General features: G+C 69.1%; 55 protein-coding genes, 2 tRNA genes and 1 other RNA gene (1 of these 58 only partly in view). 28 read left to right on the top strand and 30 right to left on the bottom strand.

Annotated features, from left to right (window positions below; translation table 11 throughout):
• Positions 1 to 95 precede the first annotated feature (95 nt).
• Positions 96 to 1,106 carry a selenide, water dikinase SelD gene (gene selD, locus ACZYVJ_RS12820; protein ID WP_463831329.1) on the bottom strand — a complete coding sequence of 337 codons (1,011 nt, stop codon included), beginning with the start codon at positions 1,104 to 1,106 and terminating at the stop codon, positions 96 to 98.
• A gap of 45 nt (positions 1,107 to 1,151) precedes the next feature.
• On the opposite strand from selD, the gene ACZYVJ_RS12825 reads away from it, so the two are divergent.
• The 3 genes from ACZYVJ_RS12825 to ACZYVJ_RS12835 all read left to right on the top strand — a co-directional run bounded on the left by ACZYVJ_RS12825 (position 1,152) and on the right by ACZYVJ_RS12835 (position 4,248).
• A tRNA-Sec gene (locus ACZYVJ_RS12825) sits at positions 1,152 to 1,246 on the top strand.
• An 18-nt stretch (positions 1,247 to 1,264) separates the two neighbouring features.
• Positions 1,265 to 2,557, top strand: a complete 1,293-nt coding sequence (selA, locus tag ACZYVJ_RS12830; protein ID WP_463831330.1) for an L-seryl-tRNA(Sec) selenium transferase — start codon at positions 1,265 to 1,267, stop codon at positions 2,555 to 2,557.
• Positions 2,545 to 4,248, top strand: a complete 1,704-nt coding sequence (locus tag ACZYVJ_RS12835) for a SelB domain-containing protein (protein WP_463831331.1) — start codon at positions 2,545 to 2,547, stop codon at positions 4,246 to 4,248. Before selA ends, ACZYVJ_RS12835 begins: the two co-directional genes overlap by 13 nt.
• On the opposite strand, the gene ACZYVJ_RS12840 is transcribed toward ACZYVJ_RS12835, so the two are convergent.
• A complete protein-coding gene (locus tag ACZYVJ_RS12840; protein ID WP_463831332.1) occupies positions 4,232 to 4,696 on the bottom strand; it encodes a GatB/YqeY domain-containing protein in 465 nt (154 codons plus the stop codon). The genes ACZYVJ_RS12835 and ACZYVJ_RS12840 overlap by 17 nt on opposite strands.
• On the opposite strand from ACZYVJ_RS12840, the gene ACZYVJ_RS12845 reads away from it, so the two are divergent.
• From ACZYVJ_RS12845 to ACZYVJ_RS12865, 5 genes are read left to right on the top strand one after another with little or no spacing between them, the layout of a single operon-like run.
• Positions 4,695 to 6,074, top strand: a complete 1,380-nt coding sequence (locus tag ACZYVJ_RS12845) for a DUF7847 domain-containing protein (protein ID WP_463831333.1) — start codon at positions 4,695 to 4,697, stop codon at positions 6,072 to 6,074. The genes ACZYVJ_RS12840 and ACZYVJ_RS12845 overlap by 2 nt on opposite strands.
• A gap of 25 nt (positions 6,075 to 6,099) precedes the next feature.
• On the top strand, positions 6,100 to 6,753 hold the full coding sequence (locus tag ACZYVJ_RS12850; RefSeq protein ID WP_463831334.1) for a DUF4129 domain-containing protein: 654 nt from the start codon (positions 6,100 to 6,102) through the stop codon (positions 6,751 to 6,753).
• Positions 6,753 to 7,892: a DUF4350 domain-containing protein gene (locus ACZYVJ_RS12855; RefSeq protein WP_463831335.1), complete on the top strand. Its 1,140-nt coding sequence runs from the start codon at positions 6,753 to 6,755 to the stop codon at positions 7,890 to 7,892. Before ACZYVJ_RS12850 ends, ACZYVJ_RS12855 begins: the two co-directional genes overlap by 1 nt.
• Positions 7,889 to 8,866: an AAA family ATPase gene (locus tag ACZYVJ_RS12860; protein ID WP_463831336.1), complete on the top strand. Its 978-nt coding sequence runs from the start codon at positions 7,889 to 7,891 to the stop codon at positions 8,864 to 8,866. Before ACZYVJ_RS12855 ends, ACZYVJ_RS12860 begins: the two co-directional genes overlap by 4 nt.
• Positions 8,866 to 10,188, top strand: a complete 1,323-nt coding sequence (locus ACZYVJ_RS12865) for a DUF58 domain-containing protein (RefSeq protein WP_463831337.1) — start codon at positions 8,866 to 8,868, stop codon at positions 10,186 to 10,188. The genes ACZYVJ_RS12860 and ACZYVJ_RS12865 overlap by 1 nt, the downstream gene beginning before the upstream one ends.
• 17 nt (positions 10,189 to 10,205) lie before the next feature.
• Here ACZYVJ_RS12865 and ACZYVJ_RS12870 read toward each other — a convergent pair whose 3' ends face one another.
• A complete protein-coding gene (locus tag ACZYVJ_RS12870; RefSeq protein WP_463831338.1) occupies positions 10,206 to 11,198 on the bottom strand; it encodes a stage II sporulation protein M in 993 nt (330 codons plus the stop codon).
• 75 nt (positions 11,199 to 11,273) lie between these two features.
• Here ACZYVJ_RS12870 and ACZYVJ_RS12875 point away from each other — a divergent pair, with 75 nt between their 5' ends.
• The gene (locus ACZYVJ_RS12875) at positions 11,274 to 12,215 is read left to right on the top strand and encodes an RDD family protein (RefSeq protein ID WP_463831339.1); all 942 of its coding nucleotides are present in this window, start codon (positions 11,274 to 11,276) and stop codon (positions 12,213 to 12,215) included.
• On the opposite strand, the gene ACZYVJ_RS12880 is transcribed toward ACZYVJ_RS12875, so the two are convergent.
• Positions 12,212 to 12,601, bottom strand: coding sequence for a hypothetical protein (locus ACZYVJ_RS12880; protein ID WP_463831340.1), 390 nt, complete (start codon positions 12,599 to 12,601; stop codon positions 12,212 to 12,214). The two genes, ACZYVJ_RS12875 and ACZYVJ_RS12880, sit on opposite strands and share 4 nt — an antisense overlap.
• Before the next feature lie 191 nt (positions 12,602 to 12,792).
• On the opposite strand from ACZYVJ_RS12880, the gene ACZYVJ_RS12885 reads away from it, so the two are divergent.
• Positions 12,793 to 13,509, top strand: a complete 717-nt coding sequence (locus ACZYVJ_RS12885; protein ID WP_463831341.1) for a PadR family transcriptional regulator — start codon at positions 12,793 to 12,795, stop codon at positions 13,507 to 13,509.
• A 32-nt stretch (positions 13,510 to 13,541) separates the two neighbouring features.
• On the opposite strand, the gene glpK is transcribed toward ACZYVJ_RS12885, so the two are convergent.
• Positions 13,542 to 15,068 (bottom strand): glycerol kinase GlpK, encoded by a 1,527-nt coding sequence (gene glpK, locus ACZYVJ_RS12890; protein WP_463832972.1) that lies wholly within the window; start codon positions 15,066 to 15,068, stop codon positions 13,542 to 13,544.
• Between the two features lie 134 nt (positions 15,069 to 15,202).
• Between glpK and ACZYVJ_RS12895 the strand changes: the two genes are divergently transcribed.
• Complete coding sequence (locus ACZYVJ_RS12895) at positions 15,203 to 16,678, top strand: glutamate-cysteine ligase family protein (RefSeq protein ID WP_463831342.1); 1,476 nt, start codon at positions 15,203 to 15,205, stop codon at positions 16,676 to 16,678.
• A gap of 231 nt (positions 16,679 to 16,909) precedes the next feature.
• On the top strand, positions 16,910 to 17,575 hold the full coding sequence (locus tag ACZYVJ_RS12900) for a class I SAM-dependent methyltransferase (protein ID WP_463831343.1): 666 nt from the start codon (positions 16,910 to 16,912) through the stop codon (positions 17,573 to 17,575).
• Here the strand turns inward: ACZYVJ_RS12900 and egtE are convergent.
• The 12 genes from egtE to ACZYVJ_RS12960 all read right to left on the bottom strand — a co-directional run bounded on the left by egtE (position 17,572) and on the right by ACZYVJ_RS12960 (position 30,365).
• Positions 17,572 to 18,678, bottom strand: a complete 1,107-nt coding sequence (egtE, locus tag ACZYVJ_RS12905; protein WP_463832973.1) for an ergothioneine biosynthesis PLP-dependent enzyme EgtE — start codon at positions 18,676 to 18,678, stop codon at positions 17,572 to 17,574. The two genes, ACZYVJ_RS12900 and egtE, sit on opposite strands and share 4 nt — an antisense overlap.
• 47 nt (positions 18,679 to 18,725) lie before the next feature.
• Positions 18,726 to 19,691, bottom strand: a complete 966-nt coding sequence (gene egtD / locus ACZYVJ_RS12910; protein WP_463831344.1) for an L-histidine N(alpha)-methyltransferase — start codon at positions 19,689 to 19,691, stop codon at positions 18,726 to 18,728.
• Positions 19,691 to 20,413, bottom strand: coding sequence for an ergothioneine biosynthesis protein EgtC (egtC, locus tag ACZYVJ_RS12915; protein ID WP_463831345.1), 723 nt, complete (start codon positions 20,411 to 20,413; stop codon positions 19,691 to 19,693). The genes egtD and egtC overlap by 1 nt, the downstream gene beginning before the upstream one ends.
• On the bottom strand, positions 20,413 to 21,723 hold the full coding sequence (gene egtB, locus ACZYVJ_RS12920; RefSeq protein ID WP_463831346.1) for an ergothioneine biosynthesis protein EgtB: 1,311 nt from the start codon (positions 21,721 to 21,723) through the stop codon (positions 20,413 to 20,415). Before egtB ends, egtC begins: the two co-directional genes overlap by 1 nt.
• The gene (gene egtA, locus ACZYVJ_RS12925; RefSeq protein ID WP_463831347.1) at positions 21,720 to 23,042 is read right to left on the bottom strand and encodes an ergothioneine biosynthesis glutamate--cysteine ligase EgtA; all 1,323 of its coding nucleotides are present in this window, start codon (positions 23,040 to 23,042) and stop codon (positions 21,720 to 21,722) included. The genes egtB and egtA overlap by 4 nt, the downstream gene beginning before the upstream one ends.
• Before the next feature lie 178 nt (positions 23,043 to 23,220).
• On the bottom strand, positions 23,221 to 23,889 hold the full coding sequence (locus ACZYVJ_RS12930; protein WP_463831348.1) for a sensor domain-containing protein: 669 nt from the start codon (positions 23,887 to 23,889) through the stop codon (positions 23,221 to 23,223).
• Positions 23,890 to 23,921: 32 nt separating this feature from the next.
• On the bottom strand, positions 23,922 to 25,370 hold the full coding sequence (locus ACZYVJ_RS12935; RefSeq protein WP_463831349.1) for a catalase: 1,449 nt from the start codon (positions 25,368 to 25,370) through the stop codon (positions 23,922 to 23,924).
• A 244-nt stretch (positions 25,371 to 25,614) separates the two neighbouring features.
• Positions 25,615 to 26,139 (bottom strand): hypothetical protein, encoded by a 525-nt coding sequence (locus ACZYVJ_RS12940; RefSeq protein ID WP_463831350.1) that lies wholly within the window; start codon positions 26,137 to 26,139, stop codon positions 25,615 to 25,617.
• A 153-nt stretch (positions 26,140 to 26,292) separates the two neighbouring features.
• Positions 26,293 to 26,718: a hypothetical protein gene (locus ACZYVJ_RS12945; protein WP_463832974.1), complete on the bottom strand. Its 426-nt coding sequence runs from the start codon at positions 26,716 to 26,718 to the stop codon at positions 26,293 to 26,295.
• A gap of 187 nt (positions 26,719 to 26,905) precedes the next feature.
• Positions 26,906 to 28,057, bottom strand: a complete 1,152-nt coding sequence (locus ACZYVJ_RS12950) for a DUF4185 domain-containing protein (protein WP_463831351.1) — start codon at positions 28,055 to 28,057, stop codon at positions 26,906 to 26,908.
• A 7-nt stretch (positions 28,058 to 28,064) separates the two neighbouring features.
• Positions 28,065 to 29,099, bottom strand: coding sequence for an aspartate-semialdehyde dehydrogenase (locus tag ACZYVJ_RS12955; RefSeq protein ID WP_463831352.1), 1,035 nt, complete (start codon positions 29,097 to 29,099; stop codon positions 28,065 to 28,067).
• Entirely contained in the window at positions 29,100 to 30,365 is a 1,266-nt protein-coding gene (locus ACZYVJ_RS12960; protein WP_463831353.1) for an aspartate kinase, read from the bottom strand.
• A gap of 293 nt (positions 30,366 to 30,658) precedes the next feature.
• Between ACZYVJ_RS12960 and leuA the strand changes: the two genes are divergently transcribed.
• Positions 30,659 to 32,458, top strand: coding sequence for a 2-isopropylmalate synthase (gene leuA / locus ACZYVJ_RS12965; protein ID WP_463831354.1), 1,800 nt, complete (start codon positions 30,659 to 30,661; stop codon positions 32,456 to 32,458).
• A gap of 55 nt (positions 32,459 to 32,513) precedes the next feature.
• Here the strand turns inward: leuA and ACZYVJ_RS12970 are convergent, their stop codons facing one another.
• The 3 genes from ACZYVJ_RS12970 to ACZYVJ_RS12980 all read right to left on the bottom strand — a co-directional run bounded on the left by ACZYVJ_RS12970 (position 32,514) and on the right by ACZYVJ_RS12980 (position 33,829).
• Positions 32,514 to 33,002, bottom strand: coding sequence for a hypothetical protein (locus ACZYVJ_RS12970; protein WP_463831355.1), 489 nt, complete (start codon positions 33,000 to 33,002; stop codon positions 32,514 to 32,516).
• Entirely contained in the window at positions 32,999 to 33,565 is a 567-nt protein-coding gene (locus ACZYVJ_RS12975; protein ID WP_463831356.1) for a hypothetical protein, read from the bottom strand. The genes ACZYVJ_RS12970 and ACZYVJ_RS12975 overlap by 4 nt, the downstream gene beginning before the upstream one ends.
• A gap of 108 nt (positions 33,566 to 33,673) precedes the next feature.
• Entirely contained in the window at positions 33,674 to 33,829 is a 156-nt protein-coding gene (locus ACZYVJ_RS12980) for a DUF6131 family protein (protein WP_221045688.1), read from the bottom strand.
• A 115-nt stretch (positions 33,830 to 33,944) separates the two neighbouring features.
• Between ACZYVJ_RS12980 and ACZYVJ_RS12985 the strand changes: the two genes are divergently transcribed.
• Positions 33,945 to 34,616: a response regulator transcription factor gene (locus ACZYVJ_RS12985; protein WP_463831357.1), complete on the top strand. Its 672-nt coding sequence runs from the start codon at positions 33,945 to 33,947 to the stop codon at positions 34,614 to 34,616.
• Between the two features lie 27 nt (positions 34,617 to 34,643).
• Here ACZYVJ_RS12985 and ACZYVJ_RS12990 read toward each other — a convergent pair whose 3' ends face one another.
• The gene (locus ACZYVJ_RS12990; protein WP_463831358.1) at positions 34,644 to 35,636 is read right to left on the bottom strand and encodes a DEDDh family exonuclease; all 993 of its coding nucleotides are present in this window, start codon (positions 35,634 to 35,636) and stop codon (positions 34,644 to 34,646) included.
• 157 nt (positions 35,637 to 35,793) lie between these two features.
• Between ACZYVJ_RS12990 and ACZYVJ_RS12995 the strand changes: the two genes are divergently transcribed.
• Genes ACZYVJ_RS12995 through ACZYVJ_RS13005 form a run of 3 tightly spaced genes read left to right on the top strand, consistent with a single transcriptional unit; the run spans position 35,794 to position 38,166 of the window.
• Complete coding sequence (locus tag ACZYVJ_RS12995; RefSeq protein WP_463831359.1) at positions 35,794 to 37,023, top strand: MurT ligase domain-containing protein; 1,230 nt, start codon at positions 35,794 to 35,796, stop codon at positions 37,021 to 37,023.
• Between the two features lie 4 nt (positions 37,024 to 37,027).
• The gene (locus ACZYVJ_RS13000) at positions 37,028 to 37,723 is read left to right on the top strand and encodes a type 1 glutamine amidotransferase (protein ID WP_463832975.1); all 696 of its coding nucleotides are present in this window, start codon (positions 37,028 to 37,030) and stop codon (positions 37,721 to 37,723) included.
• A gap of 2 nt (positions 37,724 to 37,725) precedes the next feature.
• Complete coding sequence (locus ACZYVJ_RS13005) at positions 37,726 to 38,166, top strand: hypothetical protein (RefSeq protein WP_463831360.1); 441 nt, start codon at positions 37,726 to 37,728, stop codon at positions 38,164 to 38,166.
• Between the two features lie 6 nt (positions 38,167 to 38,172).
• On the opposite strand, the gene recR is transcribed toward ACZYVJ_RS13005, so the two are convergent.
• The gene (recR, locus tag ACZYVJ_RS13010; protein ID WP_008263246.1) at positions 38,173 to 38,784 is read right to left on the bottom strand and encodes a recombination mediator RecR; all 612 of its coding nucleotides are present in this window, start codon (positions 38,782 to 38,784) and stop codon (positions 38,173 to 38,175) included.
• Between the two features lie 14 nt (positions 38,785 to 38,798).
• Positions 38,799 to 39,143, bottom strand: a complete 345-nt coding sequence (locus ACZYVJ_RS13015; protein WP_463831361.1) for a YbaB/EbfC family nucleoid-associated protein — start codon at positions 39,141 to 39,143, stop codon at positions 38,799 to 38,801.
• Between the two features lie 98 nt (positions 39,144 to 39,241).
• Between ACZYVJ_RS13015 and ACZYVJ_RS13020 the strand changes: the two genes are divergently transcribed.
• Positions 39,242 to 40,003: an Rv3717 family N-acetylmuramoyl-L-alanine amidase gene (locus ACZYVJ_RS13020; RefSeq protein WP_463831362.1), complete on the top strand. Its 762-nt coding sequence runs from the start codon at positions 39,242 to 39,244 to the stop codon at positions 40,001 to 40,003.
• Position 40,004: 1 nt separating this feature from the next.
• Here the strand turns inward: ACZYVJ_RS13020 and ACZYVJ_RS13025 are convergent, their stop codons facing one another.
• Positions 40,005 to 40,442, bottom strand: coding sequence for an SRPBCC family protein (locus tag ACZYVJ_RS13025; protein WP_463831363.1), 438 nt, complete (start codon positions 40,440 to 40,442; stop codon positions 40,005 to 40,007).
• 82 nt (positions 40,443 to 40,524) lie between these two features.
• On the opposite strand from ACZYVJ_RS13025, the gene ACZYVJ_RS13030 reads away from it, so the two are divergent.
• Positions 40,525 to 41,916, top strand: a complete 1,392-nt coding sequence (locus ACZYVJ_RS13030) for an FAD-binding oxidoreductase (RefSeq protein WP_463831364.1) — start codon at positions 40,525 to 40,527, stop codon at positions 41,914 to 41,916.
• The gene (locus ACZYVJ_RS13035; RefSeq protein WP_463831365.1) at positions 41,913 to 43,223 is read left to right on the top strand and encodes a class I SAM-dependent methyltransferase; all 1,311 of its coding nucleotides are present in this window, start codon (positions 41,913 to 41,915) and stop codon (positions 43,221 to 43,223) included. The genes ACZYVJ_RS13030 and ACZYVJ_RS13035 overlap by 4 nt, the downstream gene beginning before the upstream one ends.
• Before the next feature lie 4 nt (positions 43,224 to 43,227).
• Here ACZYVJ_RS13035 and ACZYVJ_RS13040 read toward each other — a convergent pair whose 3' ends face one another.
• The 3 genes from ACZYVJ_RS13040 to ffs all read right to left on the bottom strand — a co-directional run bounded on the left by ACZYVJ_RS13040 (position 43,228) and on the right by ffs (position 46,635).
• On the bottom strand, positions 43,228 to 45,111 hold the full coding sequence (locus ACZYVJ_RS13040) for a DNA polymerase III subunits gamma/tau (protein WP_463831366.1): 1,884 nt from the start codon (positions 45,109 to 45,111) through the stop codon (positions 43,228 to 43,230).
• 49 nt (positions 45,112 to 45,160) lie between these two features.
• Entirely contained in the window at positions 45,161 to 46,453 is a 1,293-nt protein-coding gene (locus ACZYVJ_RS13045) for an aspartate aminotransferase type Ic (RefSeq protein WP_463832976.1), read from the bottom strand.
• Between the two features lie 85 nt (positions 46,454 to 46,538).
• Positions 46,539 to 46,635: signal recognition particle sRNA small type (ffs, locus tag ACZYVJ_RS13050), an RNA gene on the bottom strand.
• 76 nt (positions 46,636 to 46,711) lie between these two features.
• Between ffs and ACZYVJ_RS13055 the strand changes: the two genes are divergently transcribed.
• Positions 46,712 to 46,800 (top strand) — tRNA-Ser (locus tag ACZYVJ_RS13055).
• An 89-nt stretch (positions 46,801 to 46,889) separates the two neighbouring features.
• Positions 46,890 to 47,729 (top strand): hypothetical protein, encoded by an 840-nt coding sequence (locus ACZYVJ_RS13060; RefSeq protein WP_463831367.1) that lies wholly within the window; start codon positions 46,890 to 46,892, stop codon positions 47,727 to 47,729.
• Here the strand turns inward: ACZYVJ_RS13060 and ACZYVJ_RS13065 are convergent, their stop codons facing one another.
• Both ACZYVJ_RS13065 and ACZYVJ_RS13070 read right to left on the bottom strand, forming a co-directional pair.
• Positions 47,730 to 48,470, bottom strand: coding sequence for an enoyl-CoA hydratase/isomerase family protein (locus ACZYVJ_RS13065; RefSeq protein WP_463831368.1), 741 nt, complete (start codon positions 48,468 to 48,470; stop codon positions 47,730 to 47,732).
• 13 nt (positions 48,471 to 48,483) lie between these two features.
• Entirely contained in the window at positions 48,484 to 48,864 is a 381-nt protein-coding gene (locus tag ACZYVJ_RS13070) for a hypothetical protein (protein WP_463831369.1), read from the bottom strand.
• Positions 48,865 to 49,039: 175 nt separating this feature from the next.
• Here ACZYVJ_RS13070 and ACZYVJ_RS13075 point away from each other — a divergent pair, with 175 nt between their 5' ends.
• From ACZYVJ_RS13075 to ACZYVJ_RS13085, 3 genes are all read left to right on the top strand, one after another.
• A complete protein-coding gene (locus ACZYVJ_RS13075) occupies positions 49,040 to 49,498 on the top strand; it encodes a lipoprotein LpqH (RefSeq protein WP_463832977.1) in 459 nt (152 codons plus the stop codon).
• Between the two features lie 97 nt (positions 49,499 to 49,595).
• Positions 49,596 to 51,314, top strand: coding sequence for a hypothetical protein (locus tag ACZYVJ_RS13080; protein WP_463831370.1), 1,719 nt, complete (start codon positions 49,596 to 49,598; stop codon positions 51,312 to 51,314).
• On the top strand, positions 51,311 to 52,696 hold the full coding sequence (locus ACZYVJ_RS13085; RefSeq protein WP_463831371.1) for a CHAT domain-containing protein: 1,386 nt from the start codon (positions 51,311 to 51,313) through the stop codon (positions 52,694 to 52,696). Before ACZYVJ_RS13080 ends, ACZYVJ_RS13085 begins: the two co-directional genes overlap by 4 nt.
• A gap of 3 nt (positions 52,697 to 52,699) precedes the next feature.
• On the opposite strand, the gene ACZYVJ_RS13090 is transcribed toward ACZYVJ_RS13085, so the two are convergent.
• Positions 52,700 to 53,038, bottom strand: a complete 339-nt coding sequence (locus ACZYVJ_RS13090) for a hypothetical protein (RefSeq protein ID WP_463831372.1) — start codon at positions 53,036 to 53,038, stop codon at positions 52,700 to 52,702.
• 44 nt (positions 53,039 to 53,082) lie between these two features.
• Here ACZYVJ_RS13090 and ACZYVJ_RS13095 point away from each other — a divergent pair, with 44 nt between their 5' ends.
• The 3 genes in view from ACZYVJ_RS13095 to ACZYVJ_RS13105 are tightly spaced (at most 38 nt apart) and all read left to right on the top strand, a layout consistent with a single transcriptional unit that may run on beyond the window.
• Positions 53,083 to 54,411, top strand: coding sequence for a hypothetical protein (locus ACZYVJ_RS13095; protein WP_463831373.1), 1,329 nt, complete (start codon positions 53,083 to 53,085; stop codon positions 54,409 to 54,411).
• Entirely contained in the window at positions 54,408 to 55,547 is a 1,140-nt protein-coding gene (locus ACZYVJ_RS13100; RefSeq protein WP_463831374.1) for a hypothetical protein, read from the top strand. Before ACZYVJ_RS13095 ends, ACZYVJ_RS13100 begins: the two co-directional genes overlap by 4 nt.
• Before the next feature lie 38 nt (positions 55,548 to 55,585).
• Positions 55,586 to 55,799 carry the 5' end (the start) of an NAD(P)H-dependent amine dehydrogenase family protein gene (locus ACZYVJ_RS13105; RefSeq protein WP_463831375.1) on the top strand. The gene runs 854 nt beyond the window's last position, so 214 of the gene's 1,068 nt are visible here — the first part of the coding sequence; the start codon lies at positions 55,586 to 55,588; the stop codon falls past the right edge of the window.

A 55,799-nucleotide genomic window follows, 5' to 3' on the forward strand; every position in this document is an offset into this window, starting at 1 on the left:
GGGCGCGGCGGGTCGCCATGCGACCTAGTGCGATCGCAAGCGCAGCGAAGCCGGGCGCAGCGGGGTCGCCATGCGGCCTAGTGTGGTCGGGCCGATCAGCGCACCACGATGGTGTGCTCGCCGCGCGGTATCAGCTCGCCGATGACGGGCGCCCCCGGAATCTCCCCGGCGATCAGCAGTCCGCCGGAGGTCTGCGCGTCGGCGAGCAACAGGGCGTCGTCCTGGCCGATGGCCGACAGGTCGACGTGCGGCGCCACCCAGTCGAGGTTTCGCCGGGTGCCGCCGGACAGGTAGCCGGCGGCCAGCGCCTCTCGCGCGCCGTCCAGATAGGGCACCGCCGCCGAGTCGATCACCGCCGTCACGCCGCTGGCCCGCGCCAGCTTGTGCAGGTGTCCGAGCAGCCCGAAACCGGTGACATCGGTGGCACATTCGACGCCGGCCGCCAGCGCCGCCGCGGCCGCCTCGGCGTTGAGCGTGGTCATCACGGCGATCGCTTCCTCGAAGCGCTCCCCGGTGACCTTGTGCCTGTTGTTCAGGACGCCGACGCCGAGCGGCTTGGTCAGCGACAGCGGCGTTCCCGGTTTGGCGGAGTCGTTGCGCAGCAATCGGTTTGGGTCGGCGATCCCGGTGACCGCCAGCCCGTACTTGGGTTCGGGGTCGTCGACGCTGTGTCCGCCGGCCAGGTGACAGCCGGCCAGGCCGCACACGTCCAGCCCGCCGCGCAGCGTCTCGGCGGCCAGCTCGAACGGCAGCACCTCGCGCGGCCAGCCCAGCAGGTTCACCGCGACCACCGGGCGCCCGCCCATCGCGTAGACGTCGGACAGCGCGTTGGTGGCCGCGATCCGGCCCCAGTCGTAGGCGTCGTCAACGACCGGGGTGAAGAAGTCCGTCGTCGCGATCAGCGCCGTACCGGCGGTGCCGCTTTCGAGGCGCACCACGCACGCGTCGTCGCCGTTGTCCAGGCCCACCAGCAACTCCCCCAACGCGCCGCGCGGCGGGTTCGATCCCAGCCCGCGGACCACGTCCTCGAGCTCACCGGGCGGGATCTTGCAGGCGCAGCCACCGCCATGGGCGTATTGAGTCAGTCGGTACGTCACGGCGTCCATGGTGCCCGCGCCGCAGCGGCTGCGACAATTGGCGCCATGGCTCAAGGAGGCGTGTCCGGTCTGGTGACCGGCGCGGTCTTCAAAACCGTCGAACGGCAGTCGCTGCCGCTGGCGGGTTCAATTCCCGTCCGCCTCCGCCATGTTCTTCCGGGCCCGCCATGAGCGACCCCCGCCGCCGGGTGCCCGGCACCGACACGCTGCTCGCCGATCCACGGCTGGTCGCCGCGCAGCGGGTGCTGGGCCGCGACCTGGTGAAGTCGGTGATCACCGCGGCCCAGCAGCGGGCGCGGGCCGGAGAGATCGCACCCGAGCAGGTCGCCGAGCACGCCGTCGCCGCCCTTCCCGCCACCGCCTCGAGCCTGCGGCCGGTCATCAACGCCACCGGCGTGGTGGTGCACACCAATCTGGGGCGCGCCCCGCTGTCGCGGGCCGCGCTGGACGCCGTGGTCGCCGCCGGCGGGGCCACCGACGTCGAGTTCGACCTGGCGACGGGCCGCCGCGCGCGCCGCGGCCGGGGTGCGCTCGCCGCGCTGGCGGGTGCGGTTCCGACCGCCGGCGGCGTGCACGTCGTCAACAACAATGCGGCCGCGCTGCTGTTGACCGCCATGGCACTGGCTCCCGGCAAGGAGATCGTGCTCAGCCGCGGCGAGCTCGTCGAAATCGGTGACGGGTTCCGCATCCCCGAGCTACTGGAATCCACCGGATCGCGGCTGCGCGAGGTCGGCACCACCAACCGCACCAGCCTGCGCGACTACCTTGAGGCGCTTGGGCCGCAGACGGGTTTCGTGCTGAAGGTCCATCCGTCCAATTTCCACGTCACCGGATTCACCTCGGCCGTCGACGTCGCCACGCTGGCGCCGGAACTGCGCAAGTTCGACCTGCCGCTGGTGGTCGACATCGGCTCCGGCCTGCTGTCGCCGCATCCGGTGCTGCCCGACGAGCCGGACGCGACGTCGATGCTGGCCGACGGCGCGGACCTGGTCACCGCTAGCGGGGACAAGCTGCTGGGCGGGCCGCAGGCCGGGTTGCTCTTCGGCCGCGCCGAGCTGATCGAGCGGATCCGCTGCCATCCCGCGGCGCGCGCCCTGCGGGTCGACAAGCTGACGCTGGCCGCGCTGGAAGCGACGCTGCTGGGACCGCTGCCGCCGGTGGCGCAGGCGCTGGCGGCCGACGTCGAGCGGTTGCGCGCCCGGGCCGAGTCGCTGGCCGCCGGGCTGCCCGGCGCCGTCGCGGTGGACTGCGTCGCGGCCGTCGGCGGCGGCGGGGCGCCCGGCGTCGAATTGCCCAGCGCCGCGGTGAGTCTGCCCGAGTCGTACGCCGCCGCGCTGCGCCTCGGCAGCCCACCCGTCGTGGGCCGCCTGGAGGGCGGCCGGTGCCTGCTCGACCTGTGCACGGTGTCGCCCGAGGACGACGAGCTGCTTGCCGCGGCGGTACGGGCGTGTTCGTCCTAGCCACCGCCGGACACGTCGATCACGGCAAATCGACTCTGCTGCAACGGATCACCGGCATGTGGCCGGACCGGCTGGCCGAGGAGCGCCGCCGCGGCCTCACCATCGATCTGGGCTTCGCGTGGACCGAGCTCGGCGACCGTCAGCTCGCGTTCGTCGACGTGCCCGGCCACGAACGGTTCGTGGCCAACATGCTGGCCGGCGTCGGCGCCGTCCCCGCGGTGGTGTTCGTCGTCGCCGCCACCGAGGGCTGGATGCCGCAGTCGGAGGAACATCTGGCCGCCCTGGACGCGCTCGGGGTCCACCACGGACTACTGGTGATCAGCAAGGCCGACCTCGCCGATCCGGGCCCGGCGGCGACGCAAGCGTCCGAAAGGCTGGCCGCCACATCACTTGCCGGCATCCCCGTGGCTGTTTCCACCGACCTCGACCGGGTGCGCACCGAACTGGTGGCGCTGACCGACCGGCTGCCCGCACCGGACCCGGGGGCCGACGTGCGGCTGTGGGTGGACCGCAGCTTCACGGTGCGGGGCGCGGGCACCGTGGTCACCGGCACGCTGGCCGCCGGCACGGTGCGGGTGGGCGACGAGCTCGAGCACGCCGGGCGGCGCGTCACCGTCCGCGGGCTGCAATCGTTGGGCCGCGACCATTCCGAAGTCGGCGCGGTGGCCCGCGTCGCGCTGAATCTACGCGGCGTCGACCGGCACGACATCGGCCGCGGGGACACCGTGCGCACGCCGGGGGCCTGGCTGGACACCGCGGAGATCGACGTCGGCCTGCGATCGGCGGACACGCTGCACCGCCAGCTCGTGCTGCACATCGGGTCGGCGGCGGTGCCGGTGCAGGTGCGCCGGCTGGGACCCGCGGCGGCGCGGCTGCGGCTGGCCAGGCCCCTGCCGCTGCGCGTAGGGGACATCGGGTTGCTGCGTGACCCCGGACAGCACCGGATCGCGGCGGGAGTCGAGGTGCTCGATGTCCGTCCGCCCGGGTTGCGGCGGCGCGGCGCGGCACGGGCGCGCGCAGCAGAACTGGCCACCGGCGAGGTCGCCGCGCCCGACGTCGCGCGCGCCGCGGACCTGCGCGCCATGGGTCTGCCGCCGCGCGGGCAGCGGGTGGGCGACTGGGTGGTGGATCCGCGGTGGTGGGCGGCGCGGCGCGAGGAGGCGGCCGCGGCGGTGCGGCGCTGGGCGGGCGATCACGACATCGCGGCGGGCATGCCGATGGAGACCCTGCGACAAGAGGTGGGGCTGCCCGCCGCAGACCTCATGCCGAAGTTGCTGGAGGGCACGGGTCTGGAGGTGGCCGACGGGTTGGTCCGCCCGCCCGGGGCGGGCCTGCCGGCCCGGGTCGACAAGGCCGTGTGCGCGGTAGAGGACTGGCTGGCCACCGAGCCGTTCCGGGCGCCCGAGGCCGACGAGTTGGCCGAACTGAAGCTGGGCCCGCGCGAGCTTGCCGCGGCCGTGCGGGCCGGGCGGCTGACGCGGATCGCCGATGGCGTGGTGCTGGGACCCGACGCCCTCGACCGCGCGGCCGGGGTGCTGGCGGCGCTGCCGCAACCCTTCACCGTCAGCGAGGCGCGCCGCGCGCTGGGCACCACCCGGCGGGTGGCGGTGCCGCTGCTGGAACAGCTCGATGCCCGGCGCGTGACGCGGCGCGCCGACGACGGGACCCGGGTGGTTACAACCGCTCTTTGACGGCGGCCGAGAGGCGGGCGCCGTCGGCCTTGCCGGCGGCGATCGCGGTGGCCGCCTTCATCACCAAGCCCATCTGTTTCATCCCGGGCCGCTCGCCGATTTCCTCGGCGACCTGCGCGATCGCGGTGTCGGCGACGTCGGCCACCTCCGCCTCGGTGAGCGGGGTGGGCAAGTACTCGTCGATGATCCGCCCCTCGGCGTGCTCGTTGGCGGCGAGCTCTCCGCGGCCGTTCTGGGTGTAGATCTCCGCGGATTCGCCGCGCTTGCGGGATTCTTTGGCCAGCACCTTGATGACTTCCTCGTCGGTGAGCTCCCTGGCCGCCTTGCCGGAAACTTCCTCGGTTTGGATCGCGGCTAACACCATGCGCAGGGTGGCCGTTCGCAACTTGTCCTGGGCCTTCATCGCCGCGGTCAGGTCGGTCCGGATCCGGGATTTGAGTTCCGCCATGTCTGAGACGCTACGCGCCGGGTGGGGGGTCAACGTTGTGAAATGCCCCGGCCGCCGACAGGATGGAGCCCATGACGAACGACGCGCCCGGCTGCAAAGGCCGCGGGGTTCGGTGAGCGCGCCGCCGCCTGGTTATCCGGCTGGTCCGCCACCCGCATCCGGCCCACCACCTGAATACGGTCCGCCACCGGGCTACGGCCCGCCACCGGCATTCGGTCCGCCGCCGCCTCACGGCGCGCCGTCGGCGTATGGCCCGCCGCCTGGGTACCAACCCCCGCCCGGCTATGGCCCCCCACCGGGCTACGGGCCACCCGGCTATGGGCCGCCACCCGGATACGGCTCACCGCCGGGCTACGGCTCACCGCCGGGCTACGGGTCGCCCCCACCCTTCGGCACACCGCCGGGCTACGGGGCCGTCAAACCCGGCATCATCCCGCTGCGGCCGCTGACCCTCGGCGACATCTTCAACGGCGCGGTCGGCTACGTCCGGGCCAACCCGAAAGCGACGTTGGGCCTGACCGCCATCGTCGTGGTGATCATGCAGATCGTCAGCAAGGTCGCCTTCTTCGGGCCGCTCGCCGCGGCCGACAGGCTGGCCAGCGATCAGCCCGGCCAGCTGAGCTCGGGGGTCCTGGGGGCCTGGTCCGTATCGGTGACCGGCGGCATCCTGGTCGGCTGGCTGGGCGGCATGCTGCTGTCCGGGATGCTCACCGTCATCGTCGGGCGGGCGGTGTTCGGGTCACCGATCACCATCGGCGAAACCTGGAGTAAGATCCGCGGGCGACTGCTGGCCCTGCTCGGCCTCGCCCTGCTGGAAGCCGTCGTGGTCGCGGCCCTCGCCGGGCTGGTCGCGGTGATCATCGGGGTGTTGGCGGCGATCGGTAGCGCCGTGGCGGCCGTGGTGTTGGGCATCCCGCTGGTGCTCGTCGTCCTCGCACTGCTGGTGTTCCTGTACACCGTGGTGCTGTTCGCCCCGGTGCTGATCGTGCTGGAGCGGCTGCCGGTCATGGACGCCATCGCCCGTTCGTTCAAGCTGGTGCGCAACGGCTTCTGGCGAGTGCTGGGCATCCGGGTGCTCGCGTTCCTGGTGACGGCGGTTGTCGCCAACGCCGTCGCGGTGCCGTTCAGCATCGTCGGCCAGTTCTTCCAGATCACTTCGTCCGGCACGGCGTTTTTGGTCAGCACCGCGGTTCTCTCGGTGGGCGCGGCCATCGGCGAGATCATCACCGCGCCGTTCAACGCGGGAGTCATCGTGCTGCTCTACACCGACCGCCGGATGCGCGCCGAAGCATTCGACCTGGTGCTGCAGAGCGGAGCCGCCCAGGGGCCGTATGCGGCCGCGTCCACCGACAACCTCTGGCTGACGCGGCCCCTGTAAGGGCCGAGCGAGGACTAGCTCCAGGATGCCTTCCATCGACATCGACCGCGATGCCGCACATCGCGCCGCGCAGGACGAGCTCAACAAACCGATCTATTCCAAGGGCTCCGCGCGGGAACATTTCGTCGACTGGGTCAACGACCTCATCTACCGGCTGCTGCAGAAAACCTCCTCGCTGCCGGGCGGATGGCTCACCGCCACGGTACTTTTCATCCTGCTCGCCATCGCGGTGATCGTCGGCATCTACATTCTGCGCCGCACCACGCGCAGCCGCGAGGGCGGCGACTACTCGTTGTTCGAAGCCGCCCAACTGACCGCCGCCCAGCATCGCACCACCGCGGAAAACTATGCGGCCGAAGGTGATTGGGCCGCCGCTATTCGTCACCGGCTGCGCGCCGTCGCTCGTCAGCTCGAAGAGACCGGAGTGCTGACCCCGGCCCCCGGCCGCACGGCCAACGAGCTGGCCCGCGATGCTGGCGCCGCGTTGCCCCACCTGGCCGGCGAATTAACGCAAGCAGCAACGGCTTTCAACGATGTCACGTATGGCGAACAACCCGGAACCCCGGACGCCTACCAGATGATCGCCGACCTGGACGACCACCTGCGGTCCCGCTGGCAGGGCGGTCCACTCGAGCCCGGCCGGCCCGCCTCACATGAGTCATGGGCGCAGGTGCGGTGATGGCGACGATCACCGATGCCGGTCCCGAAACCACGCCGCGCCAGCGGCACACCTGGCGCTGGGTGTTCGTCACCCTGCTGGCGCTCGCCGTCATCGCCGGCGTCGACGCGTACCTGAGCGCACCGCGACCGGGGGCCCGCATGGACCCCGCGTCGACCGGCTCCGACGGTGCCCACGCGCTGGTGGAGCTGCTGCGCGGCGCCGGAGTCGATGTGGTGGTGGCCAACAACATCGCCGAGGTCGAACACGCGGCGCGCCCGGACGCGCTGATCCTGGTCGCCCAGAGCCAGTACCTCACCGACACGCTGCTGGACCGGCTGGACAACGTGCATTCGGACCTGCTGCTGGTGGAACCGACCACCCGGACCCGCGAGGCGCTGCTGCCCGGCGTGCGGGTCTCCGGCGCCAACGGCTTCGACCTCGACCCGAATTGCACTCTGCGCGAGGCTGTTCGCGCCGGACCGGTCCGGTTCGGGGCCACCAACACCTACGAGTCCAAAAACGGCCGCGCGATAACCCGCTGCTACGACGGCGCGTTGATCCGCTTCCGCAACGACGGACGCACCATCACCGCCGTCGGCAGCACCGACTTCATGACCAACGGCAGCCTGCTGCAGGCGGGCAACGCCGCGCTGGCGATGAACCTCGCGGGCGACCGTCCCCGGCTCATCTGGTACGCACCCCACCACGTCGAGGGTGAATCCTCGCCCAAGGCAACGCTTTTCCAGCTGGCTCCGCCCAACGTGATCTGGATCGTCGGGCAACTGGCGCTGGTAGTGCTGCTGGTTGCCGTGTGGAAGGGCCGGCGGCCGGGCCCGCTGGTGGCCGAGGAGTTACCCGTGGTGGTGCGCGCGTCGGAGACCGTCGAGGGTCGCGGCCGGCTGTACCGGTCCCGACGGGCACGCGATCGCGCGGCCGCGGCCTTGCGCGCCGCCACGGTCGCGCGGCTGCTGCCGCGGCTGGGCCTGAATGCGGGCGCCTCGCCGGCCTCAGTGGTGACCACCGCGGCCCAGCGCATCGGGTCCGATCCCGCGTTCGTCTCCTACCATCTGTTCGGTCCGCCCCCGACGACCGACAACGACCTGTTACAACTTGCCCGTGCGCTCGACGAAATCGAAAGGCAGGTCGCACACCCGTGACACAACCCACTACCGCTCAATCCCCCACCGCTGAATCGGCACGCGAGGCGCTGCTGGCGCTGCGCGGCGAGCTCGCCAAGGCCGTCGTCGGACAGGAGGGCGTGGTCAGCGGCCTGGTGATCGCGCTGCTGTGCCGCGGCCACGTGCTACTGGAAGGTGTTCCGGGAGTGGCGAAGACGCTACTGGTCCGAGCGCTGTCCGCCGCACTCCAGCTGGAATTCAAGCGGGTGCAGTTCACCCCCGACCTGATGCCCGGCGACGTGACGGGCTCGCTGGTGTACGACGCGCGCACCGCTGCGTTCGTGTTCCGGCCCGGGCCGGTGTTCACCAACCTGCTGCTCGCCGACGAGATCAACCGGACCCCACCCAAGACCCAGGCCGCGCTGCTCGAGGCGATGGAAGAGCGTCAGGTCAGCGTCGACGGCGAACCGCAGCCGCTGCCCGACCCGTTCATCGTGGCCGCCACCCAGAACCCGGTCGAATACGAGGGCACCTACCAGCTGCCCGAGGCCCAGCTGGACCGCTTCTTGCTCAAACTGAATGTGGCGCTGCCGCCGCGCGACGCCGAGATCGCCATCCTGCAGCGGCACGCGCACGGTTTCGACCCGCGCAATCTGTCGGCGATCAAGCCGGTGGCCGGGCCTTCGGACCTGGCGGCCGGCCGCGACGCCGTGCAGAACGTGCTGGTTGCCGACGAGGTGCTGGGCTACATCGTCGACATCGTCGGGGCCACCCGGTCCTCTCCCGCGCTGCAACTGGGCGTGTCACCCCGCGGGGCGACCGCCCTGCTGGCCACGGCGCGCTCCTGGTCGTGGCTGTCCGGCCGCAACTACGTCACGCCCGACGACGTGAAGGCCATGGCCCGCCCGACGCTGCGGCACCGGGTGATGCTGCGGCCCGAGGCCGAACTCGAGGGCGCCACGCCCGACGGCGTGCTGGACGGGATCCTGGCGTCGGTTCCGGTGCCCCGCTAGTGGTCCTGACCGGACGCGCCGGGCTGGTCGCACTGATCTGCGTCCTACCTATTGCGCTGTCTCCTTGGCCGGCAACCACTTTCGTGGCCCTGCTGGTAGCGCTGGCGATCGCGGTGGTCCTCGACGTGGTCCTGGCGGCCAGCACGGCCAAACTGCGCTACGTGCGTTCGCCGGATCGCTCGGCGCGGCTCGGGCAGCGGGCTGAGTGCGGGCTGTCGATCCACAACGACGGTTCGCGCCGGTTCCGCGGCCAGATCCGCGATGCCTGGCCGCCCAGCGTCCAGGCGCGGCCGCGCATCTATCCCATCGACATTCCCGCCGGGCAAGACCAGCACGTCCAGATCCAACTCCAGCCCGTTCGCCGCGGCGACCAGCGAGCGACGGTGGTGACCGCCCGATCGGTCGGCCCGCTGGGGCTGGCGGGACGGCAGCGTTCGCGACCGGTGCCCGGGCAGCTGCGGGTGCTGCCCCCGTTCCTGGCCCGCAAGCACCTGCCGTCGCGGCTCGCCAAGCTCCGCGAGATCGATGGCCTGCTACCCACCCTGGTACGCGGGCAGGGCACCGAATTCGACTCGCTGCGAGAGTATGTCGTCGGCGACGACGTGCGCTCCATCGATTGGCGCGCGACCGCGCGTCGCGCCGACGTGGTGGTGCGCACCTGGCGGCCCGAACGCGACCGGCGGGTGGTGATCGTGCTCGACACGGGCCGTACGGCGGCGGGCCGGGTCGGTGTCGATCCGACCGCATCCGATCCGGCGGGCTGGCCGCGGCTGGATTGGTCGATGGACGCCGCGCTGCTGCTGGCGGCCCTGGCGTCGCGGGCCGGCGACCATGTCGACTTCCTCGCCCACGACCGGGTGAGCCGGGCCGGCGTGTTCGGCGCCTCGCGCACCGAGCTGCTTGCCCAGCTGGTCGACGCGATGGCGCCCCTGCAGCCTGCCCTTGTCGAGTCGGATTGGCGGGCAATGGCTTCCGCCATCGCGCTGCGCGCCCGGCGGCGCTCCCTGGTGGTGCTGCTGACCGACCTCAACGCGGCGGCGCTCGACGAGGGCCTACTGCCCGTGCTGCCGCAGCTGTCGGCCAGGCATCACCTGTTGTTGGCGGCGGTCTCCGATCCGCGCGTCGACCAAATGGCCGCTGGGCGTTCGGATGCCGCGGCGGTGTACGACGCGGCGGCCGCCGAGCGATCCCGCAATGACCGCGGCGCGATCGCCGCCCGGCTGCGCCGCAGCGCGGTGGAAGTCGTCGACGCCCCGCCCACCGAACTCGCACCCGCCCTTGCCGATCACTATCTGGCGATGAAGGCGACCGGACGTCTGTAGCCCGTCGCGACGGCCGCTCAGCGAGTCGGAACGAAGCCCGGCGCCTCTGCCATGTCGCCGCTTTCGCCGGCCTTCACCCCGCGGCGGCCGAAGTAGACGATGTAGGACAAGAACGTCACCTCGGCGAGGACGCCGATGCCGACCCGCACGAACGTCGGCAATGGCGAGGGGGTCACCAGCGCTTCGATCAAGCCCGAGACCAGCAGCACCGCAACCAGACCCACCGCGACCGAGACGACGGCGCGCCCCTGTTCGGCGAGCACCTGGCCCCGGGGTCGGTCCCCGGGTGAGATCACCGACCACCCCAGCCGCATTCCCGTTGCGCCGGAGAGGAATACCGCCGTGAGCTCCAGCAGTCCGTGCGGCACAAGCAGACCCAGCAGCAGGGCACCCTTGCCGGCCGGGAACATCAGGCCGGCGATGACGCCCAGGTTGGCGGCATTCTGAAACAGCACAAAGGGAATCGGAATCCCCAGCAACACGGACAGTGCGATGCACTGCGCGGAAACCCAGGAGTTGTTGACCCAGATCTGCAGCGCGAACGCCGCGGCGGGATGTTCGCTGTAGTACGACTCCACGTCGTGGTTGACCAATTGCTGGATGTCGCTGGGTGTTCCGAGCGAGGACTGCACATCCGGGCTGCCGGCGACCCAGAGCGCGACGATCACGACCACGGCGAAGAACGCCGCCGCGGTGGCCAGCCACCACCGCCAGGTGCGGTAGGCCACGACCGGGAACGACACCGTCCAGAATCGGGTGAACGAACTACTGAGCGGCGCGTGCGCACCGGTCACCACCGAACGGGCCCGCGCGACCAGGCTCGAGAGCCGGCCGATCAACACGGAATCCGACGACGCCGAGCGCAGCATCGACAGGTGGGTGGAGACCCGCTGGTAAAGCTCGACGAGTTCGTCGATCTCCGCGCCGGACAGCGACCGGCGCCTCCCGATCAATCGGTCGAGGCGGTCCCAGGTGGGGCGATGGGCAACCACGAATGCATCGACGTCCACCCTCGGCAGCCTAATCGCACCGCCGGCATGAAAGTGCGGCCGGCCACACGCACCCAACCTGTACCGTTCGAAGTTATGTCGGAGGTGGTGACCGGGGACGCCGTGGTGCTCGATGTGCAGATCGCCCAGCTGCCGGTGCGGACACTGAGCGCGCTGATCGATATCGTGGTCATGGTCATCGGCTACCTGCTGGGCCTGATGTTGTGGGCCGCCACCCTGACTCAATTCGATACCGCGCTGACCAACGCGATCCTGCTGATATTTACCGTGCTGGTAATTGTCGGCTATCCCTTGGTTCTCGAAACGGCAACGCGGGGACGCTCGGTGGGCAAGATCGTGATGGGCCTGCGTGTGGTGTCCGACGACGGCGGCCCGGAACGCTTCCGCCAGGCGCTGTTTCGTGCCCTGGCGGCTCTGGTGGAGATCTGGATGCTGTTCGGGAGCCCTGCCGTCATCTGCAGCATCTTGTCTCCGAAGGGCAAACGGATCGGCGACGTTTTCGCCGGCACGGTGGTGGTCAACGAACGCGGACCGCGGCTCGGGCCGCCGCCCATGATGCCGACCTCCTTGGCGTGGTGGGCATCCTCGCTGCAGCTGTCCGGCCTGTCCGCCGGCCAGGCCGAGGTGGCCCGCCAATTCCTTTCCAGGGCAACGCAGCTCGACCGTCAGCTGCGCCTGCAGATGGCATACCGGATCGCCGGTGACGTGGTGGCCCGCATCGCGCCGCCGCCACCGCCCGGCGCGCCACCGGAACTCGTGCTCGCGGCCGTCCTCGCCGAGCGGCACCGCCGGGAACTGGCCCGGCTGCGCCCGGTCATGCCCGCGCCCGGATCGATGGGGCCCGCGCCGTGGCCACCGAGGGGCGGTGCATACCAGGGTCCCCCGGGCTGGCCCAGCCCGGCGCCGGGTGCGGTGCCGCCACCGCCGCAACAACCCGTCGGATGGCCTGACCCGCGATCGAGTGGGCCCGGTCCGGCAGAGCCCGATTCGCCGGGCGGTTTCTCACTGCCGCACTAGCCGGCCACACTCGCCGCCATAAGGGCGACGTCGACGATCAGCAGCGCCCATCCGCACAGCGGAACCGCGATGCCACCGCGCCGTTTGGCGGTGAAACACGAGATGACGATGACGACCACGGCGACCGCGGGCGCGCCGTAGAACGCGACGCCGAAATCGATCCCGCCGTGCCCGAGGTTGGGGCAGCTGCGGTCGCTGCAGCCGTCGGTGCTCATCACGGCACCGAGCGCGAAGAGCATCACGAGCGCGGCGGCGGGCACCGTCGCCAGTGCCAGCCCCCAGTTGATCCACGTCCAGCGGTTGCGCCGCCCGGCTCCGCCGGGTCGGCCGAATGCGGCCGCGCCGGCGCTACCGCTATCAACCGTCAGGTTGTTGTCACCGTTCATCCCACTAGGGCCTACCCGTCGGTCGGCGCATGCAAACCGCGCAGCCGCGGGCGGGTATCAGGTCTGCGCAGCTCAGGGGTGATTTATCGATATTCTTCGACATATTGCGTTGCATCGCGTTAGTTTCCGATATATCGTGATACTTCGAACCGCACGACCGGTGCGCGACCCACAAACTTAAGGACAGAAATATGACCAACCCATTCACTCCGCCCGAAGGACCCTTCGCTGCCGGGCCCGGTATCGGATTCGGCTTCGGCCCAGGCCCGGTTGACCGGCGCGCCCTGCACGAGGCACGGCGCCAGGCCCGACGGGACTTCCGCGAGCATCTGCGCGATCACGCCGGTGGCCACGACGGCCCGCTCGGCTTCGGCCCCGGATTCGGTCCGGGCTTCGGTCCAGGCTTCGGCCCGGGCTTCGGCTTCGGACCCGGTGGCCGGCGCGGCGGATGGCGCCGGGGCGGCCCGGGTCGCGGCAAGCGCGGCGACGTGCGAGCGGCCATCCTGACGCTGCTGGCCGAGCGGCCGATGCACGGCTACGAGATGATCCAGCAGATCGCCGAGCGCAGCAACGGACTGTGGAAGCCGAGCCCCGGTTCGGTGTACCCGACGCTGCAGCTGCTCGACGACGAAGGCGTGATCACCGCGAGCGAAACCGAAGGCAGCAAGAAGCTTTTCGAGCTGACCGAACAGGGCCGCGCGGCGGCCGAGAAGATCGAGACCCCGCCGTGGGACGAGATCACCGAAGGCGCCGACCCGGGTCACATGAACCTGCGGGCGGCCGTTGGCCAGTTGTTCGGTGCGGTAGGGCAGTCCGCCCACACCGCTTCGGCCGAGCAGCAGCAGCGCATCGTCGACGTCCTCAACAATGCGCGGCGTGAGATCTACGGCATTCTCGGCGAAGACTGAGTGCCTTCGGCGGGCCCTGGATCGGGGTGACGTCACGTGACGTCGACCCAATCCAGGGTCCGCTGCACGGCTTTGCGCCAGCCCGCGTAACCCGCGGCGCGCTGCTCGTCGTTCCAGGCCGGCGTCCAGCGCTTACCCTCCTGCCAGTTGGCACGCAGATCGGCCGGATCAGCCCAGAACCCCACCGCCAGACCGGCCGCGTAGGCGGCGCCCAGCGCGGTCGTCTCGGCGACCACGGGGCGCACCACGTCCACACCCAGCACGTCAGCCTGGATCTGCATGCACAGGGCGTTCTCGGTGATACCGCCGTCGACCTTCAAAACCTCAAGGTGCACACCGGAATCCGCCGCCATTGCGTCCACCACGTCGCGACTCTGATAGCAGATCGCCTCCAGCGTCGCGCGTGCCAGATGCGCGTTGGTGTTGAACCGGGACAGGCCGACGATCGCGCCGCGCGCATCGGATCGCCAGTAGGGCGCGAACAACCCCGAAAACGCGGGAACGAAATAGACTCCGCCGTTGTCGTCCACCTGGCGTGCCAGCGATTCGCTCTGCGCGGCGCCGCTGATGATGCCCAGCTGATCGCGCAGCCACTGCACGGCCGCGCCGGTCACCGCGATCGAACCCTCAAGCGCGTAAACGGGTTTGGCATCCCCGAACTGATAGCAGACGGTGGTCAGCAGCCCGTTGTCTGACCGCACGATGGTCTCACCGGTGTTGAGCAGCAGGAAGTTTCCGGTGCCGTAGGTGTTTTTGGCTTCCCCCTCGGACAGACACACCTGACCCACCATCGCCGCGTGCTGATCGCCGAGCATCCCGGTGATCGGTACCTCGCCGCCGGCCGGCCCGGTCTCCGACGTCACACCGTAGGGTTGCGGCGACGACGACGGCCCGATCCTCGGCAGCATCGCACGGGGGATGGAGAAGATCGACAACAGCTCGTCATCCCAGTCCAGCGTCTCCAGGTTCATCAGCATGGTCCGGCTGGCGTTGGTCACGTCGGTGGCGTGCACGCCGCCGCGCGGGCCCCCGGTCAGGTTCCACAACACCCAGGTGTCGGCGGTGCCGAACAGCGCGTCACCGGTTTCGGCGGCCGCGCGCACCCCGTCGACGTTGTCCAGGATCCATTGCAGCTTGGCGCCGGAAAAGTAGGTGGCCGGGGGCAGGCCGGCCTTGCGCCGGATCACGTCGCCGCGACTGTCCCGTTCCAGCGCCGACGCGATCCGATCGGTGCGGGTGTCCTGCCAGACGATCGCGTTGTAGTAGGGCCGCCCCGTCCTGCGGTTCCACACCAGGGTCGTCTCGCGCTGATTAGTAATGCCCAGCGCGGCAATGTTTTTCGTAGTCAGGTTGGCCCGGTTCAACACCGACGTCAGCACCGAGGAGGTCCGCTCCCAGATCTCAACGGGGTCGTGCTCCACCCAGCCGGCCCGGGGCAGGATCTGTTCGTGCTCGAGTTGATGGCGTGCCACTTCGGCGCCCTCGTGATCGAAGATCATGCAGCGAGTGCTGGTGGTCCCCTGGTCGATGGCGGCGACGAATTCGGCGAACTCGGCCAACTGCTCTCCTCCACCCGTGAGCTCGGACACGATTGCGGCAAAAGTCCATCATGGTCTACCCGCCGGACGGACGAGACGGAACTGCGACTCGTGGGAGCTTGCGTTACCGGCGGTAACCCTGTTGCATCTGCGGTGTGGGCGAAGAGGTCAAGCGCACCACGTACGACGGCGCACATCGGCGGGAATACCGGCGCAAGGTAGCGCTGTGCCTGGACGCCTTAGAGACGATGCTCGCCCAGTCAAGCTTCGATTCCGAGCAGCCGCTCACCGGCATGGAGATCGAATGCAACCTGGTCGATGCCGACTACCAGCCGGCCATGTCCAATCGCCACGTGCTGGACGCCATCGGCGATCCCGCGTACCAGGTCGAATTGGGCGCCTACAACATCGAATTCAATGTTCCGCCGCACGCGCTGCCCGGGCACACCACCCTGGACCTCGAGGCCGAGGTGCGGGCCAGCCTGAACGACGCCGAGAACAAGGCCGGCGCCGCGGGCGGTGCCCACATCGTCATGATCGGCATCCTGCCCACGCTGATGCCCGAGCACCTGGACCACGACTGGATGAGCGAATCGAAGCGCTACGCCGCCCTCAACGAGTCGATCTTCACCGCCCGCGGCGAAGACATTCCCATCAGCATTTCCGGGCCCGAGCCGCTGAGCTGGCACACCGCAACAATCGCGCCCGAATCCGCCTGCACCAGCATGCAACTGCATCTGCAGCTGGATCCGGAGACGTTCGCCGCCAGCTGGAACGCGGCGCAGATCGCGGCCGGCCCGCAGCTGGCGCTGGGCGCCAACTCGCCGTTCTTCTTCGGGCACCGGCTGTGGGCGGAAACGCGTATCGAGCTGTTCGCGCAATCCACCGACACCAGATCCGACGAGCAGAAATCCCAAGGCGTGCGCCCGCGGGTGTGGTTCGGCGAGCAGTGGATCGATTCGGTCCTCGACCTGTACCGGGAGAACATCCGATACTTCCCGTCCCTGCTGCCCGAGGTGTCCGACGAAGATCCGGTCGCCGAGCTGGCCGCCGGGCGGATCCCGCAGCTTTCCGAACTGCGGCTGCACAATGGCACCGTCTACCGGTGGAACCGTCCGGTGTACGACGTCGTCGACGGTCGCCCCCATCTGCGGCTGGAGAACCGGGTGCTGCCGGCCGGGCCGACCGTCGTCGACATGCTGGCGAATGCCGCCTTCTTCTACGGCACGCTGCGCAGCCTGTCCGAAGCCGACAACCCGCTGTGGACCGTCATGGACTTCGGCGTGGCGGAAGCCAATTTCCAGGCGGCGGCGCTGGACGGCATCGACGCCGGACTGCACTGGCCCGGCCTGGGCGACGTGACTGCGCGCGAACTGGTGCTCGACACCCTGCTGCCGATCGCCGACGAGGGATTGCAGCGCTGGGGCGTCGACGCCGAGGTCCGCGACCGGTTCCTCGGGGTCATCGAAGGCCGCGCCCGGACGGGACGCAACGGTGCCAGCTGGCAGGTGTCCACCGTGCGGACACTGCAGGACGGTGGCATGAGCAGGCCCGCGGCGCTGGCCGAGATGCTGCGCCGGTACTGCGATCACATGCACGCCAACGAACCGGTGCACACCTGGGAGTCGTGACCGCGGGAATCAGTGATCAGGCGACAAGCTCACTCAGCGGGCGTGGGTTCGCCACAGGGGCATGACAGGCATAAATTCGGCGAAGAGTCGCGCGAAAGTACTGTTGAACCGGTTGGAAGCTGAACGTGCCGAGGCAGCCCGGGTACGACGCTGGAGCTTCCAGCGCATGGCTGAGCTGCTTACCCGTAATCGCGCCGGTGGTGTGTAACAGCAAACAGGGGGTTGGAAACCATGCCTGATCAAATCGTGGACTGGGACAGCGTATATCGCGAGCAGGGCGAGTTCGAGGGCCCGCCGCCGTGGAACATCGGTGAGCCGCAGCCCGAACTGGCCGCCCTGATCGCGGCCGGCAAGTTCCGCAGCGACGTGCTGGACGCGGGCTGCGGAGTCGCCGAGCTGTCCTTGACCCTGGCCGCCCAGGGCTACACCGTGGTCGGCGTCGACCTCACCCCCACCGCCGTCGCGGCGGCCACCCAGGCGGCGGCCGCCCGCGGCCTGACCAGCGCCACCTTCGTGCAGGCGGACATCACATCGTTCACCGGCTACGACGGACGGTTCTCCACCGTGGCCGACAGCACGCTGTTCCACTCCTTGCCGATCGAGGGCCGCGACGGCTACCTGCGCGCGGTACATCGCGCGGCGGCACCGGGGGCCAGTTACTTCGTGTTGGTCTTCGCCAAGGGCGCCTTCCCCCGCGAATGGGAAACCAAGCCCAACGAAGTCGACGAGGACGAACTGCGCGACGCGGTGAGCAAGTACTGGGAGATCGACGAGATCCGGCCGGCTTTCATCCACGCCAACATTCCGCCGATCCCTGACGGCTCGCAGCACGACCGCGACGAGCGGGGCCGGATGAAGATGCCGGCCTACCTGTTGACCGCGCACAAAGCCGGCTAGCTGGTCGCGGTCGCCGCGGTGGCGGCGATGAGCGCCTCGGCGAACGTCTCCAGGTCGTCGACCGTGGTGTCCACGTGCGGCGAGATCCGCAGCACGGGTCCCGTGAGCTCCAGTGGCGCCCGCTGCACGCCGGCGAACGTGGTCAGGATCCGTCGCTCGGCGAGCAGCCAGCCGCGCACCGCCTGCGGGTCGGCGCCGTCGTTCGGCGCCAAAGTGGTGATGGCACTGGGTTCTTCGACCTCTTCCACCACGGTCCAGCCGGACACATCGGCCAGCATCTCGCGGCTGAGGCTGCCCACCTCGGCCAGCCGCGCCCACACCGTCTGCGGCCCGTACGCCAGATGCTCGCCCAGCGCCAGCGAAAACCCAACGCGCGCAGCAACATTGGACTCGCCGAATTCCAGCTGTTCGGCCACCGTCGGCGAGCCGTCCGCGCGGGCCCACTCCGGCGCGGCCAGCCGTGGGCGCAGGCTCTCCATCAGCTCCCGGCGCACCCCGAGCATCCCGACACCGCGCGGCCCGGCGATCCACTTGCGCGACGAGGAATAGGTCACGTCGGCGCCCACCGCACAGTCCACCTGGCCCAGTGCCTGGGCCGCGTCGACGACGAGCGGCAGCCCTAACTCCCGGCAGAGTTGGGCGACCATCGAAACCGGTTGCACCACACCGCGATGGCTGGCCACCGCGGTCAGATGCACCAGGTCCGGCGGATCGGTCTGCAGGGCCAGGGCCGCGTCGTCCAGCGCGACCCGGCCGTCTTCCAGCGTCGGCAGCAGCTGCCGGTCGAAGCCGTGCGCGGCCAGCATCGCCAGGTTGGGCCCGTATTCGCCGGGCAGGCAGGCCACCGTTCGGCGCTGCGCCGGCCAGCTGCCCAGCAGCAGATCCAGGGCGTTCAGCGAGCCGGTGGTGAAAACCACCTCGGCATCGGCCATTCCGGTCAGTGCGGCGAACGCGACGCGTCCGGCGTCGAGCACCGGTGTGGCGGCCTCCGCGGCGACATATCCGCCGAGCTCGGACTCGTTGCGGGCGTGCTGCGCGCCGGCCTCGATCACCGCCAGGCTCTGCCGCGAGCAGGCCGCGTTGTCCAGGTGCAGGCCGGCCATCGGCGGGCGGGCTGACCTCCATTGATCGGCCAGCGGGTTGCCGCCGGTCACTTCACGGCCAACGACAACCCGAAGTCGCCCGCCTTGTCGGTCCACCACCGGGTGCGGCGCAACCCCGCGACGGCCAATTCGCCAGTCACCTTGTCGGAGTGGAACTTACACGATACCTCGGTGAGCATTTCCTCGCCGGCCTCGAAGTCGACGGTCAGCTCGAGAGCACCGACCCGCACCCGCTGGCGCCGGTCGGACCGCAGCCACATCTCGATGCGTTCTTCCGCGGCGTTCCAGCGGGCCACGTGCCGGTAGGCGTCGACGTCGAAGTCGGCGTCGAGCTCCCGGTTGACCACCGCGAGCACATTGCGGTTGAACGCCGCCGTCACCCCGGCGGCGTCGTCATAGGCACGCACCAGCCGCTCGGTGTCCTTGACCAGGTCCGTGCCCAGCAGCAGGCTGTCGCCGGGCCGCATCTGCTCGGACAGTGCGGCAAGGAATTCCGCGCGCGGTCCGGGCGTGAGGTTGCCGATCGTCGACCCCAGGAACACGAACAGCCGTCGCCCACCTTCCGGTATCTCGGACAGGTGCTCTTCGAAATCGCCGCAGACGGCCTTGATTTCGACGCCCTCGTATTCCTGCTGGATGGCCGCTGCGGCGGTCGACAGGATGCTGGCGTCCACGTCGAACGGGATGAACCTGCGCAGCGAACCCCGCGCCCGCAGGGCGTCGAGCAACACCCGCGTCTTCTCCGACGTTCCGCTGCCCAGTTCCACCAGGGTGTCGGCCTCGCTGGCCGACGCCACTTCGGCAGCCCGCGCCCGCAAGATCTCGGCCTCGGCGCGCGTCGGGTAGTACTCGGGCAGCCGGGTGATCTGGTCGAACAGATCACTGCCAACCGAATCGTAGAACCATTTCGGCGGCAACGCCTTTGGTGTCTTCTGTAGGCCGTCCAGGACGTCGCGGCGCAACGCGTGGTACGCCGAGTCCGCGGCCAGGTGGTTCGACAGCGACAGCGTCATCAAGATCCTCTCGACTGATCCAGCGGCGTCATCGTGACACCGTCCGCAGTGACTTCGACGAGGTGACGGTCCGGCACGTCCTCCCAGTCGGAGTCGTTGTCATAGGGTTCGCTGGCCAGGACCACACCGTCCGGGCGGCGCAGGATGGACAGCGTGTCACCCCAGGCCGTCGCCAGCATGCGAGAGCCGTTGGCGGCCAATATGTTCAGCCGGGCGTTCGCGTCGGCCGCGGCGACCTCGACGATGGTCTCCCCCAGCGCGTCGAGGCCACGCTCGAAGATCACGGCCGCCAGTATCGCGCTGTCACAGACCGATTCGGCGCGCCCTGTTGCCGGCAGCACGGCTCGGTCGACGATTCCGTTGTGCGACAACAACCACTGTCCGTCGGTGAACGGCGCGCACGCGCTGGCCTCGATCGGCATGCCGACGGTGGCCGAACGCACCGCGGCCACCACGCAGTGGCTGCGCAGCGCGGGCGCGATGGAATCGAACGAGACATCGCCCCACAGCGGCGCCTGGCTGCGCCAGCGGCGCGGCACCCCGGCCGCTGGGGAGGCTGACGAGGAGGTGTCGAAAAACCCGACGCCCCAACCGTCTGCGTTGAGCAGGCAATGCTTTTGCCGGCGCGGCGCATAGGATTGCACCCGCAGGCCGAACGGCGGGTCGAGCACCAGCGAGGAAAGCGTGGCGTCAGCCCCCAGCCAGCCCAGGTGCCGGCACATCAGGCGCGATCCCCGGCGTCGGGGACGTCCCACGCCAGCCGGACGCCGGAGAAGATCTGGCGCCGGTACGGGTGATCCCAGTTGCGGAAGCTCGGGCGCATGATGCCCGGCTCCACGGCCCACGAGCCGCCGCGCAGCACCCGGTAATCGCCGTCGAAGAAAGGCTGCGAATACCGCTCGTAGAGCATTGGGACGAACCCCGGCCAGGGCCGCAGCGGGGAGGTGGTCCACTCCCAGACGTCACCGAGCAGCTGCTCGGCCCCATAGGCCGAAGCGCCTTGCGGGTAGGCGCCGACGGGTGCCGGCCGCAACGCCGCGCCGCCGAGGTTGGCCAGGGACTCGTCCGGTTTGCGCTCGCCCCAGGGATACCGGCGCCGAGTGTTGGTGGACGGATCCCAGGTGCAGGCCTTCTCCCATTCCATCTCGGTGGGCAGCCGGGCGCCGGCCCAGGCCGCGTAGGCCTCGGCCTCGAAATAGCTGACGTGCTGGACGGGCTCGTCGGCCGGAATGTCCTCGACGTGGCCGAACCGGGTGCGCGTCGCGCCGTCGGAGCTCCAGAACTGCGGCCCGGTCAGGCCCGCGGCCTGGCGGTGCTGCCAGCCGCGCTCCGACCACCAGCGCGGCTCGTTGTAGCCGCCGTCGTCGACGAACCGGCGCCATTCGCCGTTGGTGACCGGAACCCGGCCGATCCGGAACGCGGGCAGATCGACCACGTGGGCCGGGCGCTCGTTGTCCAACGAATACGGTTCGCCGGCGGCGTCCACGCCGAGCACGAATTCACCGCCGGGCACCAGCACCGAGGTGCCGGCCAACCCCGATCGCCCGGCCGGCAGCACGGCGGCGTCTCGCAAAATCGGTGCGCCGCTGCGCAAATTGAGTGCCTGCAGCATGGTTTCGTCGTGCTGGTTTTCGTGGCTGACCACCATCGCGTACACGAAGGCGGCCTCGTCGCCGGCGGGATCGTCCGGCAAGGCGTCGAGCGCGTCGAGCACGGCCGACCGCACGGTCCGGCAGTAGGCCCGCGCCTTGTCCGGCGACAGCAGCGGCAGATCCACCCGGCTGGCGCGGGAATGCACGAAGGCGTCGTAGAGGCCCTCGACCGCGGGCGGCAACATCCCCGGGCGCGCGGGATCGCCACCGCGCAACAGCCACAGCTCCTCCTGCTGGCCGATGTGCGCCAGGTCCCACACCAACGGGCTCATCAATGGGTCGTACTGCCGGCAGAGTTCGGCGTCGTCGAACTCGACCAGCCGCAACGTCCGCGTCCGCGTCCGCGCCAGGTCGTCGGCGAGGTTCTCCCGTGACGTCACGGCTCCCCTTGCGGGCTACGCGCCGCCGCCGAGACCGCGGCCGCGAGCCCGTGCTCGACCACTTGGTCGGAGAAATCGTCGCCGGGGCAACGGCCCTGGTCGACGAGGCGCACCAGCTGCTGCATCGAATCGCCGAGCTCGGCCGGGGCCTTCGCGGCGGCGATGGCCATGCACGCGTTGGCCGCCGCGTACAGCCGCCGGTCCCGCAGCCCCACCCGGGCCGCGGTGTCCCACGCGGTGGCCACCGGTTCGACGGCCTCGGCCGCGACGTCGGCGGCGGCCGGGTCGTCGAGCAGGACCGCCAGGGTGAACGCGACGGCGGGCCACAACGCATCGGGCACGCTGTCCAGGTAGCGGATCTCCAGCCACTGCCTGGGCCGCACCGGCGGGAACAGCGTGGTCAGGTGGTACTCCAGGTCGGCAACGTTGGGGCGACGATCCCCAAGCAACACGCGGCCGTTGACCCAGTCGGCAAAGGGCACCCAATGCGTGACGGCCTCGGCGTCGGGGTTGTGCACCAGCATCACCGGGGCCTTGAGCGCATACCGCGCCCAGTCGGTGCCCGGATCGTCGCCACTGGCGCCCAGGATGGGTCCACAGCGCGCCGAGTCCATCCGACCCCATACTCGCTGCCGGCTCGACACCCAGCCCGTGAATTCACCGCCCAGCATCGGCGAGTTCGCCGTTATCGCGATCATGGTGGGCCCCAACGCATGTGCGAGGCGCACCCGGGCCGCCCAGCCCTCTCGCGGCCCGGCGTCCAGGTTGACCTGAATCGAAGCGGTGGACGTCATCATCGCCGCGCCGGCCTCCCCGGAGTGGCTGGTTGCGAAGAATTGTTCCATCGCGCGGTACCGGGCGCCGGGGTTGATGCGCTTGGGCGGGCGCAGCGGGTCGGCGCCGAGGAAGACCAGGCCCAGCCCGGCCGCAGCAAACGCCGGCTGGAGCACGGCCTGATCGAGGCGCATGGCCTCGATGGCCGGCACTACGCCGTCGGCCGGCGGGCCGGACAGTTCGACGGCGCCGCCCGGTTCCACGGTGATCCTGCTGCCGCCCGGCAGCGCGGGGAGCGCATCGAGCACGTCGGCGATCTCGTTCCAGCTCGGTCTGCGGTGCGGGTCGGCCGGGTCGTGGCAATGGGCCTCGAGCTCCAGGCCGACACGACCCAGCGGAGCGTCAACCAGACATCCCTCGGCGATGTATTGCGCGACGGCCGCGGAATCGGCCAGTTCGGCGATGTTGTGCTCGGGGTCGGGGTCGGCACCGGCCACGCGCGACTCCGACCGCGAAGCCGCGGCAGTGATCGGCGCGAATGTCATATCACGATCCCTTCGGGCCCCGGCAAGCCTGGACATACCTGCGGACCGCTTCCCTGCGCAGCTAATCGAACGTTAATCGGCACCACTTCGCCTAGTGCTTCATCTATCAGACGCCCCCGACATATTCCCCTCTTCGCACCTTGGGGTGCTCGGGACGGACGGTTACCCAATCGCTCGATTATTGACCCAACGCGTTCTGCATCGCCCCAGCTAGCACGTTCACCGCAGGTCCGGCGTTGCCGGACTGACACACTTTCGCCTGCAGCAACACATTTTCGCGCAGCCTGGTTTGATCGAAGCACCGGCGATCGGTGCCCGCCTCCTGCTTCGTCCAGTTCTCGTCGGCCGGGCCGGCTGGCCCGCCATCGAACGACCACACCTGCGTCGTGCCGTTGTCCAGGTGGAGCGCGGTCGTCTGTCCCGAACAGCCCACCGTTCGATCCACCACCCGATGAAAAGCCCGACCGGCGGCCTCGTTGGTGGCGAACACCCCGACGGCCTGTTTGACCAGATGGGTCTGGTCGGTGGCCGACGTCTGAGTCACGGCTCCGTTGAACGACGCCAGGTCGGGATCGTTGTACACCTCGGGCAAACCGATGTCGGCCCAGTTGTTGCAGTCGGGCAGGTCCACCCAGTCACCTTGCCCGGGCTGGGTGAACACCGACTCCCATCCCATGGGCCCGCCAACGATGTTGCCGACCGATCCCTTGCCCAGCACGGCGTAATTCACCACGCCGGGCTCGGAGGGATGCGCGGCGGCGACCGGAATTGCGGCCGTGCACAGGGCCAAGCCGATGGCCACCGCGGCCCCGTGCAGCTGAGCAACCTGCGTAACCCGCATGGTCATGCAGCGATCATGCCAGGCGCACCGACGCGCGGTCAGCCCCCGTTGCCCCGAACGCCTTCCTCGACCTTTTTGCCCAGGTCGGCATCGACGTTGCGCCAGTACTCGAACACCCGCGACAGCACCGGCTCCTTAACACCCTGGGAGACGTGGCCAATGATGTTGTGCGCCAGGCGTTCCCTGGCCGCATCGTCGAGCACCTCGCGGACCATGGTGCCGGCCTGTCCCCAGTCGTCGTCCTCGGCGTGCAGCGTGTAGGCAGAGCGGACCATGTCCCCGTCGGCATGCCAGCGGATCTCGGCGGCGCGTGCCGCGTCGGCATGCGGCCCACCGTAGGAATTGGGCGCATACACGGGGTCGGCGACGTTGTTGATCCGCATGGCGCCGTCTTTGGAGTAGCTGTTCACCTCGACTCTGGGGGTGTTGACCGGGATCTGCCGGTAGTTGGTCCCCAGCCGGGCGCGATGGGCGTCGGAGTACGAGAAGCCGCGCGCCTGCAGCATCTTGTCCGGGCTCAGGCCGGTGCCGGGCACGGTGTTGTTCGGCTCGAAGGCCGCCTGCTCGATCTCGGCGTGGTAGTCGGTGACGTTGCGGTTCAGCGTCATCTTGCCGACGTCGATCAGCGGGTAGTCGCCGTGCGGCCACACTTTGGTCAGGTCGAACGGGTTGAACCGGTAGTCCCTGGCTTCCTCGTACGGCATGATCTGCATCTTCAGCGTCCAACTCGGGTGATCCCCGCGTTCGATCGACTCGAACAGGTCGCGCTGGTGGTAGTCGCCGTCCTCGCCGGCCAACCGGTCGGCGTCCTCCTGGGTCAGGAACTCGATGCCCTGATCGGTGATGAAGTGGTACTTCACCCAGAAGATCTCACCGGAAGCGTTGATCCAGCTGTAGGTGTGGCTGCTGTAGCCGTTCATGTTCCGCCAGGTCTTCGGGATTCCCCGGTCACCCATCAGCCAGGTCACCTGGTGCGCCGATTCCGGGGACAGGCTCCAGAAGTCCCACTGCATGTTGTGGTCGCGCACGTTGCTTGCCTGCAAGCGCTTCTGGGACCGGATGAAGTGCTGGAATTTCAGCGGGTCACGCATGAAGAAGACCGGGGTGTTGTTGCCGACCAGGTCGAAATTGCCTTCGCTGGTATAGAACTTCAGCGCGAAGCCACGAGGGTCACGCCAGGTGTCTGGGCTGCCGCGCTCGCCGGCGACGGTGGAAAACCTCGCCAACATGTCGGTTTTGGTGCCGGGCTGGAAGACCGCGGCCCTGGTGTACTGGGTGACGTCATTGGTCACTTCGAAATGACCATATGCACCACCACCTTTGGCGTGCGGCTGGCGCTCCGGGATGCGCTCCCGATTGAACATCGCCATCTGCTCGATCAGGTAGTGGTCCTGCAACAGAATCGGGCCGTCGGGGCCGATCGTCAACGACTGGTCGTCGCTCGGCGCAGCGATGCCGGCGTCATTGGTCGTGAAACGCTCCGTCATTTCGCTCCTCCTCGTCACCGGGCTGCAGGCTGCGGTACCCGAGGTCGCACACCGCGGTACCGAACCGCTTGAGCATCAAGCATTTTCAGTACCGCAGTGAGCGCTCCGGATGTTCCGGCCTGCAATCGAGTGTTCCCCTTATCTTGACCTTGTCAAGATAAGGCGGGCAACGTCCATCGGTTACCCACCACGGGTTAATACCCATTTCGGGCGTGACTTAAGGGCGTGACTTACACGGGCGTCGTCAGGGGCGCGGCGCGGGTGTGCTGGGGGCCGGGCTGACTCCGGGCGGCTGTCCGGGGCCGCTGACACCCGGGCCGGCAACCGGTCCACCGGGACCACCCGGACCGCCGGGGGGCATCGGAATGATCAAGCCGGGACCGTTGGGCCCGTATCCCCATGGCCCGTTGTCGGGTCCGCCCGGGCCACCGGGCCCGCCGTACCACGGCCCGTAGCCGCCGGGGGCGCCGTACTGCCCGGGTCCGTTACCCGGCCCGGGGCCGCCGGGGCCTCCCCACGGTCCATTGCCCGGCCCGGGGCCGCCTGGGTGGAACATGCCGTGGTGGTGATGGTGGCAGTAGTAGTTGTGCTTCCAGATGAAGGCGCCGACGAAGAAGGCGGACGTGAGGATGAAGACGACGCCCGCGACGATCACCACCCAGGCGGCCGCCGTGTAGAGCCGCGGCGGCTTCACCCGGTTCGGCGGCGGTGGCGCGGTGACGGGTGCGGCCGGGGTTGACTCGGTGTGTGGTTCGGGTGTCTCGCTCATGCCTTGCCATATTGCCCCGCGCTTGCTGTCCCTAACAGGGCTCGGCGACAAATTTGTTGTGAATCGAGATGGGGCGGTTAGGCGTCGGTGACCGCAAAAGACAGGTGGCCCGGCGCTCGCGAGGAACGCCGGGCCACTGGTGACAACGGTTTTTCAGTTGGTCATCACGATGACGCTCGGGACCTGACCCGTCGCGGCCGCGGAGTGGAAGACCGACGGCGGGAGCTGACCCGGGGCCATGCCGCTGGGACGCACGCCCGACGTCGACGGAGGAGCGGTGGTGGCTCCCGGACCGTTCTGTCCGCCCTGTCCACCCTGACCGCCCGGTGCGCCCGGGCCGCCGAAGTTGCCGGGGCCGCCAGGACCGCGGTGGTGAACCATCGCGTGGTGGTGCTTGTGGTGGTGGCCGTGATGGCCGCCGCGGTGGCCGAGGATGAAGCCGGTGAAGAAGATGACCGCGACGATGAACACGATCCCGGCGACGATGGCGACCCACGCGGCGAGTTGGAAGACCCGCGGGGCCCGGTAGGCCGCCGCCGCTTCGGCGGCGACCGGTGCAGTTGCGGTGGAGTGCCGCACAGTGGGGGTTTCAGATGTTTCACTCATGAGACAAATGATGAAGCCGTTAACAGTAGTGGCGGCTATGCGCTACTTATGTAGCAGCTGTGAACTAAAGCCCCCACTCAGCGGGCGAAAAGGCCGCTCTGACAGCGCCGTGGCGCACCCACTCTCAGGACCGCCTGAGCGTGCCCCGGACGCTGGGTCGCTACTCGGGCCGCAGCGGGTTCACGGCGAACTGGATCACCCGGTACGGCGCGGCCACCCGCGCGCGAGTGTCCCACTGGCTCACGAAGATTCGCAGCTCATCGAGCGTGGAACCGGGCGAGATGTAGCCGCCGTACGGTTGCGCGAGCCGGTTGTCGTAGGGCGGCGGCAGGCTCTCCGCTGGATCCGGCCACTCGTCGTGCTGCACCACCGTGGTGACCGGCGCGTCGCCCAGGCCCGTCGGGTCGTCGGCCACCCGAACCTCCATGTTGCCCGTGACGGCGTTGAAATAGGACAGCACCGTCTTGCCGTCGATCTGCCGAATGCACAACTCGCCCACCGCGTCCGGCCACAGCGGCGTCGGCGGCTTGCCCCAGCCGCCTCCGGCGCCGGCCGCCCAGCCCTGCCACCGCGACCGGTCGGTGAACGTCTGCGGGGTGGCCCGATACAGCAGCACGGGGTCCCTGCGGGTGAAACTGTCGGCGACGATGTACACCCACCCGCTGGGTGAGTCCGGGGTGGGGATCGGGTCGTAAAAGCCGCTGATCTGCGTCTGCGAGCCGCCCTGGTATGACGCGGGCCGTTTGGATCCCGGGATCGTCTGCCAGCCCGCGCGCGCAGGCTCGGCGGTCACCAGGCGTGAGGTCTGCGGCTCGAGGTTCTTGGTCGTCGTCACCATCAGGTAGTTGCGCCGGTTGATCTGCACCACGCCGGCCGGCAGCTGCGAGACACCCGGCGGGGCGGCGTCGGCGAGCAGCGGATTGCTGATGCCGGTGACCCCGGTGTAGCGCACCCCGCCGGGGTCGTCGACGGACGAGGTGTCGACGCGCAACGCGACCGGCGCGTACCAACCGCCGAAGCCGACGCCCTGGCCGGCGAAGCTGTCGCCGCACACCTGAAGCAACTCGGCGGGGAACTCGACGAACTCACACAGGTCGGTCGCGCCGATGCCGTAGTCCCCGGTCGGCGTGCCGGTGCCCGCCGTGGGCCCGATTCGCAACACCTGACCGGGCGCCAGTGGCTGCAGTACGGGCTCGGGGGTCGGCGCCGCCGGATCGGCGCGCGCGACGCTGGAAAACCATTGCGGCACAACCAAACACATCGCGGCGAACAGTGAGCACCGCGCGGCCAGGCGAGTGTGGGTGGTGTTCACCCGCTTGTCACAGCTGGGCGGCCAGCAGCTCGGCGATCTGGATGGTGTTCAGCGCAGCCCCCTTGCGCAGGTTGTCACCGGAGACGAACAGGGCCAGCCCGCGGCCGTCGGGCACCCCGGGATCGCGCCGAATCCGGCCGACCAGGGATTCGTCGACGCCGGCGGCCGCCAGCGGGGTCGGCACGTCGACCAGCTTGACGCCGGGTGCCCCGTCGAGCAGTTCGCGGGCCCGCTCGGGCGACAGCGGCCGGGCGAATTCGGCGTTGATCGACAGCGAGTGCCCGGTGAACACCGGCACCCGCACGCAGGTGCCGCTCACGGCCAGGTCGGGGATGCCCAGGATCTTGCGGCTCTCGTGGCGCAGCTTCTGGTCCTCGTCGGTCTCACCCGAGTCGTCGTCCACCAGGGAGCCGGCCAGCGGCACCACGTTGAAGGCGATCGGCGCCACGTAGGTCTTGGGCGCCGGGAACTGCACCGCTCGGCCGTCCTGCACCAGCTGCTCGGCGGCGTCGATGACCGCGCGGGCCTGCGTGGCCAGCTCCTCGACCCCGGCGATCCCGCTGCCGGAGACCGCCTGATAGCTGGAGACCACCAGGCGTTGCAGCCCGGCCTCTTCGTGCAGCACCTTGAGCACCGGCATCGCGGCCATGGTCGTGCAGTTCGGGTTGGCGATGATGCCCTTCGGCCGGTTGGCCCCGTCGCGGGCGAAGTTCACCTCGGACACCACCAACGGCACGTCCGGGTCCTTGCGCCAGGCCGACGAGTTGTCGATCACCGTCACCCCGGCTGCAGCGAACCGCGGCGCCTGCACCAGCGACATCGTCTTGCCGGCGGAGAACAACGCGATGTCCAGGCCGCTCGGGTCGGCCGTCGCGGCGTCTTCGACCTCGATCTCCTGGCCGCGGAATTCCAGCTTGCGGCCCTGCGAGCGTGGCGACGCGAAGAACCGCACCGACGTGGCGGGAAAGTCCCGCTCGTCGAGCAACTTGCGCATCACCTGGCCGACCTGGCCGGTGGCGCCCACCACTCCGATGGCAACCATTTATCTACCCGTCCCCGCATACACCGTGGCCGACTCCGCACCGCCGAGCCCGAACGCCTCGTGCAACGCCACGACGGCCTTATCTAGTTCGGTGTCGCGGCACAACACCGAGATGCGGATCTCGGAGGTGGAGATGAGCTCGATGTTGACGCCCACCTCGGCCAGGGCCTCACAGAAGGTGGCGGTGACCCCGGGGTGGCTGCGCATGCCCGCCCCGATCAGCGACACCTTGCCGATGTGGTCGTCATAGAGCAGCTGGCTGAACCCGATCTCGTCCTTGAGCGCGTCCAGCTTGGCCACCGCGGTGGGCCCGCTGTCGCGCGAGCAGGTGAAGGTGATGTCGGTCTTGCCGTCCTCGATCTTGGACACGTTCTGCAGCACCATGTCGATGTTCACGTCGGCGTCCGCGAGCGCCCGGAAGACGCGGGCGGCGTATCCGGGAATGTCGGGAATGCCGACGACGGTCACCTTGGCCTCGCTGCGGTCGTGCGCGACTCCGGTCAGGATGGGGTCTTCCATGGCTATGTCCTTGATTGATCCGACGACGACGGTGCCTGGGTTCTCCGAATACGAGGATCGGACATGCACCGGAATGCCATAGCGGCGTGCATATTCCACGCAGCGCAGCATCAAAACCTTGGCGCCGCAAGCCGCCATCTCGAGCATTTCCTCGAAGGTGACCGTGTCCAGCTTGCGGGCGTTGTGCACGATCCTCGGGTCGGCGCTGAAGATGCCGTCAACGTCGGTGTAGATCTCACAGACGTCGGCGCGCAGTGCTGCGGCCAGGGCCACCGCCGTGGTGTCCGAGCCGCCGCGGCCCAGCGTGGTCACGTCCCGGGTGTCCTGGCTGACGCCCTGGAATCCGGCCACCAGCACGATGCGCCCCTCGTCGAGCGCGGTCTGCAGCCGGCCCGGGGTGACTTCGATGATCTTGGCGTTGCCGTGCGTGCCGGTGGTGATCACCCCGGCCTGGGATCCGGTGAACGAGCGGGCCTGCGCACCCAGCGATTCGATCGCCATCGCGACCAACGCATTGGAGATGCGCTCACCGGCGGTGAGCAGCATGTCGAGTTCGCGCGGCGGCGGCGCCGGGCACACCTGTTGGGCCAGATCCATCAGGTCATCGGTGGTGTCGCCCATCGCGGAGACGACGACTACTACATCGTTCCCCTGCTTCTTGGTAGCGACGATGCGCTCGGCCACCCGCCGGATCCGATCGGCGTTCGCCACTGAGGATCCGCCGTACTTCTGCACGACGAGCGCCACGTTTTTCCTGCCTCTCCGGCCCTGCGCACTTCAATTTCGGGTATAAGTCCACAACAGAATACGTGCCGCCGCATGGTGATTTACGTCCCGATACCTGGTTCCCCGGCCTGCGCATTCGCTACCGTCCCAGCGGCATTTTTACCAAGGCGCTAAAAGCGGTAAAGTGCAGGACGTGCAGCGGGTGCTCCTCCTCGGACGCCGCGACGGGGTCTGATCCAGACCGGCTTCCCGTCGCGGGTGTTCGCGATGCGCCGGTCTGAAGTTCCCCTTCTGATACCCCCGGAGCAATCACCGTGACTTCCAACCCCGACGCATTCAGCTCGACACGAACCATCGTCCAGCCGGCGGGCCCCCCGGGCCCCGGGCAGGCCGCGTGGAACCCGCAGCGCAGCTCGTCGATGCCGGTCAACCGGTACCGGCCCTTCGCCGAAGAGGTCGAGGCCATCCGGCTGCCCGACCGCACCTGGCCCGACCGCATCATCGCTCATGCGCCCTTGTGGTGCGCGGTCGATCTGCGCGACGGCAACCAGGCTCTGATCGACCCCATGACCCCGGCACGCAAGCGCCGCATGTTCGATCTGCTGGTTCGCATGGGCTACAAGGAAATCGAGGTCGGATTCCCGTCGGCCAGCCAAACCGACTACGACTTCGTCCGCGAGATCATCACCGACGGCGCCATTCCCGACGACGTCACCATCCAGGTGCTGACCCAGTGCAGGCCCGAGCTGATCGAGCGCACCTTCGAGGCGTGCCACGGCGCGCCGCAGGCCATCGTGCACTTCTACAACTCGACGTCAATCCTGCAGCGCCGCGTGGTTTTCCGCGCGGACCGCGCCGCGGTGCGAGCCATCGCGACCGAGGGCGCGCGTAAGTGCGTGGCGGAGGCCGCCAAGCACCCGGGCACCCGGTGGCGCTTCGAGTATTCGCCGGAGTCCTACACCGGCACGGAGCTGGAGTACGCCAAAGAGGTGTGCGACGCCGTGGGCGAGATCATCCGACCGACGCCGGACAACCCGATCATCTTCAACCTGCCCGCGACGGTGGAGATGGCGACCCCTAACGTTTACGCCGACTCGATCGAGTGGATGAGCCGCAACCTGGCCAACCGGGAGTCGGTCATCCTGAGCCTGCACCCGCACAACGACCGCGGAACCGCCGTGGCAGCAGCGGAATTGGGCTACCAGGCCGGTGCCGACCGCATCGAGGGCTGCCTGTTCGGCAACGGCGAGCGCACCGGCAACGTCTGCCTGGTGACGCTGGGGCTGAACCTGTTCTCCCGCGGCGTGGACCCGCAGATCGACTTCTCCAACATCGACGAGATCCGCCGCACGGTCGAGTACTGCAACCAGCTGCCGGTGCACGAGCGTCACCCCTACGGCGGGGACCTGGTCTACACCGCGTTCTCCGGCAGCCACCAGGACGCCATCAACAAGGGCCTGGACCAGATGAAGATCGACGCGGACGCCGCGGACACCGACGTCGAGGACATGCTCTGGCAGGTGCCGTATCTGCCGATCGACCCCAAGGACGTCGGGCGCACCTATGAGGCGGTGATCCGGGTCAACTCGCAGTCCGGCAAGGGCGGGGTGGCCTACATCATGAAGGCCGACCACGGCCTGGCCCTGCCGCGACGGCTGCAGATCGAGTTCTCCCAGGTGGTGCAGAAGATCAGCGAAGGGGAAGGCGGCGAGGTCAGTCCCAAGGAGATGTGGGACGCCTTCTCCGAGGAATACCTGGCCCCGGTGTCGCCGCTGGAGCGGATCAAGCAGCGCGTCGACGCGTCCGAGGAAGACAGCGGCGTCACCCGCATCACCGCGACCGTCAAACTCAACGGGGCGGAGACCGAGGTCAGCGGGGAGGGCAACGGCCCCCTGGCCGCGTTCGTTCACGCGCTGGGCGGCGTCGGTTTTGACGTGGCCGTCCTGGACTACTCCGAGCACGCCATGAGCGCCGGGGACGACGCGCAGGCCGCGGCCTACGTGGAGGCGTCGGTGGACGGCCGCACGGTGTGGGGGGTTGGCATCGCGCCGTCGATCACCACCGCGTCGCTGCGCGCGGTCGTGTCAGCGGTCAACCGCGCCGCTCGCGGCTGACGCCGTGCCCGGCGGAGGGTCTTCGCCGGCACGGGTGTGGGCTGCCGCCGTAGCGCTACACCGCAAGCAAGCGCTCGAAGAAGTCGCGGTAGTGCATCAAAGCCAGGCGGAGGTCTTCGGTGGACGCCTGCTCGCCCCGCGCCCACTGCTCCTCGAGGCGCGAGCGCGCGTGGGCGAAACCGTTCGTTAGCCGGTCAACCAGATCGGAGACCAAAACATCGGCCTTCTGTACGCAATCCTTCGGGTCGTCGACGAAGGCGGCCTGCACACCAGCCCACCGCGCGCGCAAGTCCGCCAGGTCGTTATCGGCGAAAAGCAGCTGCTCCGTTGATGATTCGTCCGCTGCGCGGCCTGTCGAGCGATCCGCGGTTGCGGCCTGCGTTTGGTCCGCTGAATCGTCGACGGCCGAGGGCGCACTCACGGGCGCCGACGCTTCGACCGGCGCTGGTGGTGCGGGGTGATCATCCACCTGCCCGGTGGTTTCCGCGACCGCGGGCTGAGACTCGTCGTAGGTATCATTCAACGGACGATCTTGCGTGGTCATGCGCTTGCCTCCTGTGACGCATCGTCGTTTGTTGTTGTTTCGAGCAACTTTTCGAACAGCGCTCGATAGTGCACGAACGCCTCCCGCTGCTCTTCGGTGTTGACATCGCCTCGCAAATGGATGCCGTGCGCTGCGCGGTAGTTGTCGACAATCCCTGGATGATCCACCGAGATGTCGGCTGCCCGCCGCTCGAAATCATCGACGGGATAACCGCGTTCACGCATCACCTCGGTCACCAGCCGATCGGCGACACCGACGGCGGTTGCCGGATTATCGACGAACCCGGTCTGCACCTGCTGCCAACGGGCGCTGAAGTCCGACAGCGCCGATGGCGTCAACGGAACAATGTCGAGCTTGTTCCGTTCGCGTTCCCGGGTGGTCAATTCCTGCTCCGCCACCTTGGGATCTCCGGCCTGCGAAACCAAGCGCTCGTACTCGCGGCCATAGTGCTGTTGCAGCCGGGCTGTTCTCCGGCGACTGCTCACCACTTTCGCCGCGATGGCGAGTACTGCCACCACAATCACGATGGAGACCGCAATCAAAATCCACTCCCAGGTGGGCATTTCGTGCTCCTCTCGTACTCATGTCGAATAACCCGGGCGCCGGCGCCGCAAACGTTTGCTTGTGAGGTGCGCCCAGCCCGAGATCGGGCGCGTCTCGATTGCCGGCGTTCAGAAGTAGTGCCGGCGGCCCCCGACGGCGCGTCCGGTGGATCCGAGGATCGCCAGGATCACGCCGACGATGACGAGGATGATGCCGATGGTCCACAGCACCGCGATCTTGAGCAGAAATCCTGCGATCAGCGCGATGATGCCCAGAATGATCATGATTGGCCTCCCTTTTGCGATTGACGACTGGCTAACTCGTTGCGCCAGCGATGAATCCAGTCGATCACCCCAAAGGGGGGTAGCAATACACCCCTAGGGAGGTAATCTCGCCGACATGCCGTCACCGTCTCCCCGCGCGCCGATCACGGTTGCGCTCGTCGATGACTACGACGTCGTCGTGAAGGGCGTGGCCAACATGCTTGACCCGTACCGCGATCGTGTCGTGATCGCCGAACTCGACTCCACCATGCCCGTCGCTGATCCCGTCGATATCGCCCTGTACGACTCGTTTGCCCAACCCGAATCCGACCACGAGGAGATAGGGGTTTTGGTTGCCAATCCTCGGGCACGCCGAGTCGTGGTCTACACGTGGAACTTTCACCCCGACCTCGTCGAGAGCGCCCGGCGCCACGGGGCACAGGGATACCTATCGAAGACCCTGCCCGCGCGCGAACTGGTCGCCGCGCTGGAGGCCGTGCATTCCGGCGAGGTGATCGTCAGCGACATAACCGGCCGGGCACGTAGTGCGCCCGGGCTCGACTGGCCCGGCCGCGGCGAAGGGCTCAGCGACCGCGAGGCCGAGATCCTGGCGCTGATCACCCAGGGCAAGAGCAACGCGGATGTGGCGCGGCTGACCTACCTGAGCCCGAATACCGTGAAGTCATACATCCGCAACATCTACCGCAAGCTCGGCGTCGGAAGCCGCACGCAGGCCGTGCTGTGGGGCGTGCAGCACGGGTTCACCCCCGACCACCACCGCATCGAACACTGGCGCGGAGGACCCTGATCTAGTGCTGCCGGCACAGCCGCCCGGTCAGAACAGCGCCAGTTGCTGGTCCAGCGTGCTGGCGTCGGTGAATTCGTCCATGCTGGTGCCGCCGATGACGGCGCCCACGCAGTCCATGAACTGCGCGTCGGAGATCACCGGCACCCCCAGCTGCCGGGCGAGGTAGCCCTTGCCCTGCTCGGCGGCGGGATCGTTGCAGACCACCAGCGAGGTCTCCCGGTCGACGGCGTCGGTGTAGGCCAGCCCGGCGTGCAGGATGCGCTCCACGAGTTCCTCGTGGGTGCGGACGACTTCGGCGGCCAGCGCCACCCGCATGCCCTGCACCAGCGGCCGGCCGCCGACGTAGGGGCCCGGGTTGAGGTACGGGCAGGGCATTCGGGACGCCAGCACCTTGAGCGGTCGCAGTTCGTCGTGCGTGACCCGGCCGTTCGGCCAGCGGCGCCGGGTCACCGGATGTATCGGCAGCCAGACGTCGCCCGCGCGGGCCAGCTTGAGCGCCGACGCCAGCACGCCGGTCAGCACCATCGCGTCGTCAAAGGCGTCGTGCGGCCGCTCCTGGGTGACGCCCCAGTGCGCGGCGAGCGTCTCCAACCGCAGGTTCTCGACGCCGAGGTCCAGCCGCCGGGCCAACTCGACGGTGCACATGACGCTGTCGACGGGCAGTTCGGTCTCGGCCAGTTCGGCTTCGGCGGCCAGAAACGCGTAGTCGAACGCCACGTTGTGGGCCACCAGGGTGCGGCCGCGCAGCACCTCGGCCACGTCGCCGACGATGTCGGCGAACTGGGGCTGGTCTTCCAGCATCGCGGCGGTCAGGCCGTGCACGTGGGTGGGACCGGGGTCCACGCCAGGGTTGAGCAGGCTCACCACCGAGTGTTCGACGTTGCCGTCGGCGTCCAGGCCGAGCGCCGCAACGCTGATGATCCGCGCCTGACCCGGCCGGAAACCCGAGGTCTCGACATCGACGACGGCCCAGCCGGCGTCCGGCTCGCTGGCCGGCCGACCCCAGCACACCCCGCTCATGCACTGAGGATGGCACGGCCGACCGACATCACCTGGCCGCTAGACGCCGTGTCGGGCGGCAATTCAATGCGGCCGACCCGCCGCGCCCGGCGCCGGCGCCGCGCATGCGATCGCCCGGGAATTCGATGCGGCCGCGACACACCTTTAAACTTCCCGGGTGGTCACCACCCGCGCCCGTCTGGCCCTCGCCGCAGGAGCGAGCGCGCGCTGGGCGTCGCGGGTGACCGGACGAGGGGCCGGGGCGATGATCGGCGGCCTGATCGCGATGACGCTGGACCGTTCGGTCCTGAGGCAACTCGCCACCGGCCGGCGCACCGTCATCGTCACCGGCACCAACGGCAAATCCACCACCACCCGGATGACCTCGGCCGCGCTGGCGACGCTGGGCGGGGTGGCCACCAACGCCGAGGGCGCCAATATGGACGCCGGCCTGGTCGCCGCGCTGGCCGGCAACCGCGATGCGCCGCTGGCGGCCCTGGAAGTCGACGAAATGCACGTCCCGCACGTTTCCGACGCCGCCGAACCCAGCGTCGTCGTGCTGCTCAACCTGTCGCGCGACCAGCTGGACCGGGTCGGCGAGATCAACGTCATCGAACGGACCCTGCGCGCCGGCCTGTCCCGGCATCCCAACGCGGTCGTCGTGGCCAACTGCGACGACGTGCTGATGACGTCGGCCGCCTACGACAGCCCGAACGTGGTGTGGGTGGCCGCGGGCGGTTCGTGGTCGAACGACTCGGTCAGCTGCCCGCGCAGCGGCGAGATCATCGTCCGCGACCGGGGTCACTGGTATTCCACGGGCGCGGACTTCAAGCGGCCCAGCCCGCAATGGTGGTTCGACGACGACGCCCTCTACGGGCCCGACGGCCTGGCCCTGCCGATGCGGCTGGCGCTGCCAGGCGCGGTCAACCGGGGCAACGCCGCGCAGGCCGTCGCGGCCGCCGTCGCACTCGGCGCCGATCCCGGCAAAGCGGTGGCGGCCGTCTCGGCGGTCGACGAGGTCGCGGGGCGTTACCGGACCGTCCGCGTCGGCACCCACGAGGTGCGCATGCTGCTGGCGAAGAACCCGGCCGGCTGGCAGGAGGCGCTGTCGATGGTGGACAAGCATGCGGCCGGGGTGGTCATCTCGGTCAACGGCCAGGTGCCCGACGGGGAGGACCTGTCGTGGCTGTGGGACGTGCGGTTCGAGCACTTCGAGGAGACCGAAGTTGTGGCCGCCGGCGAGCGCGGGACCGACCTGGCGGTGCGGCTGGAGTATGCGGGCGTCGAGCACACCCTGGTGCACGACACCGTCGCGGCGATCGCGTCGTGCCCGCCCGGGCGGGTCGAGGTCGTCGCCAACTACACCGCGTTCCTTCAGTTGCAACGAGCGTTGGCGCGCCATGGCTGACTCGGTGGTGCGGATCGGGCTGGTGCTGCCCGACGTGATGGGGACCTACGGCGACGGCGGCAACGCCCTGGTGCTGCGGCAGCGACTCCGGCTGCGCGGCATCGCCGCCGAGATCGTCGAGATCACGCTGGCCGACCCGGTGCCGGAGTCGTTGGACCTCTACACGCTGGGCGGGGCCGAGGACTACGCGCAACGGCTTGCCACCCGGCACCTGATCAAGTACCCGGGCCTGCAGCGCGCCGCCGGGCGGGGCGCGCCGGTGCTGGCGATCTGCGCGGCCGTGCAGGTGCTCGGGCACTGGTATGAGACGTCGGCGGGGGAACGCGTCGACGGCGTGGGCATGCTGGATGCGACGACGTCACCGCAAGAGGCGCGCACCATCGGCGAGCTGACCACCAAGCCGCTGCTGGCAGGCCTGACCGAGCGTCTCACCGGCTTCGAGAACCACCGCGGCGGCACTGTGCTGGGACCGGCGGCGTCGCCGCTGGGCGCGGTGGTCAAGGGCGCGGGCAACCGGGGCGGCGACGGCTTCGACGGCGTGGTTCAGGGCAGCGTGATCGCGACCTACATGCACGGCCCATGCCTGGCCCGCAACCCGCAACTGGCCGACCTGCTGCTGGGCACGGTGGTCGGCGAGCTTGCGCCGCTGCCGATGCCGGAGGTGGACCTGCTGCGCCGCGAACGGCTGGCGGTGCGCTAGGCATGCGGGCCGAGATGGCGAAGATCAGCCCGAGACTGGCTGCCGGCGCTGCACTGCTCAGCGCGGCTGCATTCATCGCGTCGTCGCCACCGGCGAACGCCAAACCGGAAGTCCTGAACGGCCGGTACAACGTGCTCTACGCGGGCAACGACAAACCAACCGCCTGGCTTTTCGTTCCGTGCGGATCGGACTGCACCCGAGCGACTTCGCAAGATGGCGGGACGTTCGTCATCAGCTGGGACTTCTACTTCGCCGATGGACGATGGACGCACAGCGGCACGTCCCAGGTGCCATGCCCCAACGGCGCATCGGCCCCGGCGACCGTGAATTACAGCTTCGATGCGGTCTCGCTTGCCGGCGAAGGGCAGACGACGACGTCCGACGCGTGTGGCGGAGAGCCGGGCACGACCTTTACCAGGTCGTTCCAATTGAGCAAGGCGTGAGGAACGTCAGACCATTGCCCGGCGCCCGGCGAGCGCCCGGCCGAGCGTCAGTTCGTCGGCGAACTCCAGGTCACCGCCCATCGGCAGCCCCGACGCGATCCGCGTCACGGTCAGGCCGGGGATATCGCGCAGCATCCGCACCAGGTAGGTGGCCGTGGCCTCGCCCTCGGTGTTCGGGTCGGTGGCGATGATCACCTCGGTGATGTCGACATCGTCAACCCGCTCCCCGATCCGGCTCAGCAGCTCGCGGATCCGCAGCTGATCGGGCCCCACCCCGGACAGCGGGTCGAGCGCACCGCCCAGCACGTGATAGCGGCCGCGGAATTCCCGGGTGCGTTCGACGGCCTGGACGTCCTTGGGCTCCTCGACGACGCACACCTGCGAGCCGTCCCGGCGGGGATCCGCGCAGATCCGGCACCGCTCGTTGTCGGAGACGTTGCCGCACACCGCACAGAACCGCACCCCGTCGCGGACCTTCGCCAGCACCGCGGTCAACCGGTCGATATCCGGCGGTTCCACCGACAACAGGTGGAAGGCGATGCGCTGGGCGCTCTTGGGCCCGATGCCCGGCAGCTTGCCGAGCTCGTCGATCAAATCCTGGACGGGTCCTTCGAACATGTCGGTCGCGGAGCCTAAAGCCCCTGCGCCGGCGCGGGCGGTTGCCCCGGCGGCGGGCCGAAGCCGCCGGCCAGCGATCCCAGCCGCTCCTGGGCCATCCGGGTGACCTGCTTGGACGCGTCACCCATGGCGCCGACGATCAGGTCCTGCAGGGTTTCGATGTCCGACGGGTCGACGACAGAGGGATCGATCTTCACCGCGACCACCTCGCCGCTGCCCTTCACGACGACGCTGACCAAGCCCCCACCGGCCTGACCATGCACCTCAGCGTTCGCCAGTTGTTGCTGCGCCTCCATGAGCTTCTGCTGCATCTGCTGCGCCTGGGCCAGCAGCGCCGACATATCGCCTCCGGGTTGCATGACAATCCCCTCGCATCTTGGTCTCGAGTTGGTTTCGCTCGTGAGTCTCCGGCGATTCGAAACCCCCAGCGTAGACCGCCCGGCGTTAGCTTTGCGCCGTGGACCTACGACTGAGCAGACGTGTCGGGATCAGATTGGCGGTTGGTGTGCTCGTCGCCTCTTCGACGGCGATCATGCCGACCGCAACGGCCGTCCCCTCCAACATCGCCGGCATGGTGGTCTTCATCGATCCGGGTCATAACGGCTCCAATGACGGCTCCATCAACCGTCAGGTGCCCACCGGTCGCGGCGGCACCAAGGACTGCCAGACCAGCGGAACCGCGACCACCACCGGCTACCAGGAACACACCTTCACCTGGGACACCGCGCTGCGGGTGCGCGCCGAGTTGAGCGCCCTGGGGGTGCGGACCGCGCTGTCCCGCGCCAACGACAACGGCCTGGGGCCGTGCGTCGACGAACGCGCGAACGCGGCCAACGCGCTGCACCCCAACGCGGTCCTGTCCATCCACGCCGACGGCGGCCCGCCGTCCGGCCGGGGATTCCACGTCAACTACTCGGCCCCGCCGCTCAACCAGGTGCAGGCCGGCCCGTCGGTGCAATACGCGCGGATCATGCGCGACCAGATGCAGGGCTCCGGGATCCCGCCGGCAAACTACATCGGCCAGAACGGCCTGTACGGCCGCTCGGACCTGACCGGCCTGAACCTGGCGCAGTACCCGTCGATCCTGGTCGAGTGCGGCAACATGAAGAACCCCGCCGATTCGGCGCTGATGGAGTCGGCCGAGGGCCGGCAGAAATACGCCGACGCACTGGTCCGCGGGGTCGCGGGCTTTCTCGCCTCGCAGGGCCAGGCGCGCTAGCTCAGCTCTCCAGCTCCGTCTTCAGGTTGGCCAGCACCTCGCCCTGAATCCGCTTGAGCCCCAACGGCGCAAAGGTCTTCTCGAAGAAGCCCTTCACACCGCCGGCGCCGGTCCAGGTGGTCTTGACGGTGACGCTGGAGCCGGGTCCGGCGGGAGCGACCGTCCAGTTGATCACCATGGACGAGTTCGCGTCCTTCTCGATGACGGTGTGCCCGGCGACGTCGACGTCGACCTGCACGTCGCGCACTCGTGATTTGGTGGCCTGCAGCTTCCACTTGGCGACCGTGCCCGGCCCCTGCCCACCCTGCAGCACCTGGTACTCGCTGTACTGCGGGGAGAGAATTTTCGGACGGACGGTCTGATAGTCGGCGACGGCGGCAAGGGCTGCCGCAGGCTCCGCGTTGATCAAGATGGTGCTTTCTGCGCTCACCTGTCCCAAGGCGACCCCTCCTCATGAAGATTTTTCCCGGTGCCGCGCCTTTCGACGGGTGCACGGGCTGTTGTCGAAGACTAGGGTATATGTGGTGCCAGTCCTTGGATCTGCACTCTCGGCCCACAGGTCCGGCGTTGACCGGATGCTGGCGAGTTATCGATCCATCCCGGCAACGTCCGCCGTCCGGCTGGCCAAGCCGACCTCAAATCTGTTCCGCGCCCGCACCAAACGCGACGCACCCGGTCTGGATACGTCCGGGCTGACCGGCATCCTGAGCGTGGATCCCGAAACCCGCACCGCCGACGTGGCGGGCATGTGCACGTATGCGGACCTGGTCGCAGCGACGCTGCCGTATGGGCTTTCGCCGCTGGTCGTCCCCCAGCTGAAGACCATCACCCTGGGCGGTGCGGTCAGCGGACTGGGCATCGAGTCGGCGTCGTTCCGCAACGGCCTGCCGCACGAATCGGTGCTGGAAATGGACATCCTCACCGGCGCTGGCGATTTGCTCACCACTTCGCGTACCCGGCATCCCGACCTGTTCCGCGCCTTCCCGAATTCCTATGGGACGCTTGGGTATTCGACAAGGCTTAGGATCGAGCTGGAATCCGTTGCGCCGTTCGTCGCGCTGCGGCACGTCCGATTCCGCTCGCTGCCCGAGCTGATCGCGGCCATGGAACGCATCATCGACACCGGCGGGCAGGGCGGGACACCGGTCGACTATCTCGACGGTGTCGTCTTCAGCGCCGACGAAAGCTACCTGTGCGTGGGCCGGCGGACCACCACACCCGGCCCGGTCAGCGATTACACCGGCCGCGACATCTACTACCAGTCCATCCAGCACGACGGCCCGGGCGTGGAAGCCACCAAGGATGACCGGCTGACCATGAACGACTATTTCTGGCGCTGGGACACCGACTGGTTCTGGTGCTCACGCGCATTCGGCGTGCAGAACCCGCGGTTGCGGCGCTGGTGGCCACGCCGCTACCGGCGCAGCAGCGTCTATTCGAAGCTGATCTCCATGGACCGCCGCTTCGGCCTGTCCGACCGGATCGAGACACGCAGGGGCCGGCCGCCGCGCGAGCGGGTGGTGCAGGACATCGAGGTGCCCGTCGAACGGACCTGCGACTTCCTGGAGTGGTTCCTGGACAGCGTGCCCATCACGCCAATCTGGTTGTGCCCGGTGCGTCTACGTGACCACTACGGCTGGCCGCTGTACCCGATGCGGCCGGATCACACCTACGTCAACGTCGGCTTCTGGTCGTCGGTGCCGGCCGGCGCCACCGAGGGCGCCACCAACCGGATGATCGAGGCCAAGGTGGACGAGCTCGACGGCCACAAGTCGCTGTATTCGGACTCGTTCTACTCCCGCGAGGACTTCGACGAGTTGTACGGCGGCGAGGCCTACAACACCGTCAAGAAGACCTATGACCCCGACTCTCGTTTACTCGACCTCTACGCGAAGGCGGTGCAACGGCGATGACGACGACAAAAGAACCCGACCGCTCACCGACCCGCAAACTGAGCATGGCCGAGATCCTGGAGGTCTTCGCCGCGACTGGACGGCATCCGCTGAAGTTCACCGCCTACGACGGCAGCACGGCCGGAAGCGAAGACGCCGAACTGGGTCTGGATCTGCGGACCCCCCGCGGAGCCACCTACCTGGCCACCGCGCCCGGTGAACTCGGCCTGGCACGCGCCTACGTGTCGGGCGACCTGCAGGCGTACGGCGTGCATCCGGGTGATCCGTACCGACTGCTCAAGACGCTGACCGATCGGGTCGAATTCAAGCGGCCACCGGCGCGGGTGCTGGCCAATGTCGTCCGTTCGATGGGCTTCGAGCGGTTGTTGCCGGTGCCACCACCACCGCAGGAAACCCGGCCCCGGTGGCGCCGGGTCGCCGACGGGCTGATGCACACCAAGACCCGCGACGCCGAGGCCATCCATCACCACTACGACGTCTCCAACACCTTCTACGAACTGGTATTGGGCCCGTCGATGACCTACACCTGCGCGGTGTATCCCGACGACGAGGCCACGCTGGAAGATGCGCAGCAGAACAAGTACCGGCTGATCTTCGAAAAGCTGCGGCTACAGCCGGGCGACCGGTTGCTCGACGTCGGCTGCGGCTGGGGCGGCATGGTGCGCTACGCCGCGCGCCGCGGCGTCCGGGCGATCGGCGCCACCCTGTCGGCCGAGCAGGCGAAGTGGGCGCAGCGGGCGATCGCCGACGAGGGGCTGGCGGAGCTGGCCGAGGTGCGGCATTCCGACTACCGGGACGTGGCCGAGGTACAGTTCGACGCCGTCTCCTCAATCGGGTTGACCGAGCACATCGGCGTCAAGAATTACCCGGCCTACTTCGCGTTCTTGAAGTCGAAGCTGCGCACCGGCGGTCTGCTGCTCAACCACTGCATCACCCGTCACGACAACATCTCGACCTCGTTCGCCGGCGGGTTCACCGACCGCTACGTTTTCCCGGACGGCGAGCTGACCGGCTCGGGCCGCATCATCTGCGCGGCCCAGGATGCGGGCTTCGAGGTGCTGCACACGGAGAACTTCCGCCATCACTACGCGATGACGCTGCGCGACTGGTGCCACAACCTGGTCGAGCATTGGGATGTGGCGGTCGCCGAGGTCGGCCTGCCGACCGCCAAGGTGTGGGGCCTGTACATGGCGGCGTCCCGGGTGGCGTTCGAGCAGAACAACCTTCAGCTCCATCACGTGCTGGCAGCCAACACCGAAACGCGGGGCGATGACGACCTGCCGCTGCGGCCGTGGTGGACGGCCTGACCCGCTAGCCGTTGTCGATGCGGCGGGCGCCCAGCTCGCTCTGCAGCAGTTCTAGCGCGACCTCTTCGGGGTCGCGGCGCGGCGCCGACGGCTCGTCGCGGACGGCCTCGGCGAGCATGTGTTCCTCCTCGTCGCGGCGCGCGGTATCCACATCGGGCTCGGGCTCGGCGACTTTCGCCGCCGCCGGGCCGGCTCCCCCGCCGGCGGGCGCGGGTGGCGCGGCCGACGCAGGCGCGCCGGCCTCACAGCGCACCCGCCAGTTGACGCCCAAGGCGTCTTTGAGCGCTTCGGCGATGACGTCGGCGTTGCGCTGTTCACAGAGCCGCTTGGCCAGCGGCGCCGATTCATGGCTCAGCACCAACGTGTTGCCCTCGATGGCCCGCACGGTCGCCCCGGCCAGCATCACCTCGGTGGTGCGGCTGCGCTGACGTACCTTTTCGCGCACCGTCGGCCACATGCTGCGCACCGCGGCGGTGTTGAGTTCACCTGGCGCAGAAGCTGATTCGGCCGCCGGCGCCGCAGCAGCAGCGGTGGGTTCCGGCTCGGGCGCCGCGGCCGGAGGCGGTTCGGTGACAGGGGCCGCCTGGGGCTCAGGCGTCGGTTCGGGTTTCGGTTCTGGCTTGGCGGCGGCCGCCGCGGACGGCCGGGTGAACCGGACGGGCGGCTCGGGTTCGGCCGACGCCGGCGCGCTGCGCGGCACCGTGGTGGCGGGGGCTGCGGAGTCGGGGATGGACATGTCCAGCCGGGTCTCGATCCGCTCGACGCGTTGCAGCAGCGCCGCTTCGCTGTCGCTGGCCGAGGGCAGCAGCAGTCGCGCACACACGACCTCGAGCAACAGCCGCGGCGCCGTCGCACCGCGCATCTCCCCCAGACCCGCCTGCACCACCTCGGCGTAGCGGGTCAGGGTCGCCGGCCCGATCCGGGTCGCTTGCTCACGCATCCGCTCCAGCACGTCCTCCGGCGCGTCCACCACGCCGCGGCCGGCCGCGTCCGGAACCGCCTGCAGCAGGATCAGGTCGCGGAACCGCTCGAGCAGATCGGTGGCGAAGCGCCGTGGATCATGCCCGGCATCGATCACCGACTCCACCGCACCGAACAGCGCCGCGGCATCGGCGGCGGCGAGGGCGTCCACGGCGTCGTCGATCAGCGCCAAGTCGGTGGCCCCCAGCAGGCCCAGCGCCCGCTGATAGGTCACGTGCGCGCCCTCGGCGCCTGCCACCAGCTGATCCAGCACCGACAGGGTGTCGCGGGGCGACCCGCCGCCGGCGCGGATCACCAGCGGGTAGACGGCGTCGTCGACGGCGACGCCCTCCTGCTCGCAGATCCGTCCGATCAACGACCGCATGGTCTTCGGCGGCAACAACCGGAACGGGTAGTGATGGGTGCGCGACCGGATCGTCGGCAGTACCTTCTCCGGTTCGGTGGTCGCGAAGATGAAGATGAGGTGTTCGGGGGGTTCCTCGACGATCTTGAGCAGCGCGTTGAACCCCGCCGTGGTCACCATGTGCGCCTCGTCGACGATGAAAACCCGGTAGCGCGACTGGGCCGGCGCGTAGAACGCACGGTCGCGCAGCTCGCGAGTGTCGTCCACGCCGCCGTGGCTGGCCGCGTCGAGCTCGACCACGTCGATGCTGCCGGGCGCGTTGGGCGCCAGCGCCTGGCACGAGTCACAGACCCCGCACGGGGTGGCCGTCGGACCCTGAACGCAGTTCAGCGAGCGGGCCAGGATGCGCGCCGACGAGGTCTTCCCGCAGCCGCGCGGACCCGAGAACAGATACGCGTGGTTGATCCGTCCGGCTTCCAGGGCGATCGAGAGCGGTTCGGTGACGTGCTCCTGCCCCACCACTTCGGCGAAGGTTGCCGGACGGTACTTGCGGTAGAGGGCCACGGTCAGCAGGCTACCGGCGCGCGCCGACGATGCGGACCCGGCAGGGTCGTCAGCTCACACTCGACGGCGACGACGCCAGCAGCGATTCGGATGCCGCCAGCAGCGCGCAGGTGGCCAGGCCGTCGACGGCGTCGCGCAGGTCCGGCAGCGACGGGAAGGTCGGCGCGATCCGGATGTTGGTGTCCCTCGGATCTTTCCGATACGGGAACGACGCACCCGCCTCGGTCACCGCGATACCGGCGTCCTTGGCCAGCGCGACGGTCCGCTTCGCGGTGCCCGGCAGGACGTCGAGGCTGATGAAGTAGCCGCCCTTGGGGTCGGTCCACGACGCGATCTTGGAGTCGCTGAGCCGCTGATCGAGGATCTCGGCGGCCAGCGCGAACTTCGGCGCAAGGATCTGCTGGTGCCGCAGCATGTGCAGCCGCACCCCGTCGGCGTCGCGGAAGAAGCGCAGGTGCCGCAGCTGGTTGACCTTGTCGGGTCCGATCGACTTCTTCCCGGCGTATTGCAGATACCAGGCGATGTTGCCCAGCGATCCCCCCAGGAAGCTCACGCCGGCGCCGGCGAAGGTGATCTTCGAGGTGGACGCGAACACGTAGGGCCGATGCGGATTGCCGGCAGCGGAGGCCAGCCCGAGCACGTCGACCTGCCGGATGAAGTCATGCGTCAGGGTGTGCACCGCGTACGCGTTGTCCCAGAACAGCCGGAAGTCGGGCGCCGCGGTCCGCATCTGAACGAGCCGCAGGACATTGTCCCAGGAGTAGGTGACCCCGGTGGGGTTGCCGAACACCGGCACCGTCCACATGCCCTTGATGGCCGGGTCGGCGGCGACCAGCTCTTCGATCAGGTCGACGTCCGGCCCGTCGGACAGCATCGGGACGGGGATCATCTCGATGCCCATCGTCTCGGTGATGGCGAAATGCCGGTCGTAGCCGGGGGCCGGGCACAAGAATTTGACGTTCGGTTCGTCCTTCCACGGCCGCTGCGAGTCCACGCCGCCGTACAACATCGAGAAGGCGACCAGGTCGTGCATCAGCTCCAGGCTGGAGTTGTTGCCCGCGATCAGGTTCTGCACCGGGATGCCGAGCAGCTCCCCGAAGATGGCCCGCAGCTCGGGCAGACCGTGCAGGCCGCCGTAGTTGCGGGTGTCGGTGCCCTCGCTGTCGCGGTAGTCGTCGCCGGGCAGGCTCAGCAGCTGGTTGGACAGGTCGAGCTGGGCGGGGGCGGGTTTGCCGCGGGTCAGGTCCAGTGCGAGCTTCTTGGCCTGCAGTTCGGCGTAATCCTGCTGGTGACGAGCGTGTGCACCGGCAAGTTCTTCCGGGCTGAGGGACTCCAACGACACCATGGACCCTTTCGCTGTCGAAGGCGGGAAACCAGTGGCGATCGCAAGCGCGGCGGAGCCGGGCGAAGCGGGTCGCCACTCATGGAGATAGGGGACCCCGCGCACCCGACAGAGCCCATTGACCCTTGCTGCCTTCCGGCCCTGGGGGAGTTCACAGGATAGACGCCGCGCGGGGTCCAGCGATGAGTCTAATACCTGCCCCGGAGTCGACGACGAGCAACTGGCGGGGGCCATCGGGGCCTCGGTTACCATGGCCACGGAGGATTCGCCTAGTGGCCTATGGCGCTCGCCTGGAACGCGGGTTGGGTTAACAGCCCTCGCGGGTTCAAATCCCGCATCCTCCGCCATCGGTCCGCCGAGCGGACACGTACGAATTGATATGGATTCGGGTCGGCCGCCTTTAGGCTGGCGTGAAATCACCAGCACAAGGAGGGGTATGGGGCGCAAGGTCGCCATCCCGTGGCACGCGTCATTTTCGATCGCTGCCGGCTTCCTCTACTTCTTCTTCGTGCTGCCCCGCTGGCCCGAGCTGATGGGCGACACCGCGCATACGTTGGGGACGGCGCTGCGCATCGTGACGGGTGCGCTCGTCGCGCTCGCGGCGCTGCCCGTGGTGTTCACCCTGCTGCGCACCCGCAAGCCCGAGTTGGGGACGCCGCAGCTGGCCCTGTCCATCAGGATCTGGTCGATCGTTGCCCACGTGCTGGCCGCAGTGTTGATCATCGGTACGGCGATCAGCGAGATCTGGCTGAGCCTGGACACCGCAGGACGGTGGTTGTTCGGGATCTACGGGGCTGCCGCCTCAATCGCGTTGCTCGGCATTTTCGCCTTCTACCTGTCCTTCGTCGCCGAGCTACCCCCGCCGCCGCCCAAACCGATCAAGGCGAAGAAGCCCAAGGAGCGTCGCGTGCGGCGCAAGAAGGGCGGCGAGGCCGAAGCCGACGAAACGGCAAAAGCGGAAGAGGCCGAAGCCGCCGAGGCTGGCGAGGACGAGGCGGAGACCGCCGAGGCAGAAGAGACCGAGGAGGCCGAGCAGACCGAGCCCGCCCCCGGCGAAGTCACTGCCGAAACCGCGGAAAAGGACGCCACGCCGGAGCCAACGACTAAGGCCGCGCCCGCCGAGGACACCGAGGACACCGAGGAAGCCGGCGACGAGGGCGACGATCCGAAGGCCAAGTTGCGCAACCGGCGCCCCACCGGCAAGGGATCGCACCGGATGCGCCGCAGGCGCACTCGCGCCGGTGTGGCCTTGGACGAAAACACCGACGAGGACTAGTCAGCGGCGCCGCAGCCGCTCCACGTACGCGGCGATGCGACGCAGCGTCTCGTCGGTGCCCCACATCCGGCGCACCTCGTCATCGACACCGCGGGCCTCGTGGATGCGTGCCATCGTCGGGGCGTGCAACTGGGTCTTCGTCTGCCGGTAGGCGTCGGCCGGGATGCTGCCCAGGTCCGACGCCTCCGCCACCGCCACCTCCATGAGCTCGTCGGTGACGACGCGGTGGGCCAGTCCGCGGGCCACGGCCTCCGCGCCGCGATGGTTGCGCCCGCCCAGCAGCACCTCGTCGGCGTGCATCCCGCAGGCGTAGCGCATGACTTCCAGCGCGGCGACCGGGAACGGTACCCCGACGCGCACCTCGGCCGCGCCGATCTGCGCCTCGGGGCTGATCAAGCGGCGGTCGCAGGCGCACGCGAGCACGCAGCCGCCCGCGATGGCGGCGCCGTTGATCGCGGCGACGGTTGGCCCCGGGTAGCTGAACACCGCCTCGAACGCCGCGGACAGCGCGGGAACCAGCCGATCGGTGTAGCCGGTGCCGCCCTGCACTACGCGGTTAAGGTCGACGCCGGCGCTGAAGGCGCGGCCGGCACCGGTGACAACCAGCGCGCCGGCGCCCGAACGTGCCAGGTCGCGCACCGCCGAAGCCAGCTCTTCGAGCAACTCGACATCCTGCGCGTTGACCGCACCCGACGCCAGGGTCAGCACCTGCACGGTTCCCACAGGACTGATGTCGATCATGATCTTCCTCCGCTCAGCGACGCGCCACCGCGAGGACCACGGGGATGTCCGTGTTCTCGTCGGTGTGATAACTCGCGCAGACGCGGTGGTACCCGTCGGCGATCTGTAACGGAACCCCGGCCATGAAGTCGCCGCGCACCAGCAGGATGGGCGACAGCGGCAGGCCCTTCTCGATCTTGGTCAGGTCCGCCGCGACGTGGGGGTTGTCCGCCGGCAGCAGGCTCAGCTGCGCGGCCCGCAGGATGTCTTTGGCCTTTCTGTGCGTCACGGTCCCGGACTTCAGCTTTTTCACCACCTTCTTCACGGTCTGCCCGTCCGCAAGCATGGTGAGATAGTCCGCTGCCGCCGGAAAGTCATGGGCCTCAGGCTTTTCCAGCCATTTCACACTGAGCATCGTGTTCCTCCCTGTGCGGGCTCGACATCGACGCAGCCTACCGGCTCGGCCCCGAGAAATTTGGGATCGGTAGCAACCGGGGCGGTCTGTACTTGCGCCAGGACGACGCCATCGGGGCGGCGCACGAAGGAAGGAACCACAAGTGAAACGACTTCTCGCAGCTGCGATTGGGACCCTGGGCTGCGCCGCGGCGTCAGTGGCCCTGGTGGGATGCTCGGGCGGCGGCCACACGGCCGCACCGGCGTCGAGCACCACCCCCAGCGCCTCCACGGGCACCAACGCGCAGGTCAAGGTGGGCGGTACGGACCTGACCGGCGTGAACCCCGCGTCGGTCACCTGTGTGCGGACCGGCGGCAAGATCAACATCGGCAGCGGCTCCACCGGCGGCGCCCAACAGGCCCTGGCCGTCGTGATGACCGACGAAGCCACCCCGAAGGTCCAGTCGCTGGCCCTCGTTGTCGACGGCAACGCCCTGGCGGTCAGCGACAACATGGGCGCGAAGGTGGGTTCGGCCAACGTCGCGGTCGATGGCAAGACCTACACCATCACCGGTCAGGCACAGGGTGCCGACATGAAGAACCCGATGGCGGGAATGATCACCAAGGACTTCAACATCAAGGTGTCCTGCGGCTGATCGGTTGCGACCCTCGAGCGGCGGACGTGCCTCACTCACGCGTCCGCCGCTCGCGGTTTGGCCAACCAGATGCCGCCCCCGGACTTATGATGCAGCCGTGTCGATCCCGGACGAATTGGACAAGGCGCGTCGTATGGCGTTCGCCGCCGACGAGGCCGGGGCACGCGATCTGTTGGTCTCGTTGATTCCGCGGATCGAGCGCGACGACCGAGATGACCTCATGCTGGAAGCCCTTGGGCAGCTTGGCGAGATCTATCTCGCCCGCGGCGCCTACGACGGGGTCCGCGAATCCGTCCGGCGCGTTCAGGATTGCCTGGCGATCTACGCGGGCATCGCCGCGGGCACGGCCGCCGAACGCGTTCGGTTGTCCGACACCGAGATCACGCGGATGATCTGCCGGTACTCGCGCCGCGCCCAGTTCTTGCAGACGGGATTGGCCGCGGCGCTGGGTGATCACGAAGGCGCGGCGGCGGAACTGGCGTCGTTGTGCGACAACGATTCCGGCCCCGCTGACCTCGCCGACGAGCACCGGTACCTGTGCACCTATGCGCACGTCCTGTGCGCCACCGCGCTGTGCGACGACGACCTGCACGTGCGATCGGTCCCTTTGTGGGAGAAGGTTCTTGACAGCATCGAGCATTCCGGCGACAGGGGTGAGCGCGCCGATCACCTGTGGGTCACCGCCGCGACCGGATACGGCAGGTTCTGCGTAGAGACCGGACGGTTGCCGGAAGCCGAGCCGTGGCTGCGCCGCGCCGAAGCGCGGGCACAAACCAACGGGTGGGAACTCGCGACAGCCAGAGCACAATTGGAGCGGGCCGCGGCCCGGTGGGCGGCCAACGACCACGCCGGCACCGAGGAACTGATCGGCCAGGCCTATCCGGTCATCGCCCGCCATGACCGGGCCCACGACGTCGCTCGGTGCTGGCTGTACATGGGATTCACCCGTTTGGGAGCCGGCGCCCTGGAGGCCGCCGACGACTGCTGGGAACACGCCGAACGGCACTGGCGGGAATCGGGAAAGCCGCTACATCTGCACCGTATCCTGTTGCAGCGCAGCTGGATCGCCATCTTCTGCAGCCACTTCTCCGACGCGGTCGAACTGATCGCGCAGGCTCGGGAACTGCTGGACTCATCGCCGCGCAGCAGCTGGCTGCAGTACGCCCAGCTCGATAATCATCTCGGAACCGTCTGGCGCGCGGACGCTTTGGCGGACCTCGGATTCGACAGCTCGGGTGATCCCGACGAGACCCTGGAGGAAACCGAGGCGCGCCAGGCGCAGGGGCTCGGCATCCTTCGCGGCGAGGTCGGCACGCCGGAGTACTGGCGCGCAATGACCAAGCTCCAACAGGCCGCCGAGCTCAAGGTGCCGGCCGCTCTGGCGGTCGACTCGGTGCGGTATTCGATCGCCGACGCGGACGCCAGGGCCCGCTGGGCTACCGGCATTGCGGCGCCCATCCTGGCCGGCGCCTTCGCCGTGGCCTGGGAGTGGGAGAACACCGCGCTGATCAGTGAGCTCGTCGAATACCACAGCGCGCGAGGGACTTTCGAAGGTCTACAAAGACCTCGGATAGGCGAATGGGCGTCGACGGCCATCGCGTCGGTGCCAATCGACGCCGACGCGCAGCCCGTCGCGCTGGCCGCCGCGGGCCCGCCCGTCGCGGGCGGCGCGTCGCTCACCAGGCTGGGGCCGTTGCCGCCACTGCAGATGCAACCCGGGGCGGGGCCGATCCTGAGTCACTATCGTGCGCTGGCTTCGCAGCGTTATGGACGCGATGTCACAGCGGCCGAGCCCGCCTGGTCGACGTGGCCATGAGCGAGCCCGAGCGGCTGACCCTGGTGCTGAGGTACGCCGACCTCGGGATCGCGACCTACGCCAGCCTGCGGATCGTCGGACAGCCGTCCAGGACCGTGACCTGGGTGCTGGAAGAGCCGCTGCTGCTGGCTGCGCTGCAGGAGCTCACCGGTGCCCTGCCCGAGCCGCACGGCGCCGAAACCCGGCGTGACGCCATCGAGCGCGCCCTGGCCACAGGACCATTCGCCAGGCCGGACACCGAACTCACGGTCGCCTACATCCTCGGTGTACTGCTGATCGGTACGCCCGGGTGGCAGCTGCTGACCGAATGCGTGGCCTCGCCGCGGGCGGTGCTGTTCATCTCGCCGAGCGCACGGCTGGCCCGGGTGCCCTGGGGACTGCTGGCGATCCCGAAGTCGGGCCCCAGCAAAGAGGAACTGGTGCGTGCGCGCCAGGATGCGATTACCGCCAGCGGCCGCGCCGCGGCCCAAATCCCTTGGCAGCTGGCCGATATCGATGAACTCACCGACGGCCATCGGCTGATGGAGCTGGTCGACGTGCTGATGGCGGTGCCGCCCAACATCGTGCACTCGCCGCGAACACCGGCCGGGTGGGACGCCCGGCGGGACGCGCCACCGCTGCTGGTTCTCGATCCTCGGGTGCCGGGACAGCGACCGGACTCCGCGCTCGGATCGGTGCTCGGCAGGCCCTCACCGCACACGCCCGTGGCACAGCATTTCGCCGGACTCATCGAACGGCGACCCGTACTGCCGCGCACCGACACCGTGCTCGACCTGTTCCGCCGGCAAGACGCCGACCGTGCGTGGCTGGGCGAGCTGCTGGCGCAAACCCCGTCCCGGCTGCTCTACGTCGGCCATGCGAGTTCGGCGGACGACCAACACGACCAGGGAACCCGGGCGGACCGGGCGGCCCTGCACCTGGCCGACACCGCGGATATCCCCGGGGATGCCAACCCGATCGGCGATCACCGCCCATTGACCGCCTCGGACCTGATGGCCCTTCGGTTGCCGATGCCGCCACGCGTGGCGCTGCTGGCCTGCGGATCCGGTGGTGACTATCGGTTCGATGAGGCAACCGGCTTGGTGGCGGCGATGATCCTGAACGGCGCGCAACTGGTGACCGCCACCTTGTGGTCGCTGCCGACGACGGCGGCGTACCGGCAATTCGCCGAGTTGTCCGGTGCGCCGCGCCCGGAGCCGGCCGATCCGATGGCCGAGCTGGTGGCCGCCGTGGACGGCGCGCACGACGCCGCGCGGGAGGCCGGATGCGCGGTGAATCGTTGGCAGCGTGAACAGATGCGGCGCTGGCGCGACGGGGATGTCAGCGCCAGCCCGTTGTATTGGGCCGCCCTGGTCACGTTCACCGTGGACGGCGAACGGTAGCGCTCACAGCGACGCCACCCAGGCCGCGTGCACGGCCAGCACATCGTCGGGCAGCGAAAGCGCCTCGCGGGCGGTCGGATCGAAGGCCACCAGCACGACCAGGCCCGGCCGCAGCACGGATAGGTCCAGACCACCGTCGCAGCGCGCCAGCTTGCCGATGAACGTCTCCCCCGAGACGGCCACCACCTCGATGAAGACCTGACGCTTGACCTTGCGCACGGTACCGACCCCGACGGTGCGGTTCCCGCCATCCTGGCGGCGGCGCGACCTGAGCCACTCGGCCAGCAGCAATAGCTTGTTCATGCGATCAGCGTCCGGCCGCGCGCCGGCTACCGAACCCAACTTTATGGCTGCCGCAACGTTTGCGATGGCCCTATTCTGTGCAGATGAGCGCCGACCCGCAGGTAGCGACGGCCGTGGAAGGCGAGGCGACGGGCCACCCGCGGCGGCTGGTGATCGAGGCGGCGTGGCGGGCCATCGGTCCGGGCGTGGAGGTGCTGAGCGGTGACGATGGCGGCCCGCTGAGCCGCACCGTCAAACGCATCATCGACCCGTTGGTGCTGCGGCTGCGGTCCAACCCCGCGTATTCGGCCCCGGTCGTGACGCCCGAGACGGCCGCGCAGATGCATGACCTGATCGTCGGTAGCGGTTCCGAATTGCGCTCGGCCGCAGCCTGGTTCGATGCTCTCAAACTGGAGCGCCGCCGACAGCGGATTCGTACCGGGAACGCGCAGGAACTGTACTTTCCGGTGTGCTTCGAACTCGCCGTCACGAAAGGTCCACCGACACCGCAGGATTACCAGACGGCGGCGGCGGTGCTCGGCGAGATCCACCGGGATCGCGATCGCACCGCGATAGAGGTCCTGCATCGATACGTCGCCGACCCCGATGTCGTTGCCACGCTGGCCGAGCAGCTGAAGCGCAGTTGGCGCGACGTGCGGGCGGGCGAGGCCGCCATCGACCCGTTCCGGGCCGAGCTCGGCACCGTCTTGGGTGCGGCCGCCAGCCACACCGCCGGCGCGGCCCGTCAACGGGTCTGGACGGCGATGATCACCGACCCCACCCCGTACAACTTGGGCGCGCTGGCCCGCACCGACACCGCCCGGCTGCCATGGTCGCTCGTCGACTTGGGTTTGAGTTCTATTGCGCCACAACGCCCCCCGGCAATATCACGGAACGTGGACGGTGACCGCCCGCTGGATCGCAGCGTGGTGGACCGGGTGCGTGCCACCCTGCGGCGCGCGTTGGATCGCGACGCGCTGCCCGAAATTCCGCTGCTCTGCGAGGAGGAAGTCGACCGGGCCTGCGCGCCGTGGGGGCTGTTGGCCGAAGACAAACAGGCCACGCTGGTGGCCGGCATCGAGATCGCGGTCCAGCTGGCTCCGCTGGATCCGTCCGCCTCCTGCCACTACGACTTGGCCACCCAGATCCAGGCGCGGCTTCGCAAGGAAGCCTACGTCTTGCATGCCCGGCGCTACCTTTCCGAGAACGGCCCGATTCATCCTCGCCAGCGGCAGGTGGTCGACGACCTCGCCGCCTACGCGCAGCCCTACCTGAGTCGGCTGTGGGCCCGGCTGCACGGGCGCGACGTCTGGCAGGAACCCTGTGCCGACGTCGACGACGTGCGCGCGCTACTCGACGGGGTGGCGCGGTCGGTGAGCCTCGATCACCGGCAACGGATCAAAGCGATGCTGGAATTGCGGGTGGCCGGGTGAGACTGGTTGCCGATTCCGGGCTTTGGAGCACCGGACCCGTGGACACCGCGGCCCCGACACCAATGGTCGCGTTGCTGGAAGTCAGCGGTGCGGTGCTGTCCTGGACACTCGACGATCCCGACGATGCGGCACCGCACATCACGTTCACCGATGTGTCGCGCGCGGACTGGTTGTGGCGGGTCCTCGGCGAAGCCGGACATGTCGCGGTGGTGTCGGCGCTGGACGGCGCGGCGGGCCGGTCGCACAGCATCGAGCTCACCGGCGTCGAGCTGGTGCCGGGCTCGGTCGCCCCGCTGCGCAGGCTGGCCACCGGGCACTGGCTGCGCCGGTGGTGGCCGGCCAGCAGACAGGACGGTATCGCCGGCCTGGACCGTGCGCTGCTCGACGTCGAGCTCGCGTTGCTGACCGCCGGGGCACAGAGCTTCTTCCCCGACGACACGCTGGATTCCGATGTGACGCAGCTGCTGGCGCCACACGCCGCCGCGCTGATCAGCCACGCCGGCAGCGATGATTCGCGGGTGGTCGGCCTGGTCCGGGCGGGTGCCGGACTCGCCGACGAGATCGGCACAGACGGCGACGACTGGTCCGAACTGATTGGGGCCGTGGATGATTCGCGCCTGATCCCGAGGTTGTCGAGCGATCGCCGCGACGACTACGCGCTGGCCGCCGGCGCGGGAGTGGGTCCGCGGGGTGCGGGCGCGATAGCCCGGGGGGTCGCGTCGATCGCCTGGAGCGCGGTTCCGCCCGCGATCTTCGATGCCGGTGAGAACACCGTCGAGTGGCACATCGAGGCCGGCGGGGCCGCGGTCGTCGCGGCGGTGCAGGCGGCCGTCATCGGCCCGGAGCCGGCCAGCGGCATCGCGGTGCGGCTGCGTTCCGCCACCATCGACGGCACCGGCACCCTGGACGCGGCCGGGCGCGCGACCATTCCGCTCGAGGACGGCCAGGGGCGCGCCCTCACCGAGTCGGCGGCTTGGGACCACGACTGGTCGGCGACGTCGGTGGTCGTGGGCGCCGAAACGCCCGAATCCGCGGAGACCCGGGAACGGGTGCGAGGCTGGGCGCGGGAACGGCTGGACCTGCCGCCCCGGGACGCCTTCCTCGCCGAAATATTGGCCTCAGAATCTGCCTATTAGGCCTACTAAGAACCCCGGTCATTCCCTATGCTGAGCGAGTGCCAAACACCTATCGCGTCGTTCAGTGGAACACCGGCAATGTCGGCAAGAGCTCACTGAAATCGATCGTCACGAACCCCACCCTCGAATTGGTGGGCTGCTACGCCTGGTCGCCGGAGAAGGCGGGCCGCGACGCCGGCGAACTCGTCGGGCTCCCGCCGCTCGGTGTCGCGGCCACCAACGACATCGACGAGCTGCTGGCGTTGAAGCCGG

The organism is Mycobacterium sp. IDUB_3 (assembly GCF_055419585.1).

Bases quoted from the DNA above. Each gene is read 5' to 3' on its own strand.
- ACZYVJ_RS12955 (WP_463831352.1), bottom strand. From the start codon at position 29,099: ATGGTTGCCATCGGAGTGGTGGGCGCCACCGGCCAGGTCGGCCAGGTG.
- ACZYVJ_RS13005 (WP_463831360.1), top strand. From the start codon at position 37,726: ATGCGGGCCGAGATGGCGAAGATCAGCCCGAGACTGGCTGCCGGCGCT.
- egtD (WP_463831344.1), bottom strand. From the start codon at position 19,691: ATGACGCTGTCGCTGTCGAACCACCTGGCCGCGGACTCGGCGTACCAC.
- ACZYVJ_RS12885 (WP_463831341.1), top strand. From the start codon at position 12,793: ATGACCAACCCATTCACTCCGCCCGAAGGACCCTTCGCTGCCGGGCCC.
- ACZYVJ_RS12850 (WP_463831334.1), top strand. From the start codon at position 6,100: ATGCCTTCCATCGACATCGACCGCGATGCCGCACATCGCGCCGCGCAG.
- selD (WP_463831329.1), bottom strand. From the start codon at position 1,106: ATGGACGCCGTGACGTACCGACTGACTCAATACGCCCATGGCGGTGGC.
- ACZYVJ_RS13065 (WP_463831368.1), bottom strand. From the start codon at position 48,470: ATGATCGACATCAGTCCTGTGGGAACCGTGCAGGTGCTGACCCTGGCG.
- ACZYVJ_RS13085 (WP_463831371.1), top strand. From the start codon at position 51,311: ATGAGCGAGCCCGAGCGGCTGACCCTGGTGCTGAGGTACGCCGACCTC.
- ACZYVJ_RS12845 (WP_463831333.1), top strand. From the start codon at position 4,695: ATGTCTGAGACGCTACGCGCCGGGTGGGGGGTCAACGTTGTGAAATGC.
- ACZYVJ_RS12980 (WP_221045688.1), bottom strand. From the start codon at position 33,829: ATGATCATTCTGGGCATCATCGCGCTGATCGCAGGATTTCTGCTCAAG.
- ACZYVJ_RS12975 (WP_463831356.1), bottom strand. From the start codon at position 33,565: ATGCCCACCTGGGAGTGGATTTTGATTGCGGTCTCCATCGTGATTGTG.
- ACZYVJ_RS12985 (WP_463831357.1), top strand. From the start codon at position 33,945: ATGCCGTCACCGTCTCCCCGCGCGCCGATCACGGTTGCGCTCGTCGAT.
- ACZYVJ_RS12970 (WP_463831355.1), bottom strand. From the start codon at position 33,002: ATGACCACGCAAGATCGTCCGTTGAATGATACCTACGACGAGTCTCAG.
- egtC (WP_463831345.1), bottom strand. From the start codon at position 20,413: ATGTGCCGGCACCTGGGCTGGCTGGGGGCTGACGCCACGCTTTCCTCG.
- egtA (WP_463831347.1), bottom strand. From the start codon at position 23,042: ATGACATTCGCGCCGATCACTGCCGCGGCTTCGCGGTCGGAGTCGCGC.
- ACZYVJ_RS13035 (WP_463831365.1), top strand. From the start codon at position 41,913: ATGACGACGACAAAAGAACCCGACCGCTCACCGACCCGCAAACTGAGC.
- recR (WP_008263246.1), bottom strand. From the start codon at position 38,784: ATGTTCGAAGGACCCGTCCAGGATTTGATCGACGAGCTCGGCAAGCTG.
- ACZYVJ_RS12935 (WP_463831349.1), bottom strand. From the start codon at position 25,370: ATGACGGAGCGTTTCACGACCAATGACGCCGGCATCGCTGCGCCGAGC.
- ACZYVJ_RS12840 (WP_463831332.1), bottom strand. From the start codon at position 4,696: ATGGCGGAACTCAAATCCCGGATCCGGACCGACCTGACCGCGGCGATG.
- ACZYVJ_RS13060 (WP_463831367.1), top strand. From the start codon at position 46,890: ATGGGGCGCAAGGTCGCCATCCCGTGGCACGCGTCATTTTCGATCGCT.
- ACZYVJ_RS12940 (WP_463831350.1), bottom strand. From the start codon at position 26,139: ATGAGCGAGACACCCGAACCACACACCGAGTCAACCCCGGCCGCACCC.
- ACZYVJ_RS12855 (WP_463831335.1), top strand. From the start codon at position 6,753: ATGGCGACGATCACCGATGCCGGTCCCGAAACCACGCCGCGCCAGCGG.
- selA (WP_463831330.1), top strand. From the start codon at position 1,265: ATGAGCGACCCCCGCCGCCGGGTGCCCGGCACCGACACGCTGCTCGCC.
- ACZYVJ_RS12900 (WP_463831343.1), top strand. From the start codon at position 16,910: ATGCCTGATCAAATCGTGGACTGGGACAGCGTATATCGCGAGCAGGGC.
- ACZYVJ_RS12930 (WP_463831348.1), bottom strand. From the start codon at position 23,889: ATGACCATGCGGGTTACGCAGGTTGCTCAGCTGCACGGGGCCGCGGTG.
- ACZYVJ_RS13015 (WP_463831361.1), bottom strand. From the start codon at position 39,143: ATGCAACCCGGAGGCGATATGTCGGCGCTGCTGGCCCAGGCGCAGCAG.
- ACZYVJ_RS13070 (WP_463831369.1), bottom strand. From the start codon at position 48,864: ATGCTCAGTGTGAAATGGCTGGAAAAGCCTGAGGCCCATGACTTTCCG.
- egtE (WP_463832973.1), bottom strand. From the start codon at position 18,678: ATGGCCGGCCTGCACCTGGACAACGCGGCCTGCTCGCGGCAGAGCCTG.
- ACZYVJ_RS12990 (WP_463831358.1), bottom strand. From the start codon at position 35,636: ATGAGCGGGGTGTGCTGGGGTCGGCCGGCCAGCGAGCCGGACGCCGGC.
- ACZYVJ_RS12875 (WP_463831339.1), top strand. From the start codon at position 11,274: ATGTCGGAGGTGGTGACCGGGGACGCCGTGGTGCTCGATGTGCAGATC.
- ACZYVJ_RS12880 (WP_463831340.1), bottom strand. From the start codon at position 12,601: ATGAACGGTGACAACAACCTGACGGTTGATAGCGGTAGCGCCGGCGCG.
- ACZYVJ_RS13095 (WP_463831373.1), top strand. From the start codon at position 53,083: ATGAGCGCCGACCCGCAGGTAGCGACGGCCGTGGAAGGCGAGGCGACG.